Annotated in this window: 46 protein-coding genes (1 of these 46 only partly in view); 17 read left to right on the plus strand and 29 right to left on the minus strand. The window is 43.0% G+C overall.

What is annotated here, in order from left to right:
- Positions 1–799: the 5' portion of a TrmH family RNA methyltransferase gene (locus AV939_RS14005; RefSeq protein WP_057796007.1), read on the minus strand. 14 nt of this gene lie to the left of the window's left edge; the window shows 799 of its 813 coding nt (coding positions 1–799); the start codon lies at positions 797–799; its stop codon lies off the left edge, out of view.
- A 65-nt stretch (positions 800–864) separates the two neighbouring features.
- Positions 865–1,191: a ferredoxin FdxA gene (gene fdxA / locus AV939_RS14010; protein WP_013783175.1), complete on the minus strand. Its 327-nt coding sequence runs from the start codon at positions 1,189–1,191 to the stop codon at positions 865–867.
- 215 nt (positions 1,192–1,406) lie between these two features.
- Here fdxA and AV939_RS14015 point away from each other — a divergent pair, with 215 nt between their 5' ends.
- Positions 1,407–3,086 (plus strand): NAD(P)/FAD-dependent oxidoreductase, encoded by a 1,680-nt coding sequence (locus AV939_RS14015; protein WP_057790412.1) that lies wholly within the window; start codon positions 1,407–1,409, stop codon positions 3,084–3,086.
- Positions 3,087–3,157: 71 nt separating this feature from the next.
- Here AV939_RS14015 and AV939_RS14020 read toward each other — a convergent pair whose 3' ends face one another.
- The 3 genes from AV939_RS14020 to AV939_RS14030 all read right to left on the minus strand — a co-directional run bounded on the left by AV939_RS14020 (position 3,158) and on the right by AV939_RS14030 (position 7,248).
- Positions 3,158–3,457 (minus strand): hypothetical protein, encoded by a 300-nt coding sequence (locus tag AV939_RS14020; RefSeq protein WP_057790410.1) that lies wholly within the window; start codon positions 3,455–3,457, stop codon positions 3,158–3,160.
- Positions 3,458–3,465: 8 nt separating this feature from the next.
- Positions 3,466–3,768, minus strand: a complete 303-nt coding sequence (locus AV939_RS14025) for a hypothetical protein (RefSeq protein ID WP_057790409.1) — start codon at positions 3,766–3,768, stop codon at positions 3,466–3,468.
- Between the two features lie 177 nt (positions 3,769–3,945).
- Entirely contained in the window at positions 3,946–7,248 is a 3,303-nt protein-coding gene (locus AV939_RS14030; RefSeq protein WP_057790407.1) for a PKD domain-containing protein, read from the minus strand.
- A gap of 312 nt (positions 7,249–7,560) precedes the next feature.
- Here AV939_RS14030 and AV939_RS14035 point away from each other — a divergent pair, with 312 nt between their 5' ends.
- A complete protein-coding gene (locus AV939_RS14035) occupies positions 7,561–7,914 on the plus strand; it encodes a helix-turn-helix transcriptional regulator (RefSeq protein ID WP_158443227.1) in 354 nt (117 codons plus the stop codon).
- 102 nt (positions 7,915–8,016) lie between these two features.
- Here AV939_RS14035 and AV939_RS14040 read toward each other — a convergent pair whose 3' ends face one another.
- The 3 genes from AV939_RS14040 to AV939_RS14050 all read right to left on the minus strand — a co-directional run bounded on the left by AV939_RS14040 (position 8,017) and on the right by AV939_RS14050 (position 14,105).
- Complete coding sequence (locus tag AV939_RS14040; protein WP_057790402.1) at positions 8,017–11,346, minus strand: serine/threonine-protein kinase; 3,330 nt, start codon at positions 11,344–11,346, stop codon at positions 8,017–8,019.
- A 45-nt stretch (positions 11,347–11,391) separates the two neighbouring features.
- On the minus strand, positions 11,392–11,988 hold the full coding sequence (locus AV939_RS14045; RefSeq protein WP_057790400.1) for an ECF-type sigma factor: 597 nt from the start codon (positions 11,986–11,988) through the stop codon (positions 11,392–11,394).
- Positions 11,989–12,149: 161 nt separating this feature from the next.
- The gene (locus AV939_RS14050; protein WP_057790397.1) at positions 12,150–14,105 is read right to left on the minus strand and encodes an aminotransferase class I/II-fold pyridoxal phosphate-dependent enzyme; all 1,956 of its coding nucleotides are present in this window, start codon (positions 14,103–14,105) and stop codon (positions 12,150–12,152) included.
- 270 nt (positions 14,106–14,375) lie between these two features.
- Between AV939_RS14050 and AV939_RS14060 the strand changes: the two genes are divergently transcribed.
- A complete protein-coding gene (locus AV939_RS14060) occupies positions 14,376–15,032 on the plus strand; it encodes a crotonase/enoyl-CoA hydratase family protein (RefSeq protein ID WP_057790393.1) in 657 nt (218 codons plus the stop codon).
- Between the two features lie 109 nt (positions 15,033–15,141).
- On the opposite strand, the gene AV939_RS14065 is transcribed toward AV939_RS14060, so the two are convergent.
- A complete protein-coding gene (locus AV939_RS14065; protein ID WP_057790391.1) occupies positions 15,142–15,657 on the minus strand; it encodes an Mpo1 family 2-hydroxy fatty acid dioxygenase in 516 nt (171 codons plus the stop codon).
- A 271-nt stretch (positions 15,658–15,928) separates the two neighbouring features.
- On the opposite strand from AV939_RS14065, the gene AV939_RS14070 reads away from it, so the two are divergent.
- Positions 15,929–16,984, plus strand: coding sequence for a hypothetical protein (locus AV939_RS14070; RefSeq protein WP_057790389.1), 1,056 nt, complete (start codon positions 15,929–15,931; stop codon positions 16,982–16,984).
- 295 nt (positions 16,985–17,279) lie between these two features.
- On the opposite strand, the gene AV939_RS14075 is transcribed toward AV939_RS14070, so the two are convergent.
- The 4 genes from AV939_RS14075 to AV939_RS14090 form a co-directional block, all read right to left on the minus strand.
- Positions 17,280–19,292 carry a TonB-dependent receptor gene (locus AV939_RS14075; protein WP_138118209.1) on the minus strand — a complete coding sequence of 671 codons (2,013 nt, stop codon included), beginning with the start codon at positions 19,290–19,292 and terminating at the stop codon, positions 17,280–17,282.
- Between the two features lie 273 nt (positions 19,293–19,565).
- On the minus strand, positions 19,566–20,858 hold the full coding sequence (locus AV939_RS14080) for a PepSY-associated TM helix domain-containing protein (RefSeq protein ID WP_082604866.1): 1,293 nt from the start codon (positions 20,856–20,858) through the stop codon (positions 19,566–19,568).
- A gap of 3 nt (positions 20,859–20,861) precedes the next feature.
- Positions 20,862–23,066 carry a TonB-dependent siderophore receptor gene (locus tag AV939_RS14085; protein WP_057790385.1) on the minus strand — a complete coding sequence of 735 codons (2,205 nt, stop codon included), beginning with the start codon at positions 23,064–23,066 and terminating at the stop codon, positions 20,862–20,864.
- A 120-nt stretch (positions 23,067–23,186) separates the two neighbouring features.
- Positions 23,187–23,921 (minus strand): SDR family oxidoreductase, encoded by a 735-nt coding sequence (locus AV939_RS14090; protein ID WP_057790383.1) that lies wholly within the window; start codon positions 23,919–23,921, stop codon positions 23,187–23,189.
- Positions 23,922–24,284: 363 nt separating this feature from the next.
- On the opposite strand from AV939_RS14090, the gene AV939_RS14095 reads away from it, so the two are divergent.
- The 4 genes from AV939_RS14095 to yiaA all read left to right on the plus strand — a co-directional run bounded on the left by AV939_RS14095 (position 24,285) and on the right by yiaA (position 29,781).
- Positions 24,285–24,866 carry a hypothetical protein gene (locus tag AV939_RS14095; RefSeq protein ID WP_061093592.1) on the plus strand — a complete coding sequence of 194 codons (582 nt, stop codon included), beginning with the start codon at positions 24,285–24,287 and terminating at the stop codon, positions 24,864–24,866.
- Positions 24,867–24,871: 5 nt separating this feature from the next.
- Entirely contained in the window at positions 24,872–26,434 is a 1,563-nt protein-coding gene (locus tag AV939_RS14100; RefSeq protein WP_057790379.1) for a PepSY-associated TM helix domain-containing protein, read from the plus strand.
- A gap of 188 nt (positions 26,435–26,622) precedes the next feature.
- Positions 26,623–28,719: a TonB-dependent receptor gene (locus tag AV939_RS14105; RefSeq protein ID WP_082604864.1), complete on the plus strand. Its 2,097-nt coding sequence runs from the start codon at positions 26,623–26,625 to the stop codon at positions 28,717–28,719.
- A gap of 573 nt (positions 28,720–29,292) precedes the next feature.
- Positions 29,293–29,781, plus strand: coding sequence for an inner membrane protein YiaA (gene yiaA, locus AV939_RS14110; RefSeq protein ID WP_057790376.1), 489 nt, complete (start codon positions 29,293–29,295; stop codon positions 29,779–29,781).
- Between the two features lie 55 nt (positions 29,782–29,836).
- Here the strand turns inward: yiaA and AV939_RS14115 are convergent, their stop codons facing one another.
- The 3 genes from AV939_RS14115 to rlmF form a co-directional block, all read right to left on the minus strand.
- Positions 29,837–30,226 (minus strand): hypothetical protein, encoded by a 390-nt coding sequence (locus AV939_RS14115; RefSeq protein WP_057790374.1) that lies wholly within the window; start codon positions 30,224–30,226, stop codon positions 29,837–29,839.
- Between the two features lie 98 nt (positions 30,227–30,324).
- Positions 30,325–30,669 (minus strand): RidA family protein, encoded by a 345-nt coding sequence (locus AV939_RS14120; protein WP_057790372.1) that lies wholly within the window; start codon positions 30,667–30,669, stop codon positions 30,325–30,327.
- Positions 30,670–30,851: 182 nt separating this feature from the next.
- A complete protein-coding gene (gene rlmF / locus AV939_RS14125) occupies positions 30,852–31,823 on the minus strand; it encodes a 23S rRNA (adenine(1618)-N(6))-methyltransferase RlmF (RefSeq protein WP_057790370.1) in 972 nt (323 codons plus the stop codon).
- Between rlmF and AV939_RS20300 the strand changes: the two genes are divergently transcribed.
- Positions 31,822–31,989, plus strand: a complete 168-nt coding sequence (locus AV939_RS20300) for a hypothetical protein (RefSeq protein ID WP_167542088.1) — start codon at positions 31,822–31,824, stop codon at positions 31,987–31,989. The genes rlmF and AV939_RS20300 overlap by 2 nt on opposite strands.
- A gap of 55 nt (positions 31,990–32,044) precedes the next feature.
- On the opposite strand, the gene soxR is transcribed toward AV939_RS20300, so the two are convergent.
- Entirely contained in the window at positions 32,045–32,512 is a 468-nt protein-coding gene (gene soxR / locus AV939_RS14130) for a redox-sensitive transcriptional activator SoxR (RefSeq protein ID WP_057796001.1), read from the minus strand.
- A gap of 134 nt (positions 32,513–32,646) precedes the next feature.
- Between soxR and AV939_RS14135 the strand changes: the two genes are divergently transcribed.
- Positions 32,647–33,075: a VOC family protein gene (locus tag AV939_RS14135; RefSeq protein WP_057790368.1), complete on the plus strand. Its 429-nt coding sequence runs from the start codon at positions 32,647–32,649 to the stop codon at positions 33,073–33,075.
- A 75-nt stretch (positions 33,076–33,150) separates the two neighbouring features.
- Here AV939_RS14135 and AV939_RS14140 read toward each other — a convergent pair whose 3' ends face one another.
- The gene (locus AV939_RS14140) at positions 33,151–34,251 is read right to left on the minus strand and encodes a M20 family metallopeptidase (protein ID WP_057790366.1); all 1,101 of its coding nucleotides are present in this window, start codon (positions 34,249–34,251) and stop codon (positions 33,151–33,153) included.
- 352 nt (positions 34,252–34,603) lie between these two features.
- Here AV939_RS14140 and AV939_RS14145 point away from each other — a divergent pair, with 352 nt between their 5' ends.
- From AV939_RS14145 to AV939_RS14155, 3 genes are read left to right on the plus strand one after another with little or no spacing between them, the layout of a single operon-like run.
- On the plus strand, positions 34,604–35,548 hold the full coding sequence (locus tag AV939_RS14145) for an ATP-grasp domain-containing protein (RefSeq protein WP_126871610.1): 945 nt from the start codon (positions 34,604–34,606) through the stop codon (positions 35,546–35,548).
- Between the two features lie 13 nt (positions 35,549–35,561).
- Positions 35,562–37,028, plus strand: a complete 1,467-nt coding sequence (locus AV939_RS14150) for an ATP-grasp domain-containing protein (RefSeq protein ID WP_057790362.1) — start codon at positions 35,562–35,564, stop codon at positions 37,026–37,028.
- Between the two features lie 13 nt (positions 37,029–37,041).
- Positions 37,042–39,696, plus strand: a complete 2,655-nt coding sequence (locus tag AV939_RS14155; RefSeq protein WP_057790360.1) for a M14 family metallopeptidase — start codon at positions 37,042–37,044, stop codon at positions 39,694–39,696.
- 102 nt (positions 39,697–39,798) lie between these two features.
- Here AV939_RS14155 and glgC read toward each other — a convergent pair whose 3' ends face one another.
- Positions 39,799–41,175 (minus strand): glucose-1-phosphate adenylyltransferase, encoded by a 1,377-nt coding sequence (gene glgC, locus AV939_RS14160; protein ID WP_057790358.1) that lies wholly within the window; start codon positions 41,173–41,175, stop codon positions 39,799–39,801.
- A 388-nt stretch (positions 41,176–41,563) separates the two neighbouring features.
- Between glgC and AV939_RS14165 the strand changes: the two genes are divergently transcribed.
- Positions 41,564–42,889 (plus strand): M24 family metallopeptidase, encoded by a 1,326-nt coding sequence (locus tag AV939_RS14165; RefSeq protein WP_057790356.1) that lies wholly within the window; start codon positions 41,564–41,566, stop codon positions 42,887–42,889.
- A 98-nt stretch (positions 42,890–42,987) separates the two neighbouring features.
- On the opposite strand, the gene AV939_RS14170 is transcribed toward AV939_RS14165, so the two are convergent.
- The 6 genes from AV939_RS14170 to AV939_RS14195 form a co-directional block, all read right to left on the minus strand.
- The gene (locus AV939_RS14170) at positions 42,988–43,668 is read right to left on the minus strand and encodes an SCO family protein (RefSeq protein ID WP_057790354.1); all 681 of its coding nucleotides are present in this window, start codon (positions 43,666–43,668) and stop codon (positions 42,988–42,990) included.
- The gene (locus AV939_RS14175) at positions 43,616–44,236 is read right to left on the minus strand and encodes a toxin-antitoxin system YwqK family antitoxin (RefSeq protein ID WP_057790352.1); all 621 of its coding nucleotides are present in this window, start codon (positions 44,234–44,236) and stop codon (positions 43,616–43,618) included. Before AV939_RS14175 ends, AV939_RS14170 begins: the two co-directional genes overlap by 53 nt.
- A complete protein-coding gene (locus AV939_RS14180) occupies positions 44,223–45,101 on the minus strand; it encodes a YHYH protein (RefSeq protein ID WP_057790350.1) in 879 nt (292 codons plus the stop codon). Before AV939_RS14180 ends, AV939_RS14175 begins: the two co-directional genes overlap by 14 nt.
- Positions 45,102–45,521: 420 nt before the next feature.
- Entirely contained in the window at positions 45,522–45,986 is a 465-nt protein-coding gene (locus AV939_RS14185; protein WP_057790348.1) for a hypothetical protein, read from the minus strand.
- Between the two features lie 448 nt (positions 45,987–46,434).
- The gene (locus tag AV939_RS14190; protein WP_057790346.1) at positions 46,435–47,547 is read right to left on the minus strand and encodes a hypothetical protein; all 1,113 of its coding nucleotides are present in this window, start codon (positions 47,545–47,547) and stop codon (positions 46,435–46,437) included.
- A gap of 133 nt (positions 47,548–47,680) precedes the next feature.
- Complete coding sequence (locus AV939_RS14195) at positions 47,681–48,487, minus strand: PaaX family transcriptional regulator (RefSeq protein WP_057790344.1); 807 nt, start codon at positions 48,485–48,487, stop codon at positions 47,681–47,683.
- A 253-nt stretch (positions 48,488–48,740) separates the two neighbouring features.
- On the opposite strand from AV939_RS14195, the gene AV939_RS14200 reads away from it, so the two are divergent.
- Positions 48,741–50,405: an isovaleryl-CoA dehydrogenase gene (locus AV939_RS14200; protein ID WP_057790342.1), complete on the plus strand. Its 1,665-nt coding sequence runs from the start codon at positions 48,741–48,743 to the stop codon at positions 50,403–50,405.
- Here the strand turns inward: AV939_RS14200 and AV939_RS14205 are convergent.
- The 3 genes from AV939_RS14205 to AV939_RS14215 all read right to left on the minus strand — a co-directional run bounded on the left by AV939_RS14205 (position 50,402) and on the right by AV939_RS14215 (position 54,643).
- On the minus strand, positions 50,402–50,953 hold the full coding sequence (locus tag AV939_RS14205; RefSeq protein WP_057790339.1) for a DsrE family protein: 552 nt from the start codon (positions 50,951–50,953) through the stop codon (positions 50,402–50,404). The genes AV939_RS14200 and AV939_RS14205 overlap by 4 nt on opposite strands.
- A gap of 80 nt (positions 50,954–51,033) precedes the next feature.
- Positions 51,034–52,260, minus strand: a complete 1,227-nt coding sequence (locus tag AV939_RS14210) for a dipeptidase (protein ID WP_167347548.1) — start codon at positions 52,258–52,260, stop codon at positions 51,034–51,036.
- Between the two features lie 40 nt (positions 52,261–52,300).
- Positions 52,301–54,643, minus strand: a complete 2,343-nt coding sequence (locus tag AV939_RS14215) for a TonB-dependent receptor (protein ID WP_057790337.1) — start codon at positions 54,641–54,643, stop codon at positions 52,301–52,303.
- A gap of 463 nt (positions 54,644–55,106) precedes the next feature.
- On the opposite strand from AV939_RS14215, the gene AV939_RS14220 reads away from it, so the two are divergent.
- The gene (locus AV939_RS14220) at positions 55,107–55,718 is read left to right on the plus strand and encodes a hypothetical protein (RefSeq protein WP_057790335.1); all 612 of its coding nucleotides are present in this window, start codon (positions 55,107–55,109) and stop codon (positions 55,716–55,718) included.
- An 83-nt stretch (positions 55,719–55,801) separates the two neighbouring features.
- On the opposite strand, the gene AV939_RS14225 is transcribed toward AV939_RS14220, so the two are convergent.
- Entirely contained in the window at positions 55,802–56,731 is a 930-nt protein-coding gene (locus AV939_RS14225) for a dienelactone hydrolase family protein (RefSeq protein WP_057790332.1), read from the minus strand.
- A 255-nt stretch (positions 56,732–56,986) separates the two neighbouring features.
- Here AV939_RS14225 and AV939_RS14230 point away from each other — a divergent pair, with 255 nt between their 5' ends.
- Entirely contained in the window at positions 56,987–57,634 is a 648-nt protein-coding gene (locus tag AV939_RS14230) for a peroxiredoxin-like family protein (protein WP_057795997.1), read from the plus strand.
- Positions 57,635–57,671 lie beyond the last annotated feature (37 nt).

Raw genomic sequence — 57,671 nt, forward strand, 5'->3', positions numbered from 1 at the left:
CATAAACACACATATTCACGGCGCTGGCTAAGTTAAGCGAATCTATCTTACCACTGCCAGCTATGGTGTATGCCTTGGCATTAAACTGAGAAAGCGCCGCTTTAGGAACGCCGCGGGCCTCATTACCAAATAAGTAGCAATCGAAATCTGAAAACGACGATGTGGTAACGGCTTCACCTGCCATATCTAAATAGGCGAAACGGTTGAAGCGAGTTTGCAATGTATCTAGGCTCACGTCTAATTCAATGGGCACGTGAAATATTGCCCCCATACTCGAACGCACCACTTTAGAATTAAAAGGGTCTACACTGCTAGGGCTCAGTAACAAGGTAAAATTATCGAACCAGGCTAATGTTCTTATTATAGTGCCCAAATTTCCTGGGTCTTGAACTTCGTGCAGATACACGTAACGCTGCTTACCTGTATGTTTAAGCTCTTTCTTCGAAACTTCATTCGACACTTGCTCTAGAGTATCGGCCGCACTAGCTTTTGAGCTAGCTCTACAGCTAGGCAGTGGCACACAGGCAATGATACCTTGCGGCGTTTTAGTATCACTTAGCTGCGACATTTGCTTTTGGTTAACGTTTACAACCGTAAAACCCGAATTAAGGGCCCTCGCCTTCTGTTCAAAGTCATCGGTGATGTAAAGCGTGATAGATTCTGCACTTGGCTTTTCACTAGTATGAGCATTTACCGCCTTAAGAAGCTCCAGTACCAAATGCTCGCCTTCCACTAAATAAAAGCCGAATTGGCCACGGTATTTTTTCTGATGCAGCTTTTTAACATCATCAAGTTTCATCATTTTATTTTTCCGTTTTAGGAGGCGAAGCACACAGGTGCATTTTTGTTTATTAACCGTGCACGCTATTCGTGTTCAAGCAAGGCGAGTTTATCTGGCACACCATTCCATACATCGGCGTCTTCAGGCGGCGCTTTAAGCTCGATGATGTTAGGCCATTTCGCGGCAAGTTCTTCGTTGATGGCCAAATACGGTTTTTGCGCATCAGTGAGGTGTGTGTCTTGAACGATAGCGTCTGCAGGACATTCAGGCACACATAGCGCGCAATCAATACAGATTGCGGGATCTATAGCTAAAAAATTGGGGCCTTCGAAAAATGCATCCACTGGGCAAACGGCCACACAGTCTGTGTATTTACAGTTTATGCAATTGTCTGTCACTACAAAGGTCATTTCCACCCACATGCTTAGGTTATTATTCCAGGGGGCCAAGTTTAAATTAGCCAGTGTAAAACTCAAATTTCTTTTTCCTCTATTATTCTAGGGTAAATAAGCTAATTAACCCACTGCTTAACCCCGATTGCAGCTAGTATTAGTCTTGATGCTGATTTACCATACGCGCGCCCTGACGGAGAGGCCGTCCGGCAAAGCCAAGAGTACCTATTATCATGTTGCGTTTAACCGATATTAAATTACCGCTAGATCACGATGAAGTTGCGATAGAAAACGCAATTTTGCACAAGCTTCAAATCACAAAATCGATGCTACTTGAAACCACGGTATTTAAACGAGGTTACGATGCTCGTAATAATAGAGACATCCAACTTATTTACACCCTTGATGTATCGGTAGAAAACGAAGCTGCGATGCTCGAAAAATTCGCCAAAGATACCAGCGTGCGATTAACCCCTGACATGCGTTATAAGTTTGTTGCCACTGCACCAAGTGATATTACCGACCGTCCAGTGGTGGTTGGTCTTGGGCCTTGCGGTCTATTCGCCGCACTGATTTTGGCACAAATGGGTTTCAAACCCATTGTACTTGAGCGAGGCAAAGCCGTTCGTGAACGTACCAAAGACACCTTTGGTTTTTGGCGTAAACAACCATTAAACCCAGAGTCAAATGTACAATTTGGTGAAGGCGGTGCAGGCACCTTTTCTGACGGTAAGCTATACAGCCAAGTTAAAGATCGCAAGCATTATGGCCGCAAGGTACTAAACGAATTTGTTGCTGCTGGCGCCCCTGAAGAAATTATGTACGTGAGTAAGCCGCATATTGGGACGTTTAAACTGGTGAGCATGGTAGAGAAAATGCGGGAGCAGATCATTTCTCTTGGCGGTGAAATTCGCTTTAGCACGCGGGTAGAACGCTTGGATTTAGACAGCCCTGAAGCGGAGATAAATAGCCTTGAAGCCGATATAAATAGCCCTAGTGCCGATGAAAAAAGCCATAAAATTAAAGGGCTTTTCTTATCTGACGGTAGCTATCTCCCCTGCACCAAGGTAATTATGGCAATAGGCCACAGCGCACGAGATACCTTCCAATCGCTTTATGACCAAGGTGTGTACATAGAAGCTAAACCTTTTTCAATAGGTTTTAGAATTGAACACGAGCAAAGCATGATCGACAGTTGTCGATTTGGCGATAACGCTGGAAACCCTATTTTGGGCGCAGCCGACTACAAGCTCGTACATCACTGTAGAAATGGCCGCACCGTATACAGCTTTTGTATGTGCCCAGGTGGAACTGTCGTGGCAGCGGCATCGGAGCCTGGCCGCGTAGTCACCAATGGCATGAGCCAATACTCTCGCCATGAACGAAACGCCAACAGCGCTATTGTGGTAGGTATAACCCCTGAAAAAGACTACCCAGAACACCCGTTGGCAGGCATAGATCTTCAGCGCAGATTAGAAGAACTGGCTTATAAAGTTGGCGGCGAAAACTACCACGCACCCGCCCAGCTTATTGGCGATTTTTTAGCAGGTAAGCCAAGTGAAGAAGTGGGTGAAGTGAAGCCCTCTTATACCCCAGGTATTACACTGACTGATTTAAGTAAGGTAGTTCCCGATTTTGTTATCGAATCTATCCGCGAAGCCATTCCCGCATTTAACCGTCAAATCAAAGGCTTTGCTAAGGCTGATGGTATGCTCACAGGCGTTGAAACCCGTACATCCTCTCCTGTATGCATTAAACGTGACAAACAATACGAAAGCGTAAATATTGAAGGCTTGTACCCTGCCGGTGAAGGTGCAGGTTATGCCGGAGGCATTTGGTCCGCTGGTATTGATGGCATACGTGTAGCAGAAGCGGTAGCTCTGGCTTTGGTCCCCTCTAATTCTAATAACTAGCACCGAGTCGCATTCGCGACGTGGCTTTTATTAGCAGAATACGGTCAGTTTTGCTGCTGACCGTTAGAGAGTCATTTAAGCAAACCAAATAAACGCCATTTCTTTCGATGCTGTGCCAGCGGAACTCTTACTACCCGCTCGTCAGTATCGCAAGGCTCGACTTTGGCATCCACTTTAACATTTATAAGTTCAAGCGCTAATTGCTGAGCATAAGCTTCATCAACACCACTTACCAAGGTAAAGCGCTCAAGTGAGCTAATGGCTTTAGCCATTTGAATCACCTTCGACAGCGGCAAATCAACCAGAGTACGCAGCACTTTTAGTGCAGACACCGTATCAATATTACTTCCACTTACAATGACTTTATACATAGTTGGCTCTATTCGTCTTCGGTTTCAGATTCTTGCATTTTAGTACTGCTAGAGCTGCTTGAACTGCTTGAACTGCTACTAGCACCTCCACCAATGGCAAGCCCACCCATACCAGCTAGCCCTATGCCTGCTGCACCTAATCCGATTTCACCAATCGTTGCAGCACCAGCCAAGGCGATAGGAACCGTTGCTAATCCAGCGGTAGAAACTATTGCAATCCCAAGCCCTACCATAGCAATACCAACGCCGATTTGCTCCCATTCATAGCCGCCAGCCACTTGATTTAATTCTAATTCAGTGAGTTGTTTCATTTCCTTGCTTTCCTTTTTAAGTATTCAATTAATTCGCTAGTGTTGTCTAGCAAGGAAAGCTTACTAATAGAGGAGAAAGTAAAATACTGATCTTCGGCTTAGTTATCGAGCAGTTTTAACCTTTTATAACAAAAAAGGGCCGTTAGGCCCCTTTAATTATCTGCGTTAATTAAGCAATCAATTGTCACCTAACTGTTCTGCCGTCGCGCGCAAGTTATTTGCGTTTTCAACGAACTGTGCGGCTATTGTCGTATCTTCAAAAAGGTAGTTGAAGTCAATATAATCCCCCTCACCTTCATCAGAAACGAAAACCGAAAACCCAGTCGTACTCAAAGAAAGATACACTCTACCACCCACATCTATGCTTCCATCATCGTTTAATGAGTAGCCAAAACTGTCATCTACTTCTGAGTAAGTGCTGTCGGTGTAGATAACCACATTGGTACCATCAAACTGTAAATAAGTGGCAGACCATTCACCGTTTTGTGATGCGTCTACCAAAACTAGACTCTTATCTTTTAACGAATCAAACGAAGCAACTGAAGTTCCTTCTCTTAACACCGTTTCATAATCATCAGCCTGTTGCTGTGTTTCAAAAAACGGGACTGGCGCGCCTAGATGAGCACCTATTAACACGTCATCAGAAGACAGTAGAAATGCTTGAAGCGCATTCGGCGCCGTAACATCACCTGCCTGTAGAAGAATAGTGTTGTCTGCTGCAACCAAGTAACTTCCACTTTCACTGCCCTGGGGCAATCCTTCGAAGGTTCGAGTATAAGTTTCGTCGGCCTCTAGGCTCAATGTTATAGATGCGTCGTCGACTGTGTACAACCCGTTTTGCTCAACCCCATATATGGTTGTACCCATATAATCTGAGGGTGCCACTAAATTTACAAACGCTTGAGGCGGTAGCGCTGGTAAATGCGGGTGTTCAGGCAGTGTTGCGGTTACAGGACGATTCGCCTGTTTTGACACTCGGCGGTTATCTTGAGTAAAGTAATCAACTATACCATCGAATCCACCGCGGCCATCTTGTTGGCTAAAATCAAATTCGTGCAGATTTGTAATATGATAGGCATCGCCAACTTGGGCAAATATCGACCATGTGCGACTGTTATATAAATAACAATCCGCTGATTCGTCAAAACAACCTGGCCAACTATAGTCAGTAAAGCGGTAGCGGTTTATTTTTAGTTCCCCATTCGCTTCCACTGACCAACTTCCATACATCACCAAAATTTCTTCCGTTGTAATTTTGCCGTCACCGTTATCATCACCCACCTCAATGGTATAGGCCTTTCCATTCGGCCAAAGCTCCCACCAAAATTCATTAAGGCTATCTCCATCAAAAGCGTAACTATAGATACCTGGTACTGATGCCACGTCGAACTTATCTTCATCGGTTATGGTACCTCCAGCATCTACTTTGAATGAGTCACTTTGCCCATCTGACGAGATTCCACTAACCGCATAAAGATTATTGTCGCTGGAGTCTGTAAGTTGCACGTAGGACTGTGTTGTCCCATTGTCAAACGTAATAACTAGCTCGTTAATGTCTGGGTTCAACGCGTAGGGTTGCTTCACCCATGTAAAATCATTATCTACAACACGGGTACTACCTGTTCCATCCTGATTAAATTCGAATGTGTCTGAAGCCCAAGAAAAAGTAAATAAATTGCTGTTATCAGTATCGAATAACGAATCAGTGATGGGGAGCGATAACGCCTTGTTATCGGCACTATCAATAACAATTTCTTTGGCGTTATTTAACGCAATTCCAGTAACTTGCGCTGGTCCATCTATAATATTGTGAATATCTTCCAATTCACCATTGGGGTAATACTTTGAGTAAAGTGACGTCACTTCAAACGTCACTACACCATCTTGCTCACTTAGCGGTAAAAATGTGATTTCATGGTAAGCATATTCAACGTCAACTCTTAGTAAATCCCCATCAACGTTTACAGTTTCAACTTGATAGAAATGATACTCTCCGTATTCAAATTCCAATGTTATTTCATTGTCATCACTAAAGCGCTCAGCTTCAAACGTGCCTAAATAGTTGCTATAAGTAGCCGTCGTATCACTGGTTAACGTAAGTTTTTTGCCTGGGTAGCTAATTAGCGGATTGTAGTAATCAAGCAGAAAGTAGGTGGTAATCGACGAATCTAAATCACTATCTACTAGCTCTGGGTCTGCAATAATTTCTTCGTAGGCTGACTCATAAGCCTCGGTATCTTCAATAGTTTCAATATAGGCTGTGGAAGCTTCTGGATTTTGGGCTAGTGCTAGCGTATCAGCAATACCTTCAGGAAGGGCCAAGCTGGCATCATCGCCCGCTTTATCTATTGCCACTTTAATCGCGGTGGCCAACGCAAATTTCTCTTGTTGTGAAACCCGAAGATTCAGTGCCGTTAGCGTTGCGTCATCGACGATGGGCGCGCCCAGGTTTTCTCGCTGCATTAAACCGGCGTTTGCAGTGGTAACGTTGGTCACATTCACGCCGAAAAAATCATCTTTCGTTACCTCGCCGTCACCGTTAGAGGCTTCATTGAGTGCTTCAACCGACCCCAGCATCGACATAAGTTTAGCTTGCGTTTGCGATCCTACACCACTAGCTACAATAGACACCATTTTATCAGTCGCATCATCATCCACACTCAATGTAGCAGAATAACTTCCATCGCTACCAGCCGTCACTACTTGTTGCTCATCGCCTACATGAATGACTAAGTTTGCATCAATAATCGGGGAATCGGTCACTAGGCCTGTTAGTGTTAAATCAACTGTTTTATGAAGCACATTAACGTTAACCGTTTCAGTCGTCGTCTCACCTTCATCATCTTCTACGGTAAGCACAAAGGATAAGGTTTCATCACTGTCTACTGAAGGTGCAATAAAGGAAAGCGTTGCGGTAGTCGCCCCGCTTAGCTCAACCTCTATACCGCCCGTTTGCATCCACAAATAGCTGGCAATTTCACCGTCGTCTTCAGCTACCGCATCAATAGAGTGAGCCTCTTTCTCTTCTACTTCTTGTGCTGATATTGAGATTGTCGGCGATGCGTTGATGTGAGTAACTGTGACAGACACACTATCTGTGGCAGTCGCCCCAGCATCATCAGTTACAGTCAGTTCGAACGTAAGTGTTTCGGAAGGTTTCACATCTGGGGCGGTAAATTCAGCAGAAGCTTGGTCGGCATTTGTTAACGTCACCGCTACGCCTTCGGTTTGCACCCAATTATAAGATGCAATAGTACCGTCATCATCTACACCACTACCGGAAAGTGTAACCTGCGTATTTTCGTCAACGGTTGCATCCTCGCCGGCTTGAGCGACGGGGGCAACATTAACCACCTCTTCATTAACCGACTCTTCTTCGTTAACAATAACATTTTCTTTGTCATCGTCGTTACAACCTGACAAGGCTAGTACCAGTGACGCAGCGATAATGCTTTTCTTATAATTTGCTCTGATGAACATGAAACACTTCCTTATACTTTTTATTGGTTAAACATTAAACTAAAAAAGCATAAACCTAATCGCCCGCTCCTTTCCTTCCTTAAATCGCGCAACTTGTCCGTCACACAGGTGAAAATTGCTATAGCAAAGCGCCGCAGAACCAAAAACATAAAAAGAATGGTAGAAACGAAAAAATTAAAATTTTTTTTGGAAAAAACCTGCGCATTTTCTTTCTACCGCGATAAGTGGAATAAAAACACAATACCGCCATAGCCAATTTCAAGTAGGTTAACGGCAATGAGGGCAAGTGAGGCAGAACGAAAAATACGGTTCATGGTGAAATTTGAACAACAGCTTAGCTGTGAAATGAATAGAAGAGCGCTAAGTCACGACATGTGTGATATACGGGTAAGTGATATGGCCAACGCCCTAAATATGGATGTGTCGACCCTTAGGCGCTTATGCCAGAAGCACTACGGGAAATCGCCTAAAGCTTGTATAGATACAATGCGTATTGCAGAGGCGAGGAAATTACTCTTAGTGGGTGAAAGACCTTCCACTATTGCCGATAAGCTGGGTTTCTATGAACACAAAACCTTCTCTACCTTGTTCAAAAAATATGAAGGTGTGAGCCCCGCAATTTATACCCAAACCGATAATACGAAGGCCTTCGCGGCAAGCCGCTAACAAGTTGCCGATACGCCTTCGCACCGCTTAATATCACAGGCTAATGACACAAATAATAACACGTGATTATTCGTAGGTGTTTTTAAGTGTTCTTAGATGCTGTTAATGCGGATTAACTACCGTAAATCGCTCATCGGACACAGCCCAATACCCTGAGTCACTGATGATAAGTATTTTATAGGCATTTCCTTGACCATTAAATTGCGCTGGATCTAACCCATACTCTCCCGAGTTGGGTGTCCTACTTGTCACTAAATACCAACGTCGTTTCAACACAGTAGTGATCTGCGCATTGCGTCCGTTGCCAATATTAATAGGGTTGTCGTGAAGTACATATATCCCTACGGCATCGCCTTTTAACGCGGCATTATCCCATTCAATAGTATTACGCTCGCCCACATTATAAACCTCAGAAGCTTCAGGTTTACTTATAGCATCAACGAGTAAACGAGGATTGATGGAATGGGTAATGCCGTTATCTATCGCAGTGCCATTTAGTACACCAAACGAGCCGTCACTGAGTGACCAATAGCCTTGATCGGATACCATCATTACCTTAAAGCCCTGCCCGCCATTTGCCATAAGAAAGAAAGGATCTATCTCTACTTCGCCCGTATTAGGAACTTGCTTAGCAAACATCTGCCAGCGCAAGCCTTGTATGTTTTCAAATGAATCAAACGCTTTGGCTTCAAAATTTAGTTTATGATTGATATACAAAGAAATGCTTTCGCCTTTAAGGGCATCTTTATTCCACTTAAAGGTAAAAGGCGTACCCATTTTAAGGTTATCCCCGTGGGTTGGCGCGGTTACCCCAGCAACTCTTCGATTACTCACTAAGCGATTTTGCCCCTCTAACGCCACCATATGAAGGGTCTTAAAATCAGGTGCTATTAATACCTCTGGGGGCAAAATACTGGCAAGCGTATCGCCATACTCTTTGCTTATGGGAAGCGAGCTCGATGTTGCTAACATTTCGTCAGCTTTTTGCTTCTCTCCCTTAACCGCATACGCCGAAGCCAGGGCTAAGTGTCTTTCGATATCATCGTTTTGAGTATGTGTGAGCCCATATTCAATCGCTAAATCAGTAAATCCTGCACGTAAAGCAGTATGGATAATATAGGCGGTATGTTCACCCAAGGTATCTTTTGCGGCCAATGCTTGAATATCAGCTTGCTTCACCGCAGATCCCAAACCTATTTCACTATTCAATGCCACCAGCGAGAAGAAAAATGAGAAAGAAGCCGCTAAATTTTCGTTGGACGCGCCGTCATTATTTTTCGGCGCTTTTATTTCCGCTGCCTTAATAACCGATAGCGCACTTGTGAAATCATTAACAAGATATAAGGCTATTGCTTGTTTTAACTTTAACCGAGCACAATGGCTTTGTTGTTCACACAAGGCTACCGCAGATTCAATAAAAGACACACTCTGAGCATACATTTTGCCGTAGGCATAATAGTTGTGTTGTTGCTCATAAACTTTTATAAGTTGATTTTCAAACAAGGGCGTTAGTGCAAGGTAAATACTTTGCTGCTTACTAAGTAAAAACTCTACCACAAGTGGGTCGTCTATTAGCGCCGCGGTTTCTAGTAGGTATCCATATAATTGCGCGAGCTCTGGATTGGTTGCATTGTAGGCTTGCTCACCTAATGCCAATGATGATTTCATTCGTGCTGCTGCGCTATTCATATCGCCGGTTTTAGCTAACGCTAATGATTTCATACCTTCAAACCATGCTTTTTGGTGGGTAGGCATATCAGACGGCAAGGGCCCCTCCCCCCTAGTAAGTAACGTTGCAGGCTCGTGTCTAAGCAAAATTTCCCATTGGAATTTTTGCAGCCTAAACTTATCTTCCGGCAACATTTGCTTGTCGAACTTGTTTAGAAGATTCGCTAGCGTATCTAACACTTGCGAGCTTTGTGTTTCGGCGTACTCAATCTGAGCTTTCAGAAATTCGCTTTCAAAGGTACTGGGGTAATCATTATTATGTTTTGTAAGCCACTGCATCGCGCCGTTAACGTCACCACTGTAATACGCTATTTTTGCCTGCATCAATGCACCGCTAGCATCATCCGTATCTAATCGCTCAATAACGTACTTAGCTTTCTCTACGTACCCTAAGTTCAATAGCGCTTGCGATAAGGTGGCCACAATCGATGCGCGGGTTTCGCTATCGCTCAGCGATGTGGAAAACGCGATATCAACACCATGGTTAATAAAGTCAGCGGCACTTAACGCGCCACCGCCTTCTGATTGTGGTGAGTGCGCCAAAAATAACTCGTCGTAAAAAGAAAGTGTCTGCTGTGTTTTCTTAGACTCTTGTATTAACGACTTATTTTGTATAAACAGCGCAGCCGCCCCCAACACCAGCACGCAAGGGATGATTAAGGCCGATAACGCAGTTGCAGGCGAACGTTGAAACCATTTTTTATAGTAATATGGCTTGCTGCTTTTAAACCACTTAAGTGGCCGATTAGCCAATAAACATTCCAGTGCATCGTTAAATTGCTCGGCACTTTGAAAGCGTTCCTTCGGGTCGCTAGATGTAGCTTTTTGAATGACCGCCTCAAATTCAGCATTGGTGGTGTGATGCTGAAACATAAACGCCATCACTTTACCTAGCGCATAGATGTCATCGGTTACCTTTGCTTGGTCGCCACATTGTTGTTGAGGACTTGCAAAATGATTACTGACTGCGGTCAGCTGTTGGTTATCTGGATGGTTTAACGAGTGAGAAATACCAAAGTCGAGTAATTTGGGTTGGTTATTTTCATCCACAATAATATTCGACGGTTTAATATCAGCGTGAATAATACCGCTTTGATGCGCTTCAAACAGCGCACTACAAAGTTTAATCAATATTGTGAGATGTGCACTTGTGCTGCCCGACAAACTTTCTTTTTTTAGTAATGGTGCCTCAGATAGAGGCGCGCCCTCAATATATTCCATGACCAAATAGGGTATATCTTCTTCGGTGACATCGATGGTATAAATTTTAGCTATGTTAGGGTGATTTAAATTGGCTAAATGTTGCGCCTCTCGTTGTATAAAGTTATCACCCGCTAAATCTGCAATAGATGAGTAAACAAACTTAATCGCGACTTTTTGCTCAATTAATCCGTCATTTCGCTGACCTAAATACACTGCCCCCATTCCGCCATGACCAAGCTTCTTCTTCAACAGGTAAGGCCCAACTTGGCTACCTTCTAGAGATTTCGCGTGATTATCATTACACAATAAATCGGCTTGAGCCCCCACTAACTGTGTGAAGCCACTTCGTTGTTGATTCGCATAATGAGCATCGATCAATGCCAAGGTTTCAGCAAATATTGGGGCTTCTTTGGGACATAACTGCGACAAATTTTCGCGCATTTTAGCTTCATCCAACCCAATAAGGTGCTGAAAAAAGAGTAAGGCATTTTCAAACTTCATGAATAGCTCTTATGGTTTAACTGAACAACATTATGGCGGGGTGAACTATGCGGCTTCGCACTGAACTCGAAGGTAGGCTTTCGCCGCCGACAATTCGTTGTAAACCGTAGATTCGCTTAAATTGAGCTGAGAGGTTATTTCGCCTACATTTTGCCCTAGATAATAGTGAAGAAGCGCTATTTGGTAACAACGCTTAGATACATTTTCGAGTGAAGATAACGCATTGTCGAAACTAAGATATAAACCTGAGTCGATAGAAGCGTCGGTTATCTGTAGCATGTCTTCTAAATCGTTAGTGCGTTTTTTCGCAGAGCGCTTTTTAATTTCATCTTGCAGCATCCAGCGCACAAACACCGCGAGAGAAGCATAAAACTGCTGCCTATTTTCAAAGATTTCATCAGGAGCAGTCAGTTTGATAATGACATCGTGAAGGAGTGAGGTGGTATTAGGAAGCTTGTCGAGCAGGCTAAGCGCATTGTCAGACCCCGCTTTTTTGCTAATTTGCTTTTTCACCATGCCTTTTAAATGATAGTAGACAATACTACGAAGCTGATTGGCACTTTTTAAATCGTTATTAATTACCCAAGCGTTTAACACTTCGGTAAATTCGCCGCTTGTATCCCTCAAATGAACATCTTCCATACTGCTGCCTAGCGCATTGGCTAATCACTTTATTTACCAACATAGAAATAATATGGCGATTAGTCAACGCTTAAATGCACTTTATCTTAAGTAATAATTCAAAAACCCTAAACTCAACCACAGTATAATCATTTGTTATTACTAACAATTACTTACACTCATTAATCAGGACATTTAACATAGAGCTCACCATCGTAAAGCCCTTGTATGGTGAGTTTCTGATTAGACAAAGACCGCAAATAGTTAATGTGATCATCCTCTATTAATTGTCCAGGAATAAGCAGTGGAATGCCCGGCGGGTAAGGTGTCACCAACCCAGCGGCAATACGCCCCGCACTGTCTTGCCAATCGATAGACTCCCGCTTCCCGAAAAACGCTTTAGAGGGTAGTTCGACTAAGTTGATGGGCGGAATAGTGGCTGGTATAACACTACGGCTTTTGCTTTTATTCAGCGAAACCTTGCCTTCATCTAGCTTTTTAAGGGCGTTATATAGTCTGACAATTTTAGAGCGCATGCCGCCTAATGTTAGCAATACTAGAATAGTGCTATGAGTAAACTTCTCTATTTCTAACCCCACTTCGTCCATCAAAAATCGATGAATTTCTTGATTCGAATATTCTAATGCAGAAATATCGATAAGAATTTTAAGCGGGTCGTGCCCCGTGTTATCTTGCTCAAAATGGGGAAATACACGCGCAAAGTCTGCTTTTTCTAAAATACGAATTCGGCTAAAACGCGCTACCTGTTGTTTCAACTCTTCTACGTTGGCCAATAATTCGTTAAGTATTTTATAGCCTTCCATTTCTAACTGCTGTCGACACACATCAAGGGATGCCATTAGCTGGTATTTTGGTGATGTACTGGTGTGAATGCTGTAAATCTCTTTAAAGAAATCACGGTCGAAGTCAGGGTCGTTAACGTGAATAAACGAGGCTTGAGAGAACGCCGAGACTACTTTATGTGCTGAATGGGTAACGTAATCAGCACCGGCTTCAATAGCGGAATACTCTCTAAACTGAGGATGAAATAAGGAATAGGCAAACCACGCTTCATCGATAAACACCTTAATGCCGTGTTTGTGCCCTAGTGCCACCACTTGTTTCAAATCAGTAAGCAGGCCATCGTAGGTACATCCCGTCAGCACAATCAGCTTAGCGTCAGTATTCGCTTCAATAACTTCTTTTAACTGCGACAAACGAGGCGGTGAAAATATACCGTAGTCTGGGTTGAACACGCTGTCTAAATACACGGGCATAGCGCGGGCTTGCACAATGCCGTAGTGCACCGACTTATGGCAATTTCTGTCAGCGATGACTTTATCGCCTTCTCGCAGTAAGGTTTGCAGAATAATTTTGTTTGAGGTTGATGAACCATTAGTCACGAAATAAGACTGCCTAACTTCAAAGGTATTGGCGACATTCGCCTGAGCCCTGCCAATAGCGTGAGTACCATCTGAAAGTGAACCGAGGGAGTCAACACTTACTGATAAATCACTCACAAATACATTTCGCCCAAAGAAGCGGTAGAAATCACTGATGTAGGGAGAGTTTCTAAAGCTTGCCCCACCGCTGTGACCTGGCGTATGCCAAGAATCATTCGCTTCTACCACATAGTCTTTATAAGCGGTCCAAAACGGCGTTTCGTTTCTGTCATCAAAATCGTTGATGATGTAACCCAAAATAGATTCCGGATCGGAAATAATATCATTGCGATAGAAAAACGACTCCATGCCACTGGCCTGATTCACAATATCTAAACCCTTTATAGCGTCGCCCAATACATAAACAGGCAACTCTCTGCGGATCGCTTTAATAGCACTAATCACTACTGCATTGTTTTCTAGCTTTGGTTTTTCTTTCTTCTTAGCCTGATTAAGACTTGTGCTCATACTCACTTCATCAAGTAAAACCGTGGTATCCCAGCTAAATACCACAGCCTGTATTTCGCCGTCGTTTCTTACCACATCAAGGGCGCGTGATACTGAAACTGCCTCGACAACGCTCATTTCGATATCCGGTCTGTCGAACAGTTCTATGGTAGAGCGAATACTGTCAGACAGTTGCTCTAATAATTCTTGTGAATCTTCAATGATCAGAATTTTTAATTTTGGAAGCATAGTATGGTTAACGTAAGTAATTAGAAATAAGCTAGAAAAAGAGTGTACGCCTGAATTGCTAAGTTGTCAGCGTACCTGATTCTACGCGCGGAAAAATGCTTTCTTTTAGTAGGGTAAAATGCGTGAATATAGATCACGGGCTCTATCCCACAATCTGCCAAAAACTCAATTATAAGCGAACGCCAATACCCTTCATTATTTAAAAAAACTTGCTTCTTAGCGTCACTAAAAACAAACTCCCCCAATAGTATTAACAATAAAGAGGCAGTGATGGCTTTCGAATTAAAAATTGAAAACAAGGTAGCACTTATTACCTTTGATGACGGGAAAGTAAACGCAGTGGGCTTTACCCTTATTGATGCGTTAAATAACGCATTAGATGAAGCTGAGCAAAAAGCTGATGCAGTAGTAATGTACGGCGGTGCCGATAAGTTTTGCGGCGGCTTCGACCTTTCCGTTATGAAAGCTGAAGATAAAACCGAACAAGTTAAATTAGTGCAAGCAGGTGCCGACTTAATTATACGGCTGTACAGCTATCCTAAACCCCTTATTGTTGCCGCTGAAGGCCATAGTATCGCGCTAGGGGCAATATTCTTGATGGCCGCTGACTTACGTATAGGTAAAGATGGTGACACTAAATATGGTTTAACCGAAACCGCTATCGGCATGGTTTTACCTGCGTTTGGTATGGAACTGGCGAAGTCACGTTTAGCTCCAACTTCTTTAACCGAAGCATTACTTTTTTCGCGCGTATATCCAGGGAAGGAAGCCGTAAAAGTGGGCTATTTGGATGCAGCAGTGCCTCAAGATCAAGTACTTGCTACCGCAATGGGCTATGCTGAAAAACTTAAAATGTTGCCTGCGAAAGCGTTTGCAGAATCGAAGCTACAACTTCGCAAAGAAACGCTATCAAAAATGCGTGGCTAAACAAAAAACTAAAATGGCACCGAAAAGGTGCCATTTTCTGCTCGCGCTGTTTCAATATTTTCGTTAACTAACGAAGCGTGCTTCATTGTGTACCAATTGGGCGTTTTAACTAATGCACTGCACCTGAAGTTTCTTCAATTTTCGCTTGAAGTTCTCCTCGCAAACCCAATTCGAAACCAAGTTCTGCAACCACAAACAACGGCCCAATAGCCAAGCCCATAATATCGTCTACGAAGGCTGGTTTTTTGCCTTCAAAATGATGCCCAACAAATTGTAAAATCCAGCCGCCAACAAAAATACCGATTGAAGCAGATAGCCATAACCATGTTGCGCTCTGCGCTAAAGGCTGTGCGATGTAAAGCAAAGCCCCTGTTAACACCACCATAGTTAAGCCAAGTTTCACATCTAACTTTAAGTAAAATACATTACCTATTACCCACACGAGCAACGCAGGGCTTAGCAATAATGCACCTACAATTGGCGCTGTAACTTCAAAAGCCGGGCGGCTTAACAAGCTTAAAAACGCAAAAACAATAAGGGGAATACCAATGTAATGGGTAAAGATATTACGCTGATCTCTATGGTATTTAGCGTACTCACTTAAATGCTGCTCAAGCGTTTTCATTTAGCTACCTGTAAACTTTTTCTTATACTGGGGAGAGATTATCGAGAAAAAGCACTTCACACTGTCGTAAAGCCGACAATTATTTCAAATTGATAAGTAGTGCATACCATAGTAGGCACCAGAATAGTCGGCACCATTAGGGCGAAGCTCCTAAAAAAGGTTTAATCGCCAAAGCCACTAAAAATTGCCTTATCGCGCAATATAACTTACCTTTTTGAAGACAAAGATAAAACCAAAAATCATTGAGTTATAAATTTTACAAGGATGTTTCATGCGCAAGGCCATTCGCTTTAGGCTACTTTACTTATTATTCGCCGTTGCTACTTACGTTTTAGGCTTCACCTTATTACCAGAAACCATTAGCTCTTCATTCGACCAGATACTTTCTGCTGGCTTCCTGATTGCCTACTTTGTAATACTCCCCGCTGTTTTTTGGTTTTGTGTAATTAAAATCGGTGAGCAGAAAAAATGGAAGATTATTATTCCGTTCAGTATTGCCAGCGTGGTGGCCCGTTATTCCATGCCCGACACTCTTGCTAGTTACTTTGAATTTTTAAGCCTGGTACGCTACCCCATTATCGCCATACTGCTTATTATTGAGTTTGTGGTTATTTATCACGTGGTTTCAATGCTCTGGAAATCAAGAAAGCTTAAAGGTGACCCTCGAATTAACACGTTAATTGACAATATTGATGCGGACGATAAGAAAAGAGAAATAACCTTAATTATGGCCAGCGAGCCGGCTAGCTGGTACTACGCTATTCCTAAGTTTACAAGAAACCATACTGCCACTTTGACCAATTTATCCTTACTCAGCGCCAAACGATGGCACTTCGCTTTAGTACTGTTAGGCTTAATTGCTGTTACGTGGGTATCTTATTCTTTATTAATTTTATGGAGTGAAATTGCCGCCATTATTGTCGCGTCGGTCATTTTCTATTGCATTGTTAGTGTCACGGCGAGTCATCGAATTAGCAGGCGCTTTTCTGTTTATTGTCACAATAATCACCTCATTGTGAATGCCACCTTTTTCAATCTGCTTTTTGTTCCCTTATCGCACCTTAAAGCTTGTGAAGCAGGCGAGTGGAAATGCGACAAAGAGCAATTAAAAATAGGTCGCGGTACGGCGAATATCAAGCTTACGTTTTCAATCCCCGTTTATTGGTTCACGCTGATGGGTACCTTTTGTGAACGCCCTACCGAAGTCTATTTATGTGTAGATGCACCACATGAACTCGTGAATTCTCTAAATACTGGTTACTTAACAACTGGGGATTTGAGCGCTGGAACAACTAATGACAATATTGATAAATCAGCGTGTGCTTAACGAACACAATACAACGTAGTCAGTAAATCAAGTTGCTAATGCGAAGATGTTTTGAAGCGCTGTCTATTTTAAAAGAAGGTATTTTAAAAAGAAGATACTTTGGTGCGATTTAAGGCGAAAGGGTTTAAGGAGGCTTTTAGTGTGGTTAGTTGCTTAAATAATGCGATATATACTGGGTAAATAAAACAGCCCTCTAGCTTAAATAAGCTAGAGGGCTGTTAAGTATTACGGCTAATTATTACGGTGCTTTTCAGCAGTATTTTTTTACCATGCTATTTTCACCGTATAAACGCTATTACAGAGACGTTTTGAATTCTATGCGAGCAGTCGCACCGTCACCAATAGTCACGTTGTTAATTCCGCCACCAACAAGGTAATTGGTATCAAATACGTTTTCTACATTTAACCTTACATCAACTTGTTTACCCATAATATCAGTACGGTATGTCGCACCTATATCAACACGGCTGTAAGCGTCTTTTAACACAGTATTGGCGTTGTCAGCATAGCGCTCGCCCTGATAAAAGATACCCGCATTTAATGCTAATTTCTCAGTAACTTCGTAGCGGCTCCATAATGAGGCTGACCACTTAGGTGCATCAACCGGCGTGTTACCTTCAAAGTTCTCATCTTTTTCATACTCAGCATCTAAATACATCATAGATGTCATCACAAACCATTTATCGCTTACCGCACCTTGTGCAGCAAGTTCTAGGCCTCTGTGAGTTTGCTTACCAGATTGGGTAGTAACCGTGGTGTAAAGTGGGTCGTTCAATAACTGCTCTGAAATAAGGGTTCCCGTTTTTTCTATATTAAATAGTGCACCATTTAACAATAGACGTTCTGATACTTCCCATTTCGCGCCCAACTCTACTTGCTTTGAAGTAGTTGCATCTAATTCCATACCAAAGTTTTGATCAAGTTCGTCTTCAATGGTTTCACTTGATTGAGGCTCAAACCCTTCTGAGTAGTTCACATAAATCGTGCTGTTCTCTGCTGGGTGATACAACACCCCAACTTTTGGCAATAAAGATTCGTTGTCAGCGCCTTCACGACTCTGCTTATCGAAGCGACCACCAATGGCAACTTGCCATTGATCGTTAAACGTCATCAAATCTTGGAAATACACACCGTAATAATCGTATTCAGTGGTACTTAAGGTTTCATCATTATTGAAGTTTAAATCTGGTTTAGCAGGCTCTGGTTGCCCTACGGTGTAGGTGATTGAATCCCCTCTTTCGATAAGCTGGCCATAATAATAATCCAGTGAGTTTCCGCCAATAAGGATATTGTGCTCAATACCACCAAACGAAACTTCACCATTAAAATCGATAAACGCGGTTTTAAATTGCCAATCATCTGAACGATCGTATGGGTTAGAGGTATAGCTGTTACCAATTTCGTAGTCTGAAGGAAGTCGAGGCGATGATTCAAAACGCTGTCTTTCAAACGATTGCTCGTTGTAACCCACCTTCACTTGCCACTCTGGATTCATGAAATAGGTTAATTTAACCCCTTTGTTTTCAACATGGATATCAGTGAACGCCCACGAGAAGTCGTTAATGGTATTTCTATTACTTATTACGTTAGCATCTTCATCTAACCATGCGCCGGTATCTAAACCTGCTTTATCGTTAGTGCGATCGTAATAAGCATTCACTATTAAGCTGTCGTTAATTTTATGTTCAAGCACCAATGAACCTAGGAAACGATCACGCTCTCTTGTTTCGCCATTTTGATATTCGCGATCGAAATTAACATCCTGCTTTACCAATACCGCGCGATAGCCTGTATCTTCGGTAATCTCGCCACCAGCATCTAGCATAAATCGTGTAGAACCATATTGGTCGGTGTCTGCGCTAACTTCCAATAAACGAGATGCCGTAGGTTGCTTGGTTACCATATTAATAAGCCCACCTGGTGCAGACTGACCATATAGAATACTTGAAGGCCCTTTGATAACCTCTACTCTTGAAAGCGTTTCGATTGGCTGTTGATAGTGAGACCAATGTTGATGTCCGTCACGTAAATAGCCGGTAGAAGAGCTCAATTCAAAGCCACGAGAGCTGAATACTTCACGGTTTCGTTGTTTAGAACCCGGTGACAAACTTGCATCGTTATTGAGTACTTCCCCTAACGTGGTGGCAAGCTGCTCATCAATAATAGTTTCAGGGATTACTGTTACTGCTTGAGAGGTTTCAAGCAATGAGACATTAGCACGCATAGCACCGGAAGCATCACCTACTTTATAGTCGTTAAAATAGGTACCTTTTACCTTGATTACTTCTACTTCGCTTTCGCTTGTCATTGTTTCTTCTGCGTAAGCCGCATTCGATAATGCAATGCCCCCAACGCTCAGACCCAAGCCTAGACCCAAACTTTTGCCTAACTTAAGGCCTAAACGAACTTTTACTGATGTGCGACTAAGTTGCATCTTTGTTTTCCCTTTACACAAAACTGACAGTAGCTTTCAAAAAACGCGATGCTACCACAAACACAAATGATAAACATTCACATTCAGATAATTATTTTTAAGATAAGCTAACATCTGTATTGATAAAAATAGAGAAGAAAGTCTTTACTAACCGCCAAAAGGTAAATAGATATAGGCTCCATAGCCCAAGCAAGTAATAACAGCAGAAGTAAAGAACCACGCTACCCACCCCACCTTTTGTAAAGCGGCTTGCCAGGTCCGAAACGGAGTATTGGGTAGTGATTTGACTGTTAGCCGGGCATTTTTCATCGGTGAGCTTTTAGAAGAAATACTTTTACCTTTTCGCCCTACTTGCAATCCGTACATGTAAGTGCCAGTTATACAAAGGCCAGTAAGAAAAACACCAAATATAAAATACAGAAGCTTACTCAATAACTTAGCCGTATTTCCTTGCACTTCCCCCCACACGCCAAAATGCAACGGGTCGGCTGCTTCTGAAACACGGGTATGTAACGAGAAATCACTACCATCTTGCTTAAAAACGGCTTCAGCAGAAACGGGGTCAAATTGAATAGTGTTCGCTCGGTTTCGTACCAGTATTGCACTAGCTTGCCCTTGAAACGCCACTACCCCACCCGCTTTGTTAGGAAAGCGCACTTCTTCGATACTAAGGGCTGGGAATTGCACGCGAGCAATATGCAGCATAGTGTTAAGCGAGGTTTGCGTTGGCATTACAGGTTCATTTATCGCGTCATCGGTTACAGCGTAACCTTTGTCTGTACTAGGAGCGGCTGCGCCCCAACGCTCAGCTAAATACCAGCTGCCGGTAAGCCCTATCACAAGCAAAAACCACAAGCTCCAAACACCCACGATTCGGTGAAAGTCGCCCCAACGGGTTTGTCTGTGCCGCCAACGAGGCTTGCGAAAGAAGCCCTTCCACCAGTGCCTATAAATATATAAGCTAGATATCAGTAGGGCTAATATAGCAATAGAAAAGGCACTTACAATGGTAATACCAAGGGTTAGCGGTAACATTAGATGCCGGTGGGTTACACGAAAAAAACGCTGCCAATTTAACCAGCGTCCGTCACCTAAATATTCACCGGTTGTGGGATGAAAAAACAAGCGATGCCGCAAGCTATCCTTATCTCGATAAATAACTTCTGCACTGAACCAAGGGTGAAGAGGCGCGTGGATAGATTCTATTTTTCGTACAGGGGTGGCTAATTTCGCAGTTTCATTAAGAGCTTGTACATAAACCGCCTGCCAATTCATATCACTTACGGTTGATGGGGCAACCCGTTTTGCAGGGTTAGCTAACCAATCAATTTCGTGTGACACCACAGAAAGCGTGCCGGTAGCTACAATAAAGCACAGCAGGATGGAAAGCTTAACGCCCACCCAACTGTGAATTGCAATCCATGTAGACTTGCTTAGCACTTATTAAAAGTTATATTGAAGCTGAGCGATAATTTCGCGAGGTTGCCCTGGAAAGTGGCCATTTCTTTCGCTAAATCCGCTTACTGCATATTCTTTATCAAACAGGTTGTTCACATTTACGCTAAGTAAAACCGCGTCCCATCGCGTTGTCCAGCTTGCATCAAATACAGTGAAAGGCTTCACCTTTTGTGCATCTGCACTTATTTGCTCGCTCACATAATTCACTCCAAAAGCAATCGATGAGTCGATACTGTCGATGGCATATCTTGTCCACAACCCGGCTTGATGACGAGGTGCATTTACAAATCTATCGCCCGCACCAAAAGTGTTACTTGAGCTACCGTCAACCACAATAGTATCGTTATACGCGTAATTTGCAGTTACGCTGATGGTATTGCTTATATCGCCTACCAAGGTAAATTCAGCACCGTCACTTTCTACTACACCAAAATTGATAAGTGCTGACTCGGTATCGTCATTCACGCCTTCAATATAGTCTGGGTTGCTATACACTAAGTTTTCTTTACTTATGTGGTACACGGCGAATGTGGTCATAATGCTGCCGTTCAACCATTCGTTTTTCACACCGAACTCAATGGCATCACCGCTAACCGGCTCTAGTGCGGTAACATTGGCATCAGCTTGGTCAGTAGCATCAACAGGATTGAAGCTTTCGGAATAGTTGGCGTACATCGACATCGCTTTAAAAGGTTTGTAAGTAATACCGGCACGATACGTTACATCTGAATCGTCGTATTCGGTACCAGTTTCTTTGTCTCGCTCGTCAAACCTATCGAAGCGTGCGCCAGCCATTACAATAATATTATCTGTCAGGTGCATCATATCCTGAATGTACAACCCCTGACGATTACGACGTATGCCGTCTCTATCTAAGTCGGTCAGGTTATAGGTACTAGGGTCGGTTTCGCCATAATTTAAGGTGAAGATATTTAAGTTGGCCACGCCGTCAGCTTCATACCGAGCACGTAAGTAATCGTACTCTGTGTCCATATAGTGCCAATCGCCACCAAACAGGAACTGATGCTCCACACCAGCTGCGTTGAAATCGTAAACAAAGTCGGTGGTTAAGCTGACTTCATCGTTAGCGCGGTATTGGTCTCGATATTCACGTTGAATGGTCTCGTCATCAATATTGGCTTCGCCGTCACCGTTAACATCAACCCAACTGCGGGACTCGTGATAAGCCTGATCTCGCTCATTCGTTAAATAGCGAAGGGTAGAATTAACTTTTAATGCGTCGCTAAAGGTATGTGCTAACTGGGTTTGAAAAACAAATGCTTCCATATCTTGAAAGTCACTTTCTTCATTCGCGTTATAGGTTAAATCAACAAGGAAATTACCTTCATCATCTACCGGTACGCCGCGAAGTCGATGACCACCTAGGTTTTGTACTATGTAATCGAAGGTAGTGGTTAATCGAGTGTTGTCGCTAACATCGTAAAGTAAGCCGCCAGCAAGTTCGATATTTTCCATATCTGCGTTATTTCTAAAGCTATCTTGGACTTCATAAAAGCCACCAATTCGATAGGCTACATCTTCTGTTAGCCCACCTGTCGCTTCACCTGAAATACCGCGAAGGTCATAGTTACCACCTGTTAGGGTTATTTCTTTATTTTCGGTAAAGGTAGGTTTTTTGGTGACGTAATTAATCATGCCTCCAGGTTCACCACCGCCGTATAACGCTGCCGCAGGACCTTTCAGTACTTCTACTCTGGCGACATTGAATAAGTCAGGCACACTAAAGCCTGAGTAAGGGTCGCCCCTTACACCATCATAAAATACGTTGTCTTCGTCTCGAAAGCCGCGAAATGTCACGCCGGAATAGCTGTACTCGCTGACGCCAGCGATAGAGCGATACAAGTCGGTAATATCACGAGCAGCCTGATCAGCAATAAGCTGCGCACTAAGTACTTGTGCTGACATGGGAATATCGATGAGATCGGCATCAGTTTTAGTACCAATTTTGGTTTTGGTATCTAAATAAAACTGCTGCGCCCTCCCTTTTACTTCAACACGCTCTACCGTGTCAGGTTCACCCTCTTGAGCCTGTCCATTAGACTCTGCATGAACTGCAGCTTGTGGGGGTATAGCAGATTGAGCGTAAACATTAGTAGAACTAAGTCCAAGAGAAACGAACCCAGATAAGCCAGAAAGAAAAATTCCAAGTGAGGTAGTGCTGCGCGACATTTTTTATACTCCACTAAAGTATAAAGGGATAAAATTTGGCGCGCACCTTAACCTAAATAAGAATCATTTTCAATTGAGTTTTAAGAACTTTACCTTTATTAAAATATTTATCGCGATATGTTAAACAATTCCTCCATTTGCTCGTAACACTTGCCCATTAATCCAATGCCCTTCGTCACTGGCTAAAAAGTTAACTACATTCGCTATGTCTTCTGGCTGGCCTAGCCTTTCCATGGGGCTCATATTGGCAAGCTTATCGATGAACTCTTGGGATTTTCCTTCGGTAAACAAATCAGTTTCAGTAGGCCCCGGCGCTACACAATTTACCGCGACATCCTTACCTCTAAGCTCTTTTGATAAAATAGCCGACATGGTTTCAACCGCAGATTTTGTAGCAGCATAAACGCCGTAACGCTCTAATTTCAGCCCCACTACACTGGTGGATAAATTGATAATACTGCCGCCTTGATGAAGATGCTTTGAGGCTAAGCGAAGCATGTTAAATACCCCTTTCATATTAACGTCGAATTGTTTATTAAAATCGTCATCGCTCGTTTCGTTAAGTGTTGAAAGCACCATCACGCCCGCATTGTTCACCAATACGTCTACCTTGCCAAATTCCTGCAACGCTGCTTCAAACAAACTTTCTGCCTGAGTGGTTTTCGAAACATCAGCTTGCACAGCAATCACTTGCCCACCTCTACCTTTGATTTTATCAACGAGTTCGTATGCCGCATCGCTACTACTGGCGTAATTGATGACCACGGCAAAATTACTTGCCGCTAACTTTTCAACGATACTTGCGCCAATGCCTTTCGCGCCACCTGTTACTAAGGCTACTTTTACATTTTCCATATACTACCTACTGTTTAATCTTTTAAATACTGAGTTAATACAGGTTCAAATACTGTGATAATCAATGCTGCATTAACCAATCGCAAACCTACCTACAAATTCATACCCACGCCAAAGGTAGAAAGATTGATTTTGATTTGTAAACCCATGCCTTAGCTGAATAGCAATTCGCCTTTAAACAGAGGTTTAGAAAGTTGATTTTGTACCGTTTTTTTGAATTTGTGATCTAAAAATGTAAAACTACAAATAAAAATCATTTTTATTTGCATTGGTGAAAGTTAAACTTTAGTCTACTGCCACTTTAAAATATCTCGCGCAAAAAATGCGCACTTGTCACAACCCTAGTTGCAAGGAGCAGTAAAGGTGAACTCGGCAATATTGATAGGCGCACTCGTCTGTTTACTGGCTAATCTCGTGTTTTACGCAGGTTGTCCGAACCAACAATGGTTTAAGAAAAGTCTACTATCATTTAACACTGCACTGTTAATTGCCTTGGCGCTATTGGTGTTAAGCACGGCAATATTCAGCTTAACGTTTTCATTACCTGCCGCCATCTATACCATTATCACGCTGTGTATGTTGTTGTTGGGAACCCTTCCTTTCTTTACCCGTTACACCGCACCTCTTAAATCTGTACGCTCTCGCGGTACAGGGCTCACTAGAGATGAGAGTTACACTACCTTTAAGGCGCACTGGTGGTTAAAAACTATTGGAGCAACACTAATTAGTTTTCCCTTTGCATTATTCACTAGCAGTTTAATTAGTCTTCTTTTTCTTTCTAATACACCGCTTGATGTGAAGAGCCAATTTTTAATGTGGCTGATAGTCCCTTTTTGGTTAACCCCGATAAGCCTTATCTTTTTTGCTAAAAAACCTTGGCTGCCACTGGCTCTGCTCTCGCTTATTACACTGTTTGAATTTTCCGTCTTACAGGTTCTGGGGTAACACCAATGAAATTACAGAATTATAAAAGCTATCAGCAAGTACACATTTGGACCGGCATTATTTCAGGCTTACTGTTATTTATTTGCTTTGTGGCCGGTGCATTAACCATGTTCAAGGCGCCACTAAATATATGGGCTATGCACGAAAAAAATGCGCTACCAGCTATTGAACTAAACCAATATGACAGCCTCATTAAAACCGTTTTACAGACCCACCCCGACGCTAGTAAAGAGATGACGGTTTATCTTCCTTCTGCCCAACCAAATCATGCCCCAGTTACTTGGACTATTGAAGATGAAGCCACACATACACACACCTTTTGGCATGCTTCATTAGATAGCTCAGGGGAATTGGTAAGCGAACAAACCCATATTTCAGCTATTGGCGATTTTCTCGACCATATACACCGTACCGCGGGTATTCCTGGCGGCGATGATCATGATGCGTTAGGCATTTTCGTAATGGGATTTGTATCGATTTTGTACTTTGTGGCCATAGTGTCAGGTTTAGTCATTTTCCTACCCACATGGTTTAAAGATTTATTTAGCTTACGGAAAAAGAAGAACGGAAAAAGATTTTGGGTCGATTTTCATAATATTCTGGGCATTACCGCTCTGCCTTTTCACATTATTATTGCCATCACCACCGTGGTATTTGCCTACCACGATATTCTGTATGGCAGCATGCAACAATGGGTTTATAAAGACAGCCCTATGTTCAACCGACCCGCTCCTACAGAGATGAACCGAGGCGTTGATAATCTAATTTCAATTGCCCAGCTCACCAAAGAAATTACCGATATTGAACCCGAATTCGAGATTGCAGAGCTTCGCTTTGCAGGCCTAGGGACTCCCCGTGCAAGAGTGCTAGTAGGTGGAGAATTAGTCGGGGAAATTATACGTGGCCCCGATTACGCTTTCTGGGTTACCGATCCCTACACCGCATCCTCTGGATACACGGCTATGCTACCGTCAATTTCTGGTGTGCCAGGAAAGGTAGTGAATAGTTTCTTTACCCTACACTTTGGCGGATTTGGTGGCTCATTTATTCACTGGGTTTACTTTGCTATGGGCTTAAGCGGCGCACTGTTATTTTTAACGGGCAACGTGGTTTGGGTTGAGTCTAGACGCAAAAAACAAATTCAGAATAAGGCACCCGCAGAGCAAAAACGCTCAGTTCGTATTATGGCGCGGCTTACCGTTGGCGTGTGTGCTGGTACGGTTGTAGGTATCGTTTTGTCTTTGCTAGCAGCGAAAGTGTTCTCAATCGATAACCCCAATATTCGAACTTATCAGCTTATCGCTTATTACATCGGTTTTTTCACGCCTGTACTTTACAGCTTCATTGTGACGCCAATAAAAGCCGCAATCGATTCACTGTACCTATCGAGCTTGCTGCTCCTAGCCACTATTGGCATTACCCTTTATTTCAGCAGCAGTAGTTTATCTGCAAGCATTGATATTGGGGTTTGCTTAGTATCAGCAACGATACTGCTAGCTCTGCTAACTACCGCCCGTCATTTACAAAAACGCCGTTCGGCTATTCCTATCGATTCGGTGTGGGCTTAATCAGATAACAAAATACTTAGGAAAATTGCAAATGAAATGAGTATTTTCACCGTGTAGTTAGTTGCGCTAGCCGTTGGCGCAACCTTCCCATTCTAAACTGCACTTTTAAACTAAAACCCAATAATAATAAGCGCTCCTTCGAAGGTAGCCACATCGCTCATTTACACTTACTTTAAGGAAAAACTATTATGGCTTTCGGCACCACAAAAAACGTCTCAGATAGAAATTCAACACGGCTATCATCAAGGCTTTTACCAAGTACATCTTTGCTAGCACTCGCCATTTCTTCTGCCATAAGCGGCGTGCATGCACAAGAGATACAAACCCCAGATAGAGATATCACTGATATTGAAAAGATTGTGGTTATTGGTGAAAAAGCGAACCGTTCATTAAAAGACTCAACCACGTCAATTTCTGTTTTAACCGAAGAGGCAATTAATAACACCCAATATAAATCGGTATCTGATGCTATTTCTGATATTGCTAATGTGGTAGTTCCTTCAGGTTCCTTGCCCGACATTCGAGGGGTTTCTGGAAACGGTGCGGCAGGCGGTTTCAATTCTATTTCCGGTGGTGCGAACGGACGGGTAATGACGTTAATTGATGGCGTATCGCAACCTTTTGTGGCTGATTTAAGTGGCGACTCAGGCATGTGGGATTTACAACAAATTGAAGTATACCGCGGCCCGCAATCTACCAGTAATGGGCGTAACAGTATTGGTGGCGCAGTCTATATTAAGACGAATGATCCTAGCCAAGAGTGGGAAGGCGCTGCTCGAATAGGTTACAGAAACAACGATCAATACATAGATACTGCAGGAGTAATTTCAGGCCCGCTTATTGAAGATAAACTGGTGTTTCGATTGAGCGTTCAAAACTTGAATGCCGATACCATTACCGATGGTGAGGGTTATGAATCAAACTCACCCGACTATGATATTGATAAAATTGAAACCCAGCGCGTGCGTGGTAAATTACTATGGACGCCAAATGATGATTTATCTTTCACGCTTTCGCATACCTACAACAATGAAGAAGGTGACACTGGACGAGTTTACTACGCGTTAGAAAACTTAGAAGAATATAATCGTATCTACTTTCGAGATATTAGTACAACGGCCTCAACAACAGCATTAAATACTCAGTACTCAATTTCGGACAACATGTCTTTCGACTTGCTTGTTTCCTATATGGATTATGAGTGGGGCTTTGACACTTATGAAGCTTCGGATGATGCAGAGCAAACGTTGGTATTTGATGAAACAAACGTAACAGTAGATGCAAAAATTAACTTCGCCCTACCGAACAACAACATTGATGGCTTTGTAGGTTTGTATTATTTCGAGCGTGAGCAAGATATTTTGAGCACCGGCGCTTACCCCTACTACGGTAGCGATGAAAGCGAATCTATCGCTATTTATGGCGAAACCACGTTTGCGCTTTCAGATAAGCTCAATATTATTGCGGGTGTTCGAGTAGAACGAGAAAGCCAGTCTAGGCATTTTGTTTACGAGCCAATAGATTCGAATCTTGATGACGATACCAACATATTCTTGCCTAAGTTCGTTGTTCAATACGCTTTTACACCACAAACTACGTTAGCGTTTAGTGCGCGCAAGGGCTATAACGCTGGAGGCGGTGCACTAAACTTTACCGCGCAAGAGTACTATTACTATGAAGAAGAGAAGGTAAATACGTTCGAGCTAAGCAGCCGCACCCAGTTTGAAAATGGTACTGGTTTTATTAGTGCCAACATTTTCTACAACGATTACGATGGCTTTCAAGCACTCAGCTCTACACGATTCATTACCAATATGCCAAGTGTGGCGACATACGGCGCTGAGTTAGAAGTGCATGCTAATGTAACAGATAGTATAGAAGTGAACGCTGGAATGGGTCTACTTCATTCAGACATTAAAGATGCCGGTGAGGATTACACCGATGCGCAGGGCAATGAATTAAACTCAGCCCCTAGCTTTAACGCTAATGTAGGTGCCAAATATTGGGTGACAGATGCCATCAGCGTTGGCGGCTCTGTTCGTTACATAGGCGAATACTTTGGCGACTTCACCAATACCGCAGAACGGGTTGCCGGCGATTATACAATAGCCCGCTTCACTGCTAATTATACCTCTGACAACTGGCTGCTTACTGCGTATTTAGATAACGCGTTTGATGAAACTGCACTGGTATCGCAAGAGCCTGATAGTGCACGCTACCCCGGAGGTTATGCCGCCGTTGTCGACCCTAGAACTGTTGGTGTATCGGCCACTTATCGCTTTTAGTCTTTAGCTATAAGCTTAGGCTTTAGCAATTTGGAAACCGTTAAAAATAGTAAAGGGCATCATAAGATGCCCTATTTTGTGTTCGGTTGTTTACTCTTCTATTTTACACCATTCATAAGTCTTGGTATCTGTGTAAACCAAGGCCCCCTCCCATTTGAATCATAAACCGCAGCTACACGTGCATCGCAAGATTTACTCGCTTTTCTATCTAAGCCTATTATGGCGCAAAGCACTATCAAGCACATTTACGTGTGCGTATTTACTAATACAACTAATGTTCGTATATTTGCTTCAGTATTTTTTGGAAACTAACCTTCCATGTAATTGCTTGTAAAATCAGAATTTCGTCAGTAAGCCGTTTTTCGGTAGGCCACCTACAAGCTAGAGACTTATTGCGACATACTTGTAATTGAGGAAATTAAGAGTGTTTACGCTGCATGGCTGACACTGTTAACAAGGAGGTTCGAATAGACTAGGATGCTGATAATTAAAAGTATATATCTAACCGCGGTTAGATATATTTTCAAAGGAACTCGAGTAGGGTTAAAGATAACTCAAAAGGAATTTATAACAATGCAAACAACATCACATCGAATATATAAACCAACACAAGCATATATCTCAGCAACATGGGCTTCCCTTGCGATTGGAGTTATTGGCTACCTTGTTGGATTATGGAACGCCAACATTCTACTTAATGAAAAAGGCTATTATTTGGCAATATTCATTTTAGCCATGTTTTCAGCTGTAACCTTACAAAAGACGGTAAGAGATAAACAAGAAGGCCTACCAACTACCACTGTTTTCGTTGGTATGTGTTGGGCAGCTTTTTTTAGTGCTGTTGCCCTGCTGGGTATAGGCCTTTTTAATGCCGACATGTTTCTAAGTGAAAAAGGATTTTACGGTATGGCATTTATACTTAGCTTATTTTCTATCATTACCGTTCAGAAAAATATGCGCGATTTAACCAATGAAGATGGAAGCACTTTATCATCAGCTTACCCTGGGGTAGCGAATAGTATCGATGTAGCACTCGAAACCACTGACATAGTAGGCGAGTAAACCGAAATGGGGGCAGAGCACTTTACTGGTTACTAATATACTCTGGCCCTACTATTTAGCGATCTTCTTTCGAAAGTAAGAATCTATTCTTCCATTCGTAAACTGCCAACAAACCGACAAATAATGCTTCGCCACAGATGAAAAACACACCAACTGGGCTTGCTATGTGGGCATACAAGATAACGATAGCAGCACAAACAACCACCCAAACGCTATTTGCGATGGCAAGAACCTTAATGCTCATCAAGCTTTTCTTGTTTGATAGTGCCAGCGCTAATGCATAACAGCCATAGATAGTGTTTGCACTTGCCAGGAAAAGAATAGTGTTAAGGGGCAATTGATAAAGCTCACTAACCCATCCCGCAAAGGCAAATAACGCTAAGCCCACTGCTAAACCAGCACTACCATCTATGTATAAGACGCTGATGTTTTTACGCCATATCATCAGAGCTCCTTAGAGTTGTCCTAATATGTCCTTCTATTACACTCTTTTGGTTACATTCTCATAATTCAAGCGATGGCTAAATTAATTCTCTGATACGTCTACTCTTTAAATGCAACCACTTCTATTTCAATCATGTGGTTTGGGCTATAGAGCCTCTGTACTTCTACTAGCGTAGAACTTGGGTATTGGCCCTCTTTAAACTTTTCTTTTCGCACCTTGCCCAGCTTTTTAAACGCTTCAATATCAGTGGTATAAATTACCTGCTTTACGATACTTTCCATGCCTAAGTTATTATCTTTCAGGGTATTTTGTATAAGGGTATAGATTTCCCTTACTTGCTCTTCCAGTGTAGCTTTGTCACTTGCGATACCAGATAGGTAAACGTTGTTACCTGCAATAACCACTTGGGAGTAACCAATTTCTGCCTCCCACGGGTTATACATTTTTCTCTCTATTTTGGTATCAGCAGTAGAAACAGAACAAAAGAGCAATGTTGAGCTAAGAAGTACGAGGTTTCGAACCAGTCTGAGAAACAATTGAACTCTCCTAAATAAACGAAAAGGGGTTAGAGTACTTTAATGATCGTTCATTAATTAACATACTCTGTCCCCATTGTTCAATGTGCTTATTCAATAAACGTCCACGCCACAAAGCGACTTTGCTTTTGCCCTTGCCCCATATCTACTTTCAGAAACTTCGTTGCACCGTAGTAATTTATACTGGTTTCAATGGCTTTTAAGTGGTCGCTTTTAGACACTAAACAAGTAAACCAATCTACTTGTGATTTGTACTTTACACTTTCAATAATCATGCGCTGAATGAAGGCTAGTTCCCCTCCTTCGCACCACAGTTCGTTACCTGTTCCCGCGAAGTTTAGCTTTATGTTACTGATATCGGGCTTCGCTTTAGCAGAGGCGTTTGTATTAGCGTTAATATCAGCATTGGCATCAATTCGAGGCTTTTTACCACTTCGCTTGTGCTTGTTTCCTTTAAGGCCAATGGCTTTGCGCTCGCTTCCAAGCGCAGCCGCTTCAGCAGATTTGTGAAAAGGTGGGTTACACATCGTGAAAGTGAAGTGCTCGTTAGGCTGAATAATACCTTCAAATATTTTCGTTTTATTCGGCTGCTTTCGAACCGACAATAAAGGAGTAAGCTTAGGATTTTTTGTAGCGATTGATTTAGCCGATTTTACCGATACCACATCGATGTCGCTTCCCACAAACTGCCAACCATAGCTTTGACTGCCAATGATAGGATAAATAGCATTAGCGCCTATGCCTACATCCAGTCCTTTTACGCTTTTACCTTTTGGGATAACACCTTTATTGCTAGATGCCAACACATCGGCTATGCCATGAATATAATCGGCGCGCCCAGGTACTGGCGGGCACAGGTAGCCGTTAGGTATGTCCCAGGTTTTCAGCCCGTAATAATAGATAAGCAATGCTGCATTGAGGGTTTTAACGGCGTCTTGGTTGGCAAAGTCGATACTCTTTTTGCCGCTTTTTGCATTAATCACATAGCCAGATAATGCTGGGTGTGCCTGGCACAACGCCGCCATTGGGTAACCATCTTTATGCACATTACGAACATGCATGGAGGTGCCGGCCTTAGTCGTGGATTTTAACGAAGACTTAGGCGAACTTTTTGTTTTGGGTCTGGTTTTACTGGTTGAGCTTGAGTTGCTGTTAGGTGTGGAGTCTACCAAGGCGACTATCCTATTTTTAGATATTTGGCTAAGTGAATTTCTAATAAATGTTTAATCGCCGTCGAGGCTACAGGCACCACATCAGAAATAACTAAATAGATGAGAAAAGGCTATTTTATAACAGCATCGCTAGGGCTATCGCCTAGTAAAAACCGAGCGCCCGCCCCTTTCTCGGCAATGCGATCGTGCTTATTGTACAGCTTGCACTTATCTAAAGACAAACAACCACAACCAATACAGCCCTCTAACGAAGATTTCAATGCGGTTAACTCAGCAATACGCTTTGCAATGTGTTTGTTGAATACTTCACTAAGCCTAGCCCAATCTTCTTTATTCGGCGTGCGATTATCTGGCAGAGTTTGCAGTAGTTGTCGAATGTCATCCAGTGCATAGCCCATGTTTTGCGCGATTAGAATAAACGACACCCTGCGAATGACTGAACGAGGAAACATTCTATTTCCGCCTTGGGTTCGCACGGAAGGAATAAGGGATTCGTTGGCATAATAGCGAATAAGCGATACTGCGTTACCGGTTCGCTTTGCAACAAAGCCAATACGCACTAGGGGTTCAGGGGCCATTTTAAAAATCTGCATTTAATACTTGATCTAAAGTTAGCTTTAGATATTAAGCTGTTGCTGTCTATTAATCCACTGCGCTTTTTTATCGAAAAAGTTACCGGTGAAAAACACACAACAGAAAATAAGGAAATACGATGCAAGCAGCCTCACTTGAACACGCCAATATTACCGTCACTAACCCAGATGCTATTGCTGATGCCTTGTGCCAGTTGTTCAATTGGCACATACGTTGGCGCGGGCCAGCCAAAGATGATGGTTATACGGTACACGTGGGTTCAGATACCGCTTATTTAGCGTTGTATAAGCCAAAACAGTTTAGCTCGAATCACTACAATCAAAATGGACTAGCGTCGAACTCAAGTGCCGAGAACACATTCGATCACACCACGGTAGCCCACGTTAATCACTTAGGTATTGTGGTTGATAATTTAGACGAGGTAGAAAAAAAGGTATTCGCTTTAGGATTTAATACTTACAACCACGGTGATTATGAACCTGGAAGGCGCTTTTATTTCATGCTTGGAGAGGGTCTTGAAGCCGAAGTGGTGTCGTATACTAGCTAAACTATACTAATCTTTAAGGTCAGAGTTAATAAAACCAACTCTGACCTTGCATCGTTTTGCCTAATTATTAATTACTTAGCAACCATTAAAGTGCGCTAAAATTTTACTTACCTCGCCTATACGCCGTTCAAAGCTAGCCTTGCTTGCACGTTCATGAATGGTATGATCGCCATCGCCGTAAGGGCCAAAGCCATCAAGGGTTGGCACGCCTGCAGCCGACACTACATTCGCATCACTCACCCCACCACGTTTTTCCAGCTTAAGTGGCGCACCCAATACACTTTCTAATTCAGCGATAAACTGCGCCTGTTCATCTGTAGGTTGCATAACATCTCGTTGCAAACCACCAGTTACGGCTACTTTTACCCCTTCAACCGCAGGGTTTTGGGTTACTTCTTCAAACGCGGCTAACACTCTGTCCCGCTCTTCTGATTGAGTGAAGCGCGCTTCTACCGTTAAGCTAGCACTGGGTGAAATAGTATTTGCGCCTAACCCACCTTTCATTTTACCGGCGTTAACCGTGGTGCCTTTTTCTAGGTCGGTTAAATTAGTCAGGGCAATTAACATATGAGCCGCAGCCAAGTTCGCATTAATACCGTCGGTATAATGGTTACCCGCGTGAGCGCCTTTACCTTCGAATTCGATTTGAAAAGTCGCAATACCCTTGCGAGAGATAACCACATCATGATCGAGGCCCGCCGCTTCAAAAACCATACAGGCATCGTAGGCTTTGGCTAATTCACTGGTAAGCAGCTTACTGTCGTCACTGCCACTTTCTTCATCGCTTACCAATAGCATATCAATGTTCGCGATGTGGCCTTGTTCGGCAAATACATTTCGAAGTGCGGCAAGAGCGATGTAATTGCCGCCTTTCATATCACATACGCCAGGGCCGTAAATCCATTCTTTATCTTCACGGAATTCGGTAAAAGTGTCTGGCGGAAAAACGGTATCTAGGTGGCCAAGTAGCAGTAATTTTGCGCCTTCACTCTTTTTAGACAGGTAGTGAACATGGTTACCTATTGCTTCACGTCGATGCGTTTCTACAGAGAATCCAAGTTGCTCCATCCACGCATTAAAGATGTCAGCATTGTGATCTACACCCGCTTTATTTTTAGTGTAAGAGTTGAGCGATATAATTGAGGCAAGTTCGGTAAAGTCCAGACTACTATTCATGATATTTATTCCAAGTATTGATTAAAACCAAACTACGCTAAAGCCCTTGTTTTAATTGAGCTATTCACAGTAATAACACATGCTTTAAACGTTAAAGTTACAAATATTGAAATTAATTCCAATTGAGCAAAAATTAAACTTGAATAGTTCGCAATTTAGCCGTTTAATAGCGCCGCTTTTGGGAGGGACTCCTCGTACCAAGACGTACCCTGAAGTCTAATATATGTCATATTTCTCATCTAAAATAGATATTTACCACCCATTTTGGTGCAGAATTTTATTTTGAGAAATCTTCTTACTTAAATCGAACAGAATGTCAATTCATCGATTCATAAAAACAGGGTTAAAAGTCGTGCCAAAGTATACAGTCGGGATGTGGATGTACAGCAACAGCGGCGGTACTGCCATACAGGCTAAAATCGTCAACCAATTACGAGATCGCGATATCGAAGCAATTACCGATCTTAACTTAGGTCATGCAAACGCACACAACGGAACCATTACGTGCCATAACGTGAATATGGAAGAATTAGATGCGTTCTTTTCATACAATGCAGGTCAACAAACACCTTATCAAGTTTTTCTTTATCAAGTATTGAACGAATCAATTCCGTGCCTTAACAGTTTTGAGTCTTTTTCGTTATCTGAAGATAAACTTCGCACTTCGCATCGCTTATCTCGCGCAGGTATTCGTACACCTGATTACCGACTATGTAATACCAAAGACAAACCCATGCTTAAAAATACCATCCGCGAATGGGGCGGACGCTTGGTTTACAAGCCTACCGACGGCTGGGGTGGAATGGGCATAGTAAAAGTGGAAGATGAGCGTTCTTTAGATATGCTTATCCCTTTTTTGGATCAAACCAATATTCCCCACTTCTATGTCGAACGTTTTATCAATTACGACATGACAGATTATCGCATCGACATTGTAGATGGTGAATTTGTAGGCTGTTATGGACGCAAAGCACCTAAAGACGACTGGAAAACCAATGTCACCAGCGGCGGCTCTGTTATTCGCCGTGAACCCAATGATGAATTAGTTGCCCTAGCCATTAAAGCAGCAAAAGTTACCGGCCTAGATATCGCTGGGGTTGATGTAATTTATGACCAAGAACATGAAGAATATGTAGTACTAGAAGTAAACGGTATTCCTGCATTCGCCACGCCTGAGCAAGAAGCTGCAGGCTTGACGTTTAATGATGGAAAAATCGAGCGGATCGTTAACTTGATTGAGCGAAAAGCAATTGAAAAGCGCGCAAGTTTGCAAGCTGCGCTAACCTCTCAACTTTAAACGAGAAAGTAAAATGTCTACGACTAAACTACCTACTATTGGCCTTCTCTACCTAGACCATGTACTGCGCTTTTTCGACAAGTCTAACTTTAAAGGCTGGCCTGATAAAATTGAAACTGTGTGTTACCACTGGGGTAACGACAAAGCCCGCTTTGTTCGTGAAGTGAAAAGCAAAAATATCGATATTCTGATTGGTAATATTCCTGCTACGGCTTATGAGACGTTCCGTGAAATTGCTCGCGAACTGCCAGACGTGCGCTTTTTGCCTTCAATGGATACGCAGTTTGCCAACAAGTCGAAAGAAAATGTGACCCATTTTTGCGAAAAGCATGACTTGCCTATTCCGAAAACTGATATTTTTTACGAAAAAGACGAAGCTATGGCGTTTTTACGTAAAACCAGTTATCCAAAAATTATTAAAAAATCTTATGGCCCATCTAACTATGGCGGCTACTTCGTACATAAAGTAGATAGCTTCAAAGAAGTGGTTGAACTGCTTAATAAAAAGAAATACCACCCGATTTACGTGCAAGAATTTGTGCCAATGAAGGCCGATATTCGCGTGATGCTAATTGGCCACAAGCCTGTTTGTGCGTTTTGGCGTCGTCCACCTGAAGGTGAATGGCTAACCAATACCAGTCAGGGTGGCTCGATGGATTATTCTGATGTGCCCAAAGAAGCGTTACAAATAGCAGTGAATGCGTCTAAAGCCGCAAAAGCTGAATATTGGGCATCTGATATTGCCTTGGGTGTAGACGGTAAATACCGTATTTTAGAATGTGCAACTGCGTTTGCCGCCTTCCCTTACATTCGTGATTGGATTGGCCAGTATATAATGTGGACCTTGTGTTCAGAGCGCTTTAAGAAGCCGCATATTCCTTTGTATAACTGGGAGGAACTGGGTAAGATTCGCACGCCGCTATTACGCACCATGAGAAATATTACTTTTGGCGAATATACTCCAAGTAGTGATAGTGCAGACTCAGCAGCGGTAACTAATCCTGAACTTTATCCTTTGTTACCCGTTGAACTACAGCTCGATGAAGAGTGGCCAAGTGAATCCTGGAATTTTCAAGATAATTACACGCCAAAAAGTAAGGCCAAAATAGTAACCGACTTGCATTTAGAAAACCAAGATGTGAGTGAAGATGATGGCCTAGAAGACGTCATCGGTGATGGACTAGAACGTGTATTAAATGATAGCAACGATGAGTTTGAAGTCGACGCCGAAGTAGATGCGGGCGAACTCATTTTAACTACGTCAGAGTTAGAAAACTTTTTTGCTGGCGTAAAAGGTATAGGCCCTAAACTTACAGAGGTGATAATCAGTACTCTGGGTGAAGAGGGCACGTCAAAAGCGATTTACGCTGATCCAAGCGTGTTTCTGACGGTTAAAAACATTCAGCAGAAGAAAGTCGATGCAATTATCGCGCATTGGGATAATTTCAAGACTACGCTGGTAACCACTGATTTCTCTTAGTAAAGAAGAAATAATGAAAAAACAATATACCTCGTATCAAGAAACAATGGCGTTTTTAGAACAAGCTCAGGAAAAATATCCTGAGCTTATTCGCGTGCATAGCATTGGAACGACGTGGGAAGGTAGACCAATTATGATGGCGACCCTTTCTGCTAACATTGAAACTGCGGACAGTAAACCCGCTCTGCTTTTTACAGGAACCATCCATGCTCGCGAGTGGATTGGCAACGAGTTAGCCATTAAGTTTATTGATAACGTGCTAACCAATATTGATCACAACCCATCTATACAACAGGCATTAAGTCGTAATACCTTATATATGGTGCCTTGTTTAAATCCAGATGGGTTTGAGTATTCTCGTACCCACTTCTCTTTTTGGCGTAAGAATAGACGCGACAACGGCGATGGCACCTTTGGTGTAGATTTAAACCGTAATTTTGGTGTTCGCTTTAAGCGTTCTGCTGATACCACGGTAAACACCTACTCAGGCCCAGCGGCTTTTTCTGAGCCAGAAACTGCTGCCATTCGTGATTTCGTACTTACGCATAAAAACATTACTATTGCGCTAGATTATCACTCGCAAGGTAACGTATTTTTCCCTGCGCATAAGTTTAATCACGAGTCTGAAATTGAAGGCACCGACTTAAACGTATTGTGCGCCAATATGAACCGTGAAATCCATAAGGTAACGGGTCGCCAGTACGGTATACACCGTGGCAAGCCACCTACGAACCTTATCAATGGTAGTGGCCGTGAATATTACTACTCGTTAGGCATTATCTCGGCTGTAGTAGAAGTGGGCACTCGCAACATTCCTGATTACATGGCGAATATGTCGCAAAGTGTAGATGAAAATGTGCCTGCGGTACTTTACGCACTTTCAGAAGCGAAAAATTATTCAGATGAAGCACCGGCTCGTGTAGACAATTTCACTATTGAATCTGTGGGCGTTTACGAAGCGACCCTATGCTGGGATTACCCAGAGTCTGATGACATCTATTTTGAATTGTATCGTTCTGAAACAGTGAAAAGCCCTTGTCGAGAAGATAATCTTATTGCGATTATTGGCAAGCACACGTTCACAGATGTGCAGCTTAAAAGTGGCCAAAAATATTTCTACAATATACGTGCGGTTAATAAAGTTACCGATACCAAGTCGCCTTTCAGCCCTGAAATTAAGCTTAAGACCCAGCTATCTGAAGATGAATATTTCAGAGGCTTGTTCCCGTCGAAACGCGATATCGGTTATGTAGGCCAATATACGCTCGAGAAAAACCGCGACCATTTCGGTTACAACTCATTGTTTGTAGGTGTGAACAAACGCCGTGGTATTTGTTACGGCGTAATAGCGTTTAATATGGAAAACTTACCTGAAGATGCCCGTATTAAGAACGCGAGTTTTTCCTTGTACCCGATGAACCGTGTTAACGCGAAAGTAGAGAATTTTGGTGAATGGACGGTGTCTATTCTCGATCCGTCAGAAATTTCTGACATCACAGACTTTAACCAAATTCATCAAGCGAAGCCTATTCAAACTCTAGGCGATGAAATTCGCTCAGATAAGTTAACTCAAGGTATCTGGTCACACTGGGATTTAAATGTGGCCGAGCGCCGCATTATTCGTAAATCTATTAAGAACGGTACCTTGCTGCTCCGCGTTGAAGGCCCGAGAAAACTTCCTCTTGGTGCAGACTCGCAAATGATGCAATTTGATATTGGTTACGGAAAGTTTGGTTCAGGTATTCATTACCGACCTAACTTGGAAGTTATTTATACCCTTCCAAGCAAACAAGTAGAACTAACTCCCTCGTCAATCAATACCGTGTCTAAAGCTGAAGTAAAGCAAAATGAACTGCAGTCTGGTTTTGATAAAAACGGTGATGTGGTTTACGGGCAAATGACCTTCTTAACCGAAAATCTGCCTGATCCTAAGAAAACCGTGATCACCGAAGCCTATTTAACAATGAGCAACGAAAACGCCTTGCCCACATCGCAAGATATTCGTTTCACCATTGAATTAGCAGGCCTTGAAGATCTTGACTACCAAAGCGTTAAAAATAGAGAGAAAAAAGAGTTTATTGGCTATGAGGTGAGTAACGCTCAACTGAAAGACAAAAACTCACACAACTTTATTTTTGACAGTTATTGCCGTGAAGCACTGGAAGAAATGCACGCGAAGCATGTGCCATTTCATTTCGTGGTTCGCTCAACGTCATCAAGTGCTGAAAAGAACATGCTAGTGAATTGGCATGACTTACACAGCAACCAAGTGTGTAAGTTGGTTATTAAGTACATTGAACGCCGTAAAGAGCCTTTACCGGCACCCGCGAACTTAAGCGTAACCTTAGAGAATCGTCAGGTGAAATTGAGTTGGAGTAACCCTAAACATGCCGATTTGGTTGGCGCGTTTGTGGTAAGAAACCGCTTCCACTCACCACGTTCACCGCTTGACGGGGTGAAACTTTACGCAGGTTCTGATGAGTATACCTACGACAACTTTGGTAACCCCAATGTTGAAAAGTATTACTCTGTGTTCGCTTACGACGATGTACCTAACTATTCTGCCCCTGTCAGTGTTTATTATTCTTCTGAGGAAGTTATTCCTGTGGAAGAAGAGAAATACGAGAAGCAGGAAGAAGAAGACGACGATGAGCCGTTAATTGACTAGTCATTAGCTGCCACGCTGTACTTAAGGTAAAAGTGGTTTATCCAGTAAAAATGAGAATAGGCGCATAAAGCGCCTATTTTTTGTCCATGAACTAGGTTTACCTTAACGCTCGTTCAACGCCGTGCGTATAATTGGGCGAGCAATTTTTCTAGCCGTAACCTCTGAGGGAAAAGGCCTAATTGACCTTACACTCAGCGGTTTTTGCGGTACATCAAAATGTAGCTCCACGTCAGCAAAGCTATCGATAACGTTCTGAGTGATTAATACCACCCCCTTTTCGCTCACTGAAAATCCGAAGTGTTTGGCAATGTTCACGTCGTCAATTGCTAAGTTAGCGGGAATAGTCACACCTTTATCTACGATAACATTTTTTAATTTAGCGCCGGCCTCGATAGTCACATCAGGCAGCAATACACTGCCTTGAAGTGAGGCGCCATCACCAACTGTGCAATTGGATGACAAAACAGTGTGGTGTATTCGGCAATTGTTCAATTGGCAACCCGTGCCAATGAGTATTTGATTAAGATCGCACTGGCCTTTTTGAGCCCCGCCCCGTATTTGAGTTGGCGCGCTAGATAAGGCACTTCCCCAGATAGGCCAAGCCGGATCGGCTAAATTCAACATGTCACTGTTGTTTAGTAAATCCATATGAGCACGCCAATAGCTATCTATAGTACCTACATCGCGCCAATAGGGAATTTGGCAACCGTCGGCACCTCTAAAGCGATGCGCAAACACTTTGTGGTGTTCAATAATATTGGGAATAACGTTTTTGCCAAAGTCGTGATCTGATTCTAACGCTTTAGCGTCCGCTTTAAGCAGCCGATAAAGCACTTCAGCATTCACTACATAATTGCCCATTGAAGCTAAACAATATTCTGGAGCATCTAATAATGGGTGCGGTTTACTTGGCTTTTCATCAAAAGCGGTTACTTGCCCTTTGCTATCAGCACTTAACACACCCAGTTGATTGGCCGCATTTTTAGTAGGAACCTCTATACAAGACACTGTCATTTCAGCGCCGTTTTTCACATGTTCAGCAAGCAATTTTCGGTAATCCATTTGATAGACATGATCACCCGATAAGATCATCACATATTTAGGCGCTCTGGCTTTAATGTATTCTATATTCTGAAAACAGGCGTCGGCAGTGCCTTGATACCAGCTTTCTGACTGTTGCTGGGAAGCGGGAAGAATATCTAATCGCCCCCCAAAACTGTTATTCAACGTGCCCCAATGTTGCATTAAATGCCGTATTAAACACTGAGACTTATATTGGGTGAGTACTGCAATTCGATTTAGGCCAGAATTGACACAGTTTGAAAGGGGAAAATCGATGATTCGACAATGACTGCCAAACTCTAGTACAGGTTTAGCCCGGGTTTCAGTAAGTGCTTTTAATCGTGAGCCCTGCCCACCGGCTAGCACTAACACCATAGTATTTTCTATTATTTGCTGTAAATCAATCTCTGCATTCATAACTGGCTCCGGCTAGGATGATACCTAAATCGATGATGATTAAACTACAATCACAATTTAAATTATCTATTGAAGGAAGTTTGCCGACATTGAATTCAAAAAAATTCTACAACATGCCTTTCGCGTTAAGGCTAAGTAAACAAGGAATCTTCGTTTAGCGTATTGATCCGCATCAATACGATTGACGATGCGCGTCCATGAAGGCTTATATTCATTATAACGCCAGGCTATATAGCGTTTTCATCTGGCTTTCATTTAGCGTGCATTGGCTTGAATGAAACAAGCCAACTCCCCTCCTTGTTAATTGTAGTCACCATTGCTTAAGCCAAACAGCTTGTGCTAGTTTTAATGATTACATGCTTATAATTCAAACTAATAAGGAAAGAGAATGAGAGCAGTTTGTACGCTTGTGTTACTGGTAGTGAGTTTGCAATGTATGGCCAAGGATGTCATGGATATGCAAGCAAGGAGCGAGTTGGTCGATGAAATACTAGCACAACGATTCGAGCAGGTTTTACCCAGTCTTATGCAGCGTACTAATATTGATATGTGGGTAATCATGTCGCGGGAATACAACGAAGACCCCGTCATCAAAACCATGCTGCCATCAACGTGGCTATCGGCCCGCAGGCATACCATGTTAGTCATTTTTAACCCTGGCGAAGGAAAGCCTCTAGAACGTTTAGCGGTAGCTCGGTATGCCGTGGCTGATTTATTCGAAAAAGCATGGGACAAAGAAGCTCAGCCTAATCAGTGGGAAGCACTTGCTGATGTTATTGAAGCGCGCGACCCCAAACGAATTGCAGTGAATGTGTCAGATGCATTTGCACTTGCTGACGGCATGAGCAGCACCGAAAACAGCAAGTTCATAGCCGCCCTTTCTCCTAAATTTAAAGACCGTGTGGTATCGGGTGAAAAACTGGCCATTGCTTGGCTAGAAACTCGTAGTAAGCTTGAAATGCAACACTACCCTTCCCTGACTCAAATTGGCCACCAACTTATAGCAACGGCTTTTTCAAATGAAGTTGTTACTCCTGGAATCACTACTACCGACGATGTCATATGGTGGTTGCGTGACCAAAGCAAGGCATTAGGGTTAGAAAACTGGTTTCATCCTTCAGTGTCTATTCAACGTGCAGACAATGAAAAATTTGATCAAATAAAAGCGTTTAGTAAGCGCGCTGGTGAAAATATTATACAGCCAGGAGACCTTATCCATGTTGATTTTGGTATTACTTACCTGCGTTTAAACACCGACCAACAACAGCATGCATACGTATTAAAACCCGATGAAACCGCGCCCCCTAAAAGCATAATTGAAGCTTTTGCAGCAGGAAACCGATTGCAGGATATTCTAACCAACAATTTTAAGATGGGACGTACCGGCAATGAGATTTTGAAAATGTCTCGAGAGCAAGCCATAGAAGAAGGGCTAACCCCTGCTATTTATACTCACCCACTGGGATTTCATGGTCATGCAGCAGGCCCTACCATTGGTATGTGGGATGCACAAGAAGGGGTTCCCGTTCAGGGCGACTACCCTATGTATCCAAACACGGTTTACTCTATAGAGCTAAATGCCGCCACCTATATTCCAGAATGGGATAAAGACGTTCGTATTATGTTAGAGGAAGATGCGTTTTTTGATGGTGAAAAAGTAGAATACCTCGACGGAAGACAAAAAGTACTGCATCTTATTTCATCAGCGGAGTAGCCGTTAGTTACAACAGCGCGTTTATTTGACGCTCTCTAGTCACGATAAACGCGCTAAATTAAATGCTCAGGCGTATATGCAGTTGTTAAGCTAAACTATCACTGAGCGTTCAGCGCTTTAATATCCGCTATCAAATAATCGACAGAAGCACTATTGAGCCCGTTGTATATGCCGCGAATATGACGATTCTGATCTATTAATAAGAGGCTTTCGGTATGCAAAAAATCTTCTGTATTTTGCAAGTTACCCAAGTCGTCGCTGGCGAAGTACGCGCTTTTTGCCAGAGAATAAATAGCGTCCCGCTCTCCGGTTGCCAAATACCATTTATTACTCACAATGCCGTTTTTATCTGCATAGGCTTTTAACAATTCGACCGTGTCGGTATGGGGCCTAATCGAGTGCTGAAGAATTTTTACGTTATCGTTATCAATAAACGCCTCTTGCACCTTAGCTAATTTAGAACGGATCATGGGACATATACCAGGGCAAGTACTGAAGAAAAAGCCAGCCACGTAGATTCTATTTTCGAAATCCTTCTCGCTGACCTTTTCCCCGTCTTGATTGGTGAAGCTAAAAGCCGGTATTTGGTGAAAATCGTTAAGCGCATCACTACCGCTTTCAATCCAGTGCGGTGTGAATTCTTTACTATTATAGTAGGGTAAGTCGTCAGCGCCGTAGGCTGACGTGGCTGTTATTATACTAATGCTGCCTAACAACAGCATTGCACTAGAAACTAAGACTGGCTTGATTTTGGTAGTAATCAACAGAGATAACCTCATCTTCAAGCCCCACACAGTTGTTTGCTTTTCTAAGCCCATAAATCCGCCCATTCTTGTATTCAAAATTAGAGTATAAGGTGCCATTTTTTCGCCACGCTTGCTGCAAGCCTACCGGTTGCCCTTCGTGGTAGTTAAATTTCTTGAATTTGGCTCCACTTCTGTACCAACGCCAGCCTTCACCTTCGACCTTGCCGTTTTCATACACAAATGCCGACCGAAGGTTTCCGTTAACCCACCACGTTTTTACACTACCCTCTCTGGCGCCAGACGCATAATAGGCCTCGTAACCTAAGGTACCGTTCGAAAACCACTTTCTTGCCACCCCTGCGCGGCGACCGGCTACAAACTCATCTTCTGTAGCAAGGGCGCCTGTTGAGTGGTAGCTCACCACTTTTCCTGTAAATGGGGCGTTTTGATATATACGAACACCTTGCTTATTCAGCGATATGGCATTTTCATACACCACTAGTTGTGCTCTATCGCTAAAGGATACCGACCCAGAAGTTTCTGCCAGCCAAAGTGCACAAAACAGGAGTACTTTGTAACCTGTTGATTTAGTTAATGTCACTCGGCGTACCTTGGAAGTTACCCGGGAAAATTAGGTAATACTCGCCGTTTAAGTATTGTTCATTTGATATGTGGTAGTGATATTCAGCATCTTCCTCTGAAGCACCTGTATAAAGGGTGATTGATGTATGGCCGTTCGATTCATCTAAATCGGTGGGGTAGTCTACGGTTGAGTAGCAACGTCTCCCAAATATGAAAAATCCATCTGCCATAATACCTACCAGCGAATCATCATCATAAGAGATAGCTTGTGGCTCTAAATGGTAGTGGTAAGTTTGCGGGCCAGTATGCGCACCATTGCGATCAAAACCTTGTATCACGCCTATCGATACATCTCCTGTACCTTCGGAATCGTTGAAAATGGGCGCGCCGCTCAAAGCAATACCTATTGCACCTAACGGCGTGGCCGATGATGTGGCGGCTAGTTCCGGCGATACAGGGACGGTTAAATCAAAATCATTTAGGTAATCTTCAATATCACCCGGTGAGCGCTTTTGATTGAATAGAGTTTCATCTTCAGGCTCAACATATAAGCCGCTGGCATTGCCTGAATCCCAATATGATGATGTGTGATCGGGTTTACCTGCCGACTCGAGCGACACTGTGCATCCATCTTCAGACAACACAATAGTGACATTTGGTGCCGCAACAAATTCAAGATAGGCACTTGAAAGCTCTGTCATCGGCGAGTCGCACGTTGTGGTACTCGAGTCGCTGTCGTTACCCGTGTCTGTTCCGGTGCCCGCATCAACACTGGTGTCGCTGTCTACAGTTTCGTCAGTTGATGAGCCCCCGCCGCAAGCAGCTAACACTGATAGAATGCTTACGCATAACAATGTACGTATTGCGTAGTGACTTTTCGACATAATGATTCTCTCTATTGATATTTGTTGTCGCTGTATTCTTACGCTTATGCCCAGTGCAAACAAACGTAAGGAACGTGAGTAATCAGTAAACTAGCACAGCGCTTGCGTGCACAATGTGCATATTCAATGGAGATTTTGATGGTAAGACGGATAGGTAACTGGATACAAAAGTACAGGTGTCAAAACGAATAGCGCGGTGTTAAGGGTAAGTGGTACTTATTATTTTTAGGCTAAGAAAATGGGTTCGATTATTTATATTTCAAAGAGGGAATATCGTTCGAGTGAATATTTTCGGTGGGAGTCTTTTCGAGGGATATTTTCTAACACCAGTAAGCGTGGTGATTAAAATAAGTTACTGGCCCACCCAGTTGCCGAGTGGGCCATGAAACTGTAAACAAACGTTAAATCGGTGAGGCTATACTATTCAGAGAATGGACGTACAACAACTGTTTCAGCGTTATAAGAACGAACAAATGCTGACATTTCTTTGTGATTACAAATAATGGTTTCGCCTTCTAAGCCGTGCTTAGCAAGTGCTTTTTCTGTACCGATTGAAACAGCATCTAAACAAGCTTTAGAAGCGATATCTTCGTTCTTAGCAACAAGGGCAATGCCTTTAGTTTCATTAGTAGTTTTATCGCTGTATAAATCAGCAAACTTTCTCAAGCTTACATCGTTACAAAGCAATGATGCACTGAAAGACTCAACATTTAATCCGTTGTCACGAATTAAACGTTTTGCTGCTCTGTAGCCTTCTGTCGCGGCTGTGTAGCAAGCTTGCGTTTCAATGTTTTGATTAACTGGGTTTAAACGAACGTCTTGAGCAAAAGCATTTAAAGACGCTACTGAAGAGATAAGAGCAATGGCGAAAGTTGACAGTTTCATAATGTAATTCCTATTGTGTAACAAAATTAGAGTTTTCTTAAGCAACGAGTACATTATGACCAAAAATTACGTAAAAGAAAGCTTATTTTGTAATTAAATTACAGAAACTGACAAAAAACTGTACCTTTCACATCAATTCTGTAAGTTTTTTACAAAATTTAACCTTTTTAACAATCGTTGTTACAAAATGCGAATATATGTAACCTACATTATTGTTATCTAATATTGGATACGGCTGTATCCTGTAGCCTGAAGGTACCTATTTGAAGTAATCGACGTGCTTAAACCTTTTTACGAACTAATCGAAATAGTGCAAGAGTGATGGTAGGTATTTATAAAACGTTATTAGAAAGGCAATGAGGCTCTAGATACAAAAATGCCCACCGACTTAGTGCGGCAGGCATCAATAATTAAGTTAATAGCTGCAACTGGTTTTATACTTTCACGACTAGGTGATTAAATCGTGCATCCAGTTTAGTGAAGGAAGTTTGCGGTCTTCTTGGTAGAACAAACGATTTAGCCTACCTAAAAGGTTAACAGGTCTGGATGGATCGTGAGATTTAACCCTATGGGAACTTTCATTAAGCATAAACTCCCACGGTTGTAGATTCATATCATCAATCTCGTCCTGTTGAACACCTAAGCTTTTAAGCGTAGACAAAATACGTTCTGTCTTGCTTTCTACAACCGGCAAAATGGTATTGGCGTACAAATCAGTTAAAGGCGCATTAATCGCTGCCAGCGTGTGATTAATTGCCGCCCACACCATATCATGATCAAACTCCCAATCACGTGGTGCATAATAGCCCTCTATTTCCCACTCTAGCTCAGCGTTGCTTGCCGCAATACTGCTTTCTGCTTCTGGAGAGAAAGACAAATCAGGCCGCGCGCCAATATTGTATGCGTCTACACTCATGGCAACACAAATCACCAAATCGCCACATATTTCTTTGTTTTGGTATAAGGCTTCAAATGCTGCTCGCTTAACGCCCATCCAACCATGCACTTTTGAAGGTTGCTCTACAAAATGGCGCACATCGTTAGGTAGGTCTTCGCCATAAAGATCAATTAACAATGGTAACGGATTTTGCTCTGGCGCCTCATCGGGCATCCATACTTCATATTCTTGGCGGTTATCTGCTTTTCCGCGGCTTTTAATACCGTAAGATAAATTTACGGGTCGGCAAATACTACGATCTTCATCAACTTTATGAAAATACTCAGATCGCATTCGCTTAATAAAAGGGGCATCTAACCCCGCCAGCGCGGCGGTAGGATAGCGATAACCAATCTCGCTGTGCTCAACCATTGTGAGTGTAGGTATGGCTTTTTCAAGCTTACTCTTTACGCCCTTAAGTTGCTCTACATTAGGCAAAACAATACTTCGCTCCGGCTCAATGGTAAGCCGACGTCCATCTTCTGCAACGAACTTTGGGGTCTTGTGAAATTCGTACTGAGAAAGGCCTAAGCCCTGCACTGCGATGTTACGATAACGCGACAATTCACTGAAAAGCGCGGTGTGGTTTCGAATGTGTTTAAACAGGGGGCGGTTTGACGTCATACTACTTATTCCATGTCACGTATTTAAGTTGGAAAATCTGTGCGTATCTATGCAACCGTTTATCGGTAATTCAAATGACAGTGTGCCACAAAGATAGCATCAGGCAAGCACCTCCGTGCTCATACCTCTTTCCTCACTTCTTTATATTTAAAAATTCATACCAGACTTCAGCGCCAGCCTTATCGTACTCTTCTACTTTTGCGCGAAATGCTCTGCGAAGGTCGACATTAACCAAAGGTGCTGGAAGCAGTGGGTCGAACACTAATCGTTTTAGGGCATTATCGCCGACGATATAATATTCCTTTGCTGCATCATCTAGTGATAAGCCTTCTATACGCTTGCGTGACCGCGCGAGTTCAATTAATCCTTCTTCGTAACTGGCTTCAAGGTTTTTGGTTTGCCATAACCCTGCTGCTTTTTTTTCTGTCGCGCCTGCGAAGTCAGATGCATTAAAAACCACGGCGCTTTTATCTAACCCTAATCGGTACAATCGCTCTCGTGTTATACCAACCGTATCATTAAGATTATTTGGCCTAACATAAAAGTCCGCAGAGAGCTTTTTTAAGCCCATTAGTTTAAGCGCCCTGTCTTGTGCCCTTGTGGCCTTTCGATCACTTTTTGCTAATGCGGTAGTCAGCACGGTAAGCCAATCGCCACGCCATTCACACAACCTAGACTCTGCGGAATGCCAACTACTGATCTCCCCTGCAAATTGCTCGCCCTCTTTACCTAATTGGTAATAGCCACGTTCCACCAGCTTAAGCAATTTTGCCGATTGCAAGCGAGTAAGGGTAACGCGAATGTTATTTTCCGAAATACCAAACAAGGCGCCTACTCTTACCGCGCTGGCTGCATCCATTTTTATACCAGGACGTGAACCAAGTAACTTCATCAACAAATGGCGGGCTACGGGTTTACCGGTAGGTTTTTCGGGTAACATATTGCTTTACCAATCTATTAATAATTAAAACGAAATCAGGTAAGCACTTTACCTAAATGTCATGCATTTACAAAGATATCCTTTTTCCCTGTCTTACTTAGTCACAAGCGCATAAACATACGCACTTAAATAAGTCCTCTAGAATAACGGCGCTCGAGCAGCTTCTTTAAAGGTGACCCAACAACTAAATTACAAAAATTGACACAAAAAGACATAAAGGGTAATGTTTAATAAATTTTAAGGCGAGTTTATTATGACTTCACCGACGTCGTTCCAAACCCATGTTGTTGAGAATCAGCCAACCTTCCTTCCTTCATATAACTTATGGCACGGTGACGCACTGCTTAAGCATGCTGTGTTAACCAACTTAGTGTCGCCTAGTGCTGATGTAGAAACACAGTTAGGTGACTTCGGACAAGTCGCAGGCTTTGAATTAATGGAGCATGGCGAACTTGCTAATAAAAATAAGCCCGAGTTTCATCCTTTCGATCGGTATGGTCGCAGAATTGATGATGTAGCATTTCACCCTAGCTACCACGCACTTATGAGCGCGGCTATGCAGGGTAACGTGCATAACTACTCGTGGCAAAATGAAAGCCAGCAAGGTGCTCATGTTGTAAGAGCCGCGTTAATTTTCATGCAATATCAGGCCGATGCGGGCACAACCTGTCCACTAACCATGACCCATGCCGCCATTCCGGCACTACGACAAGCTAAAGGCTTACCTGACTATTGGGTAGATAAGGTGGTGCAAGGACAATACGATCACCGTACCTTGCCAGCAGCACACAAGAATGGCCTGTCTATTGGTATGGGAATGACCGAAAAGCAAGGTGGCTCCGATGTTCGCCGCAACACCACCACTGCGACAAAACAACAAGATGGTAGTTACCGTATTGTGGGGCACAAGTTCTTCTTTTCTGCTCCTATGTGCGATGGCCACCTAATACTTGCACAAACTGACGCTGGCCTAGGCTGCTTTCTATTACCAAGAGTAATGCCTAACGGCACCTTAAACGAAGTACGTATTCAACGTTTGAAAGACAAACTCGGAGACTGGAGCAATGCTTCATCAGAAGTGGAGTTTCAAGGCGCAACGGCCTACTTAGTCGGAGATGAAGGTCGTGGTGTACGCGTTATCATAGATATGGTGTCGCTTACACGCCTTGATTGCATGATTGGCTCGTCGGCTTCTATGAGACAAGGGTTAGTTCAAGCCCATCATCATGTCAGCAACCGTGAGGCTTTTGGTGACACGCTTATCAATCAGCCTTTAATGCAAAATGTCATCGCCGACCTTACGCTTGAATGTTCGGCGGCACTGGCTTTGACCATGCGGGTCGCTCGCGCCGTTGATGCTAGTAAAATCAATCCGAAAGAAGCCGCACTGGCTCGTATCGCAACGGCGATTGGTAAATACTGGATATGTAAGCGAACCCCTGCATTTATTAACGAAGCACAAGAGTGCTTAGGGGGGCTAGGTTATGTAGAAGAGAATATTTTGCCTAGGCTTTATCGCCAAGCTCCGCTTAATTCAATTTGGGAAGGCAGTGGTAACGTACAATGCTTAGATGTACTTCGCGCATTGCACAAAGAGCCAGAATCTAAAGCGGCGCTTTTTGATTTATTGCATAGCGCCAAAGGGAAAAACGCCTGCTACGATAACCACCTGCAAAATCTTTTAGACGCTTTCGAAGATACCGCCACCCTAGAAATTCGCAGCCGTTTAATTACAGAGCATACTGCCCTTGCCATGCAAGGTGCCTTGCTTCTGAATGAGAGCGATAGCGTGATGGCGAACACCTTTTGTGAAGCAAGGTTAGGCAAACAGCAAGGCTTGGCGTATGGAACACTGCCTGCTAACACACCTTTTTTAGATATTATTAAAAAGGGAATGCTTAGCAGTAGCAACAATTAAAACGGGTTAGTACTGAAACCCTGTTCACTTAAACGGGCATGGGCTGTCATCGCAGATAAGTCCATCTCAACGCCCTCTATTAGCATTTCAGAACTTACATCATTAGCGGCTGAGGATTGTCCGCAAACGATTACTCGTACGCCTTTATCCATAAGCGCACGCAATAAATCTAAGTTGCCGTTATCTTCACCTTTTTTCTTTTGATAGGCCGCGTTATTAATCACATCAAACGTGGCTGAGCCGTGAACCACTAACGCGAGTTGAATATTTTCAAGCTTAGCGCCATTGGTGACATGCATATTAATAAAACGAGCTAGTGAATCAAATTTGCGGTTAACCTTGCCCACATCAGCCCCTTTGGCTACATCGAAGGCGACTTTAAATTGTTGCTGAGGCGATACACTCACGCCTGGCACTGGTGCATGCTTGCCATAGTTATTAAAAACGGGGCCTGCGGCAAAATCATCAGTGCCCGCATGGGCAAACAATGGCGTCGATAAAGCAGATACTGCGGCAAGTGTTGAGGCTAAAAGAGGTAACGATTTCATGCATACTCCACGTTATTAATCAGAAATAAAAAAGCGCCCTACTCACCAAATGAATAGAGCGCGTTTTCAATTCAGTGTAACTATTTACTCGCTGTTTTCAAACTAGCAGCATAGTCTTGAGCCTGTTGAAGCACTCTTAATGCATTACCACTCCATATATCTGCTAAGTCTTCTTCGGTATAGCCCTCTTCTAACAATCGCTGTGTGATCATGGGTAAATTAACCACATCCATCATATCGTCTACACCGCCGCCGCCATCCCAGTCAGCGCCAATTCCTACATGCTTAGGCCCTACCACCGCTAACGCATGTAAAAAGTGTTTCATGTAAACATCAAAAGACGCTTTAACCGCGGGATGCTCATGCTCAATTTCCCTGCGCTTTTCTAACAAATCCTTGTGATCAGCACCTTGTTTGACCATGGCCATTAACCCCTTGTAAGCTTCTTTTCGCTCGGGGTTTTCAGGCAGTGCAGTAAGGTAGTCGCTGTAAGCATTCATTTGAATGACACCGCCAGATTCCGCAAGCTGCTTCAGTAAGTCGTCGTCAATGTTTCGCGGATGATCGTAAATTGCTTTCACGCCGGTGTGGGACAAAATGATGGGAGTTTTAGACAGCTTAATCATGTCTTTAACGGTTTCATCGTGAGCGTGGGAACCGTCAAGTACAATACCCAATCTATTGGCTTCGCTCACAAAGGTTTCACCTAACGGCGAAAGCCCGCCCCACTTCACCCCTTCGGGATCGGTAGAACTATCACCAAGCTGATTGTTTTTAAAATGTACTGGCCCCGCCATTCGTAGCCCAAACTTATAAAACGTTTCAAGTAGGCTCATATCCGTACCTAAGGGATAGGAATTTTCCATACTCATATAAACAATATGTTTGCCTGCTTTTTTAATTTCACTCGCATCATCAGGGTTAAGCGCTAACGCAAAAGTTTCAGGATGTTCAGTCACCATGGTGCGTACTGCAAGTGCGCGCAGTAAAGCAGTGTCGCGGCTTTGCTGGTAACCTTCTGTAGTTAGCGGTCCTTGCGGGGTATAAAGCACCCAAAAGCCACCGTCTAACGCTCCTTCTTGCATACGCGGTACATCAACTTGCGAAAAGTCGTGGCCATAAGTATGCCGTTCCATAATATCAAACCCAGGCCTTACCAAATGCGCAGGCGTATCTAGGTGTGTGTCTAAGGTCACCAGTTTACGCTGAATAGCTTCAGCTTCTTCTCGTGTTACAGCATCGGCTGCCTGCGTTACGGCGCTCGTTACAGTAGCTCCAAGACCTAGGGCGACCACTACCCCTAGCATTGTTTTGTTTAACTGATTTAGTTTTGTTTTCGTTGTCATGTTAGAAAGCCACCGTTAATGATGCCTGCACGTTACGAGGGCTCAAAGGGCGATAGAAAGCCGATCCTACAAACGCAAACGACAAGACTTCTTTGTCGAAAAGGTTATCTACGTTTAACCGTAAGCTCACATTTTCAGGCATACCGAAGGGGTTCACACCACCTAAATCTACATAGGCACTTACCGTGGTGTAGCTATCCATTTCATAGGTCTCGGCATAATCGGTAAAACGACTACTGGTATATTTTGCCGACACATTCGCTACTAACCATTCTGTTGGCTCGTAGGTAATGCCACCTGTCATCACCCAATCTGGACTATCAGCCAAGGCGCTGCCTTCAGGGTTACTGCCAAAGCCGTCTACTAAGCTGGCATTTTTGTACGAGACATTAGCGTTCATGTATAACTGTTTTTTGAATACTTCAGGCTGATAAACACCTGACAATTCAAATCCGTAGGCTTCTGAAGCGCCGCCATTAATATAAAAGCTCTCAGGTTGACCAGTCGCGGGGTTTAACACGTTACTGGCAAACAAACGATTATCAAAGCGGGTATAGAATAAAGCCAATGCCGCATTAAAGTTTTCTTTGTTGGTACGGTAACCTAATTCAAGGTTATCGGCTTCTTCACCTTCAGGAGTATCGGGTTCAAAGCTAACCGCATTGTCATAAATGTCGTCTGTACCATTAGGTAGCGCGTAGTTTTTCGAGTAAGATGCGAAAACTTGGTCGGTGTCATTTAGGGTGTATACCGCGCCTATTGAAGGTAAGAAATGGTTGCTAAATTTGCCGCCCACAGACTGAGGCCCATAACCTGCTTCACCGTCAATTTCGTAATCATCATAATCACGATACCCATCTAGTGAATAATCAACACTTAATGACTTTATCCCCAATTCAAGCTTCAAGTTGTCGTCCATTAAGCTAATGGTATCTTTCACGTACAACTGCGTAGTTTCACGGACCGAGGTGTAGTCTCGGCGATAATATGCCACCTCATCCCAAATCACGTCACCATCCGCACTACCGCCGGTTTTATTTAACCGCTGTTGCGTACGGTGGTAAGTGTCTTTTTCTTGCCAGCCACCAAATTGTATATCGTGGGCATCGAGTTCTAGGCTGAAATCAGCAACGAAGCCTTTTCTATCTCCCCCTACTGACGACAAACCATATTGCACACCCCGTGGGTGCACCACATCTAGCCCTGCGGCTGCCTGATCTTCGTAAATACTTAAGGTGTTACTATAAGAATCGGGAGAAACACCATAACCATCTTTGTCTTCAAAATAATAAGTACCGGTAAATAACAAGTTATCTAACAGGTAGGTTTCAAGCTGGGCAGAATAGAGTTTATCATCACGAACGTTTACGCGATCTTCGTAGTAACTTGTACAATTACTGCCGGTAAACACAGGGGTAAAATCGCTTTCATCCACTACCCCATCTTGATTGAAATCGTAAACACCCGTTAAAGGGGCAATACAGCCTTCAGGAATGGCATCTAGGTAGCTGTAATAATAGTTATCATCAAAAGTCGCTTCGGTACCGGAGGGCGAGTCGTAATCGAAGAAGTCGTTCGCCACATAGCTAACGGTAAATTTAGTCTCGTCACTAAAGGCATAAATTGCTTTACCTTCAATGTGCTCTCGGTCGATAGTACCTGGCCCGCGCCATAAATCACTGTCGGTTTTCGAGCGACTCACATAGGCTTTGAAACCATTTATGTCGCCGGTTTCCAGTTTAACGAAAGAGCGATTTAAATCATCATCGCCAATAGTGTAAGACATCATGCCACCGGCTTCGTCAGACGGGTCAACCGAATAGTAAGAAGCTATAGGCCCTAAGGTAGAATAACTTGGTGCGGAAACATCACCGGCTCCCGGAGATGCCACTACAGATGCTAAGTTCTCGTTATCTACATATCTGAAAATAGGGCTACCGCCGAAGGCATCTGAACGCCCCATGGGTACGCCGTTCAATACAAAGCCCATTTGGCTTAAATTAAATGCGCGCACATTCACAGAATTTCCAAACTCATATAATCCTAATGCACCGTCCGTTTGCACATTAAATCCAGGTAAACTTTCTAACATTTTGAGCCCAGATATACCACCTGGAGCCGACAACAACGCTTCACGTGTAACGGCTAGCGTATTGGTTACTTCACCAGTACCAATTGCTACCTCGGTAGTAGAGATACGACGACCTACTACTTGAATCTTTTCTTCTTCAGTTTCAGCACTGGCGGTTTCACTTTCTTGTGCATACGCAGGGCTGACGGCAAACATTGCCGCTATAGATACACTTAATAGTGTAGGACGCAACGGTGTATTTGTTTTTATCATGAGTGTGTTTCCTGCTTCAACTGCTACTACGTGCCCACTTGGAGGAAAACCAAGTGAGTGTTCAGTTAACACATCACAATAAACATACCAACAACGTTAAACTTTAGTATTAATTACCGCCTAAATTTTACTCAGCATAGTATTTCTCTAGCTTTAGCAACTCATCTGATGAGTTTCATCTTGACCGGTTTTGAATATAATTATTCACAACATCTTTATTTACTCTTTAACAATGCACCAAGAGATCGCTAGTAGCAATGAGAGGTGCACCACGACAGTGAACTTTTCACTTGAAAAATTAAAACACTCTTTAATTTTCAACAACTAAGATATACATTACGTAGTGGTTCTCACGCTATTTTGAAACACCTTATGAATGTTATAAACTGCGGTAAGTTTGCCATCCGCCTTTGCAATTTTTATATTGCTCAAATGATTTTACTAACTAATTGATACAAAATTCATGGAACCGAATTACGCAAATTACTCGTATCGCGAGTTACTTGAGGCATTAGAAAGTATTGACCGTGAAGCATTTCCTGGGCGAGTTAATAGCATTAAAGCTAGATTAGCCACACTAGATAAGGAAAGCGATAGCGTATCCATTCGTGGGGACTACAAAGACATTAGCCTATTACTATTTTTAATTAGTTCGGTAATTGGTGTGATATGTACATGGACACTAGTTAAAGGAAGCGAAGATGATTTTAGGCAAATAGTTGGCGCCTTAATGCTACCCGCCGCCCCCTTTTTATACTGGTACTACAAAAAAAAGTGGAAAACTCATGCTCAGGACCACTTCATTCTAAATAAAGATGGGGTGCTTTATAACTTCGAAGGGCAAGAAGCCAAGCTAGCATGGGTGGATATTACGTCTATTGAGTACTCCCGAACCAGATACCATTCCACTCTGTGCTTTGAAGCAAAAAATAGGGAAAAGAATATCTATATTGATATAGAAAAATTTCGATGTAGTCAGTCAATGGTGGACAACTTCACTAAACAAAAGGCTATCAAACACGATGTAATATACTATAAAAGCTCGAGATGGAGGGGGAAGAAACAAGTAATATAAGCAAGGCCCCAAACTTCCAAAGCCCTTGAAAAAAGAGACTTATATTAAAGACCTTGCATTAGCAATGTGGATATTAAACTAGCTTACGCCAGTTTAGCGTTAAAAAATGCTATGGTTCTAGACCATGCTAACTCAGCATTTTCTTTGTCAAACCGCCCCGTAGAATCGTTATGAAAACCATGATTTGCATTTTTGTACATATGCATTGCGTACGAGACATCATTCGCTTTTAAGTCTTCCTCGTACTCTGGCCACGTTGCATTTACTCGCTCGTCTAATTCGCCGAGCTGAATAAGTAAAGGCGCCTCAATATTTTTGCGTAACGCTTTGGCTGCTGGAGTGCCGTAAAAAGGAACACCTGCATCTATAAGGTCGCTATCGACGGCGGCTAGATAATTCACCATATAACCACCAAAACAAAAGCCCACTGCGCCAAGTTTTCCACTAGACAATTCATGCGCTTTTATAAATTCAGCGGCGGCCACAAAATCATGTTCTATTTTTGAACGGTCCAGGGTTCGCTGCATAGCGCGACCTTCATCGTCGTTGCCAGGGTAGCCTCCTAATGGAAACAAGGCATCGGGGGCAAACGCAATAAAGCCTGCCTTCGCAAGTCTTCTGGCTACATCTTTAACGTAAGGGTTTAGCCCACGATTTTCGTGTATTACCAATACTACCGGCGCTTTCTTTTGCGTGGTTTCATCTTGGGTTAAGGCGTTCGGTACGACTAAATAGCCCTTACCTTCTCCATGGCCTTTGGGTGAAGCAAAGGTTTCGTAGGTTGCGGTAATCTCAGGATCGTTAAAGGATATTTGTTCAGCCAACGCATAATTAGGCATTAATGACGAGGTTAAGAAAGACATGGAATAGCCAAGGGCAACTAATCCTGTGAGTTTGGTCATGAATGTGCGTCTATCCATACCACCGTGGGCATAAGCGTCGTACCAATCGAAAGCTTCTTGTGGAATGGCTTTGTTTTCCTGCTGCTGGCTGTTTTCCCGCTGAAGGCTCATAGTTAATCCTCAATGATACAAAGTGAAAAGGCTAGGTAAGTGAATTGCTAGTTAATAACTAAATACGTGTGGGTGTCCAGAATATTATCCAATATCTTATGAGAACAGGCATGTTTCTGCGTAGTACCGCATTTCCGGACTAGATAATCGTAAATGTAGTGCAAATAGGTTTTATTAGTCTCAATAAGGCGTTAACTTCACTCGCATATGATTATCACGATGCGTCATTATGATGTATCACACCATGAGGCTCGTATGGCAACGTTAAAAGAACAAACTGAAGCGAAGGTTGAGGCTGGCCGTAAAGGCAACCCAGATTTCATGAAAGGGGTAGATGCAGAAATAGCAAAAGCTAAGTCGTTTCAGCAAGGCAGTGATGCATTGGCAATTGGCGATAAAGCACCTGAATTCACGCTGCCAGATGCAAAAGCAAATACTGTTTCCCTCCCCACCCTTTTAAGCCATGGACCTGTTGTTGTAACTTTCTATCGTGGCAGTTGGTGCCCGTACTGTAATTTGCAGCTTCGTGCCCTACAGTCTCGATTAGATGATATTAAGAGTCTAGGCGCAACCCTAGTGGCTATAAGCCCGCAGGTACCCGATGATTCGCTCAGCGAAGATGAAATTAGCAAAATGGATTTTATCGTATTGTCAGATCAAAGTGCTAAAGTGGCAGCCAAGTACGGCGTAGCATGGGAAGTGCCTGAATTCCTAATTGAGCACATGAAAAACGATAGGCAACTTGACCTAGAAACCGTCAACAACGGCAATGGTAACATTCTGCCTATTCCAGCAACCTTTGTGCTCAATCAAAATGGCGACGTAACCTGGCGTTATGTGGATGTTGATTATAGAACTCGTTCAGAGCCGCAAGATATTATTGATGCACTTAAAAGTATGTAAGCCAATTTGGCCTACATTCTAGTAAGTAAGATACTAG

The organism is Alteromonas sp. Mac1 (assembly GCF_001562125.1).
GTDB classification, from domain to species: Bacteria; Pseudomonadota; Gammaproteobacteria; order Enterobacterales; family Alteromonadaceae; genus Alteromonas; species Alteromonas stellipolaris.

What these genes read in the sequence shown, in the direction of transcription:
- AV939_RS14115 (WP_057790374.1), bottom strand. Translation starts at nt 30,226, where the DNA reads ATGATATGGCGTAAAAACATCAGCGTCTTATACATAGATGGTAGTGCT.
- AV939_RS20300 (WP_167542088.1), top strand. Translation starts at nt 31,822, where the DNA reads ATGGAGGTGCCGGCCTTAGTCGTGGATTTTAACGAAGACTTAGGCGAA.
- AV939_RS14015 (WP_057790412.1), top strand. Translation starts at nt 1,407, where the DNA reads ATGTTGCGTTTAACCGATATTAAATTACCGCTAGATCACGATGAAGTT.
- AV939_RS14070 (WP_057790389.1), top strand. Translation starts at nt 15,929, where the DNA reads ATGCGCAAGGCCATTCGCTTTAGGCTACTTTACTTATTATTCGCCGTT.
- AV939_RS14185 (WP_057790348.1), bottom strand. Translation starts at nt 45,986, where the DNA reads ATGAAACTGTCAACTTTCGCCATTGCTCTTATCTCTTCAGTAGCGTCT.
- AV939_RS14030 (WP_057790407.1), bottom strand. Translation starts at nt 7,248, where the DNA reads ATGTTCATCAGAGCAAATTATAAGAAAAGCATTATCGCTGCGTCACTG.
- AV939_RS14040 (WP_057790402.1), bottom strand. Translation starts at nt 11,346, where the DNA reads ATGAAGTTTGAAAATGCCTTACTCTTTTTTCAGCACCTTATTGGGTTG.
- AV939_RS14200 (WP_057790342.1), top strand. Translation starts at nt 48,741, where the DNA reads ATGACTTCACCGACGTCGTTCCAAACCCATGTTGTTGAGAATCAGCCA.
- fdxA (WP_013783175.1), bottom strand. Translation starts at nt 1,191, where the DNA reads ATGACCTTTGTAGTGACAGACAATTGCATAAACTGTAAATACACAGAC.
- AV939_RS14035 (WP_158443227.1), top strand. Translation starts at nt 7,561, where the DNA reads ATGGTGAAATTTGAACAACAGCTTAGCTGTGAAATGAATAGAAGAGCG.
- AV939_RS14100 (WP_057790379.1), top strand. Translation starts at nt 24,872, where the DNA reads ATGAAATTACAGAATTATAAAAGCTATCAGCAAGTACACATTTGGACC.
- AV939_RS14050 (WP_057790397.1), bottom strand. Translation starts at nt 14,105, where the DNA reads ATGCTTCCAAAATTAAAAATTCTGATCATTGAAGATTCACAAGAATTA.
- AV939_RS14075 (WP_138118209.1), bottom strand. Translation starts at nt 19,292, where the DNA reads ATGACAAGCGAAAGCGAAGTAGAAGTAATCAAGGTAAAAGGTACCTAT.
- AV939_RS14105 (WP_082604864.1), top strand. Translation starts at nt 26,623, where the DNA reads ATGGCTTTCGGCACCACAAAAAACGTCTCAGATAGAAATTCAACACGG.
- AV939_RS14215 (WP_057790337.1), bottom strand. Translation starts at nt 54,643, where the DNA reads ATGATAAAAACAAATACACCGTTGCGTCCTACACTATTAAGTGTATCT.
- glgC (WP_057790358.1), bottom strand. Translation starts at nt 41,175, where the DNA reads ATGAATGCAGAGATTGATTTACAGCAAATAATAGAAAATACTATGGTG.
- AV939_RS14205 (WP_057790339.1), bottom strand. Translation starts at nt 50,953, where the DNA reads ATGAAATCGTTACCTCTTTTAGCCTCAACACTTGCCGCAGTATCTGCT.
- AV939_RS14045 (WP_057790400.1), bottom strand. Translation starts at nt 11,988, where the DNA reads ATGGAAGATGTTCATTTGAGGGATACAAGCGGCGAATTTACCGAAGTG.
- AV939_RS14220 (WP_057790335.1), top strand. Translation starts at nt 55,107, where the DNA reads ATGGAACCGAATTACGCAAATTACTCGTATCGCGAGTTACTTGAGGCA.
- AV939_RS14120 (WP_057790372.1), bottom strand. Translation starts at nt 30,669, where the DNA reads ATGTATAACCCGTGGGAGGCAGAAATTGGTTACTCCCAAGTGGTTATT.
- soxR (WP_057796001.1), bottom strand. Translation starts at nt 32,512, where the DNA reads ATGGCCCCTGAACCCCTAGTGCGTATTGGCTTTGTTGCAAAGCGAACC.
- AV939_RS14150 (WP_057790362.1), top strand. Translation starts at nt 35,562, where the DNA reads ATGTCTACGACTAAACTACCTACTATTGGCCTTCTCTACCTAGACCAT.
- AV939_RS14180 (WP_057790350.1), bottom strand. Translation starts at nt 45,101, where the DNA reads ATGTCGAAAAGTCACTACGCAATACGTACATTGTTATGCGTAAGCATT.
- AV939_RS14025 (WP_057790409.1), bottom strand. Translation starts at nt 3,768, where the DNA reads ATGAAACAACTCACTGAATTAGAATTAAATCAAGTGGCTGGCGGCTAT.
- AV939_RS14190 (WP_057790346.1), bottom strand. Translation starts at nt 47,547, where the DNA reads ATGACGTCAAACCGCCCCCTGTTTAAACACATTCGAAACCACACCGCG.
- AV939_RS14090 (WP_057790383.1), bottom strand. Translation starts at nt 23,921, where the DNA reads ATGGAAAATGTAAAAGTAGCCTTAGTAACAGGTGGCGCGAAAGGCATT.
- AV939_RS14085 (WP_057790385.1), bottom strand. Translation starts at nt 23,066, where the DNA reads ATGTCGCGCAGCACTACCTCACTTGGAATTTTTCTTTCTGGCTTATCT.
- AV939_RS14165 (WP_057790356.1), top strand. Translation starts at nt 41,564, where the DNA reads ATGAGAGCAGTTTGTACGCTTGTGTTACTGGTAGTGAGTTTGCAATGT.
- AV939_RS14225 (WP_057790332.1), bottom strand. Translation starts at nt 56,731, where the DNA reads ATGAGCCTTCAGCGGGAAAACAGCCAGCAGCAGGAAAACAAAGCCATT.
- rlmF (WP_057790370.1), bottom strand. Translation starts at nt 31,823, where the DNA reads ATGCATGTTCGTAATGTGCATAAAGATGGTTACCCAATGGCGGCGTTG.
- AV939_RS14155 (WP_057790360.1), top strand. Translation starts at nt 37,042, where the DNA reads ATGAAAAAACAATATACCTCGTATCAAGAAACAATGGCGTTTTTAGAA.
- AV939_RS14140 (WP_057790366.1), bottom strand. Translation starts at nt 34,251, where the DNA reads ATGAATAGTAGTCTGGACTTTACCGAACTTGCCTCAATTATATCGCTC.
- yiaA (WP_057790376.1), top strand. Translation starts at nt 29,293, where the DNA reads ATGCAAACAACATCACATCGAATATATAAACCAACACAAGCATATATC.
- AV939_RS14020 (WP_057790410.1), bottom strand. Translation starts at nt 3,457, where the DNA reads ATGTATAAAGTCATTGTAAGTGGAAGTAATATTGATACGGTGTCTGCA.
- AV939_RS14195 (WP_057790344.1), bottom strand. Translation starts at nt 48,487, where the DNA reads ATGTTACCCGAAAAACCTACCGGTAAACCCGTAGCCCGCCATTTGTTG.
- AV939_RS14230 (WP_057795997.1), top strand. Translation starts at nt 56,987, where the DNA reads ATGGCAACGTTAAAAGAACAAACTGAAGCGAAGGTTGAGGCTGGCCGT.
- AV939_RS14170 (WP_057790354.1), bottom strand. Translation starts at nt 43,668, where the DNA reads ATGAGGTTATCTCTGTTGATTACTACCAAAATCAAGCCAGTCTTAGTT.
- AV939_RS14210 (WP_167347548.1), bottom strand. Translation starts at nt 52,260, where the DNA reads ATGCTAGGGGTAGTGGTCGCCCTAGGTCTTGGAGCTACTGTAACGAGC.
- AV939_RS14060 (WP_057790393.1), top strand. Translation starts at nt 14,376, where the DNA reads ATGGCTTTCGAATTAAAAATTGAAAACAAGGTAGCACTTATTACCTTT.
- AV939_RS14135 (WP_057790368.1), top strand. Translation starts at nt 32,647, where the DNA reads ATGCAAGCAGCCTCACTTGAACACGCCAATATTACCGTCACTAACCCA.
- AV939_RS14065 (WP_057790391.1), bottom strand. Translation starts at nt 15,657, where the DNA reads ATGAAAACGCTTGAGCAGCATTTAAGTGAGTACGCTAAATACCATAGA.